General features: G+C 59.2%; 57 protein-coding genes (1 of these 57 running past the window's edge). 15 read left to right on the forward strand and 42 right to left on the reverse strand.

What is annotated here, in order from left to right; genetic code table 11:
* Positions 1–113 precede the first annotated feature (113 nt).
* The 5 genes from GKC30_RS13620 to GKC30_RS13640 form a co-directional block, all read right to left on the reverse strand.
* Positions 114–326 (reverse strand): hypothetical protein, encoded by a 213-nt coding sequence (locus GKC30_RS13620; protein WP_155935526.1) that lies wholly within the window; start codon positions 324–326, stop codon positions 114–116.
* Positions 327–414: 88 nt separating this feature from the next.
* The gene (locus tag GKC30_RS13625) at positions 415–1359 is read right to left on the reverse strand and encodes a helix-turn-helix domain-containing protein (RefSeq protein ID WP_155935527.1); all 945 of its coding nucleotides are present in this window, start codon (positions 1357–1359) and stop codon (positions 415–417) included.
* Positions 1360–1361: 2 nt separating this feature from the next.
* Entirely contained in the window at positions 1362–1568 is a 207-nt protein-coding gene (locus GKC30_RS13630; protein ID WP_155935529.1) for a DNA-binding protein, read from the reverse strand.
* Positions 1569–1775: 207 nt separating this feature from the next.
* Positions 1776–2408, reverse strand: a complete 633-nt coding sequence (locus tag GKC30_RS13635) for a hypothetical protein (RefSeq protein ID WP_155935531.1) — start codon at positions 2406–2408, stop codon at positions 1776–1778.
* Between the two features lie 6 nt (positions 2409–2414).
* Positions 2415–3560 (reverse strand): tyrosine-type recombinase/integrase, encoded by a 1146-nt coding sequence (locus GKC30_RS13640; protein WP_155935532.1) that lies wholly within the window; start codon positions 3558–3560, stop codon positions 2415–2417.
* Positions 3561–4069: 509 nt separating this feature from the next.
* Between GKC30_RS13640 and GKC30_RS13645 the strand changes: the two genes are divergently transcribed.
* Entirely contained in the window at positions 4070–5506 is a 1437-nt protein-coding gene (locus GKC30_RS13645; RefSeq protein WP_231117197.1) for a glycosyltransferase family 2 protein, read from the forward strand.
* 124 nt (positions 5507–5630) lie between these two features.
* Here the strand turns inward: GKC30_RS13645 and GKC30_RS15265 are convergent, their stop codons facing one another.
* The 6 genes from GKC30_RS15265 to GKC30_RS13670 form a co-directional block, all read right to left on the reverse strand.
* Entirely contained in the window at positions 5631–5906 is a 276-nt protein-coding gene (locus GKC30_RS15265) for a FeoB-associated Cys-rich membrane protein (protein ID WP_437179110.1), read from the reverse strand.
* Between the two features lie 191 nt (positions 5907–6097).
* Positions 6098–6925 carry a DUF4198 domain-containing protein gene (locus GKC30_RS13650; RefSeq protein ID WP_155935534.1) on the reverse strand — a complete coding sequence of 276 codons (828 nt, stop codon included), beginning with the start codon at positions 6923–6925 and terminating at the stop codon, positions 6098–6100.
* A gap of 93 nt (positions 6926–7018) precedes the next feature.
* Positions 7019–7336: a hypothetical protein gene (locus GKC30_RS13655; protein ID WP_155935535.1), complete on the reverse strand. Its 318-nt coding sequence runs from the start codon at positions 7334–7336 to the stop codon at positions 7019–7021.
* A gap of 14 nt (positions 7337–7350) precedes the next feature.
* Positions 7351–9855: a ferrous iron transport protein B gene (gene feoB / locus GKC30_RS13660; RefSeq protein WP_155935536.1), complete on the reverse strand. Its 2505-nt coding sequence runs from the start codon at positions 9853–9855 to the stop codon at positions 7351–7353.
* Complete coding sequence (locus GKC30_RS13665; RefSeq protein ID WP_155935537.1) at positions 9852–10076, reverse strand: FeoA family protein; 225 nt, start codon at positions 10074–10076, stop codon at positions 9852–9854. Before GKC30_RS13665 ends, feoB begins: the two co-directional genes overlap by 4 nt.
* A gap of 65 nt (positions 10077–10141) precedes the next feature.
* The gene (locus GKC30_RS13670; RefSeq protein ID WP_155935538.1) at positions 10142–10366 is read right to left on the reverse strand and encodes a FeoA family protein; all 225 of its coding nucleotides are present in this window, start codon (positions 10364–10366) and stop codon (positions 10142–10144) included.
* Between the two features lie 212 nt (positions 10367–10578).
* Between GKC30_RS13670 and GKC30_RS13675 the strand changes: the two genes are divergently transcribed.
* Together GKC30_RS13675 and GKC30_RS13680 are read left to right on the forward strand one after the other, a co-directional pair.
* Complete coding sequence (locus GKC30_RS13675; protein WP_367614147.1) at positions 10579–11064, forward strand: Fur family transcriptional regulator; 486 nt, start codon at positions 10579–10581, stop codon at positions 11062–11064.
* The gene (locus tag GKC30_RS13680; protein ID WP_155935540.1) at positions 11061–11225 is read left to right on the forward strand and encodes a hypothetical protein; all 165 of its coding nucleotides are present in this window, start codon (positions 11061–11063) and stop codon (positions 11223–11225) included. Before GKC30_RS13675 ends, GKC30_RS13680 begins: the two co-directional genes overlap by 4 nt.
* A gap of 111 nt (positions 11226–11336) precedes the next feature.
* Here the strand turns inward: GKC30_RS13680 and GKC30_RS13685 are convergent, their stop codons facing one another.
* The 8 genes from GKC30_RS13685 to GKC30_RS13720 are packed head-to-tail and all read right to left on the reverse strand — an operon-like array spanning position 11337 to position 17887.
* The gene (locus GKC30_RS13685; RefSeq protein WP_155935541.1) at positions 11337–11771 is read right to left on the reverse strand and encodes a Fur family transcriptional regulator; all 435 of its coding nucleotides are present in this window, start codon (positions 11769–11771) and stop codon (positions 11337–11339) included.
* A 23-nt stretch (positions 11772–11794) separates the two neighbouring features.
* Entirely contained in the window at positions 11795–12256 is a 462-nt protein-coding gene (locus GKC30_RS13690; RefSeq protein ID WP_155935542.1) for a hypothetical protein, read from the reverse strand.
* A complete protein-coding gene (locus tag GKC30_RS13695) occupies positions 12253–13590 on the reverse strand; it encodes a vWA domain-containing protein (protein ID WP_155935543.1) in 1338 nt (445 codons plus the stop codon). The genes GKC30_RS13690 and GKC30_RS13695 overlap by 4 nt, the downstream gene beginning before the upstream one ends.
* Positions 13591–13592: 2 nt before the next feature.
* Complete coding sequence (locus GKC30_RS13700; protein WP_367614148.1) at positions 13593–14576, reverse strand: AAA family ATPase; 984 nt, start codon at positions 14574–14576, stop codon at positions 13593–13595.
* 24 nt (positions 14577–14600) lie between these two features.
* Positions 14601–14987, reverse strand: coding sequence for a DUF1987 domain-containing protein (locus GKC30_RS13705; protein WP_155935544.1), 387 nt, complete (start codon positions 14985–14987; stop codon positions 14601–14603).
* A 9-nt stretch (positions 14988–14996) separates the two neighbouring features.
* Positions 14997–15551 carry a SiaB family protein kinase gene (locus GKC30_RS13710; protein ID WP_155935545.1) on the reverse strand — a complete coding sequence of 185 codons (555 nt, stop codon included), beginning with the start codon at positions 15549–15551 and terminating at the stop codon, positions 14997–14999.
* A gap of 11 nt (positions 15552–15562) precedes the next feature.
* Positions 15563–16723, reverse strand: a complete 1161-nt coding sequence (locus GKC30_RS13715; RefSeq protein ID WP_231117198.1) for a PP2C family protein-serine/threonine phosphatase — start codon at positions 16721–16723, stop codon at positions 15563–15565.
* A gap of 21 nt (positions 16724–16744) precedes the next feature.
* Positions 16745–17887: a sensor domain-containing diguanylate cyclase gene (locus tag GKC30_RS13720; protein WP_155935546.1), complete on the reverse strand. Its 1143-nt coding sequence runs from the start codon at positions 17885–17887 to the stop codon at positions 16745–16747.
* A gap of 407 nt (positions 17888–18294) precedes the next feature.
* On the opposite strand from GKC30_RS13720, the gene GKC30_RS13725 reads away from it, so the two are divergent.
* The 6 genes from GKC30_RS13725 to GKC30_RS13750 all read left to right on the forward strand — a co-directional run bounded on the left by GKC30_RS13725 (position 18295) and on the right by GKC30_RS13750 (position 24637).
* Complete coding sequence (locus GKC30_RS13725; RefSeq protein ID WP_155935547.1) at positions 18295–19113, forward strand: substrate-binding periplasmic protein; 819 nt, start codon at positions 18295–18297, stop codon at positions 19111–19113.
* A 109-nt stretch (positions 19114–19222) separates the two neighbouring features.
* Positions 19223–20584 carry an L-serine ammonia-lyase gene (locus GKC30_RS13730; RefSeq protein ID WP_155935548.1) on the forward strand — a complete coding sequence of 454 codons (1362 nt, stop codon included), beginning with the start codon at positions 19223–19225 and terminating at the stop codon, positions 20582–20584.
* A gap of 154 nt (positions 20585–20738) precedes the next feature.
* Positions 20739–21467, forward strand: a complete 729-nt coding sequence (locus GKC30_RS13735) for an amino acid ABC transporter ATP-binding protein (protein ID WP_367614149.1) — start codon at positions 20739–20741, stop codon at positions 21465–21467.
* A 76-nt stretch (positions 21468–21543) separates the two neighbouring features.
* Positions 21544–22368, forward strand: coding sequence for an ABC transporter substrate-binding protein (locus GKC30_RS13740; protein ID WP_155935550.1), 825 nt, complete (start codon positions 21544–21546; stop codon positions 22366–22368).
* A 68-nt stretch (positions 22369–22436) separates the two neighbouring features.
* On the forward strand, positions 22437–24200 hold the full coding sequence (locus GKC30_RS13745) for an amino acid ABC transporter permease (protein ID WP_155935551.1): 1764 nt from the start codon (positions 22437–22439) through the stop codon (positions 24198–24200).
* A 32-nt stretch (positions 24201–24232) separates the two neighbouring features.
* Complete coding sequence (locus tag GKC30_RS13750) at positions 24233–24637, forward strand: PPC domain-containing DNA-binding protein (protein WP_155935552.1); 405 nt, start codon at positions 24233–24235, stop codon at positions 24635–24637.
* Between the two features lie 102 nt (positions 24638–24739).
* Here GKC30_RS13750 and GKC30_RS13755 read toward each other — a convergent pair whose 3' ends face one another.
* Complete coding sequence (locus tag GKC30_RS13755) at positions 24740–26920, reverse strand: RelA/SpoT family protein (protein ID WP_155935553.1); 2181 nt, start codon at positions 26918–26920, stop codon at positions 24740–24742.
* 15 nt (positions 26921–26935) lie between these two features.
* A complete protein-coding gene (locus GKC30_RS13760; RefSeq protein ID WP_155935554.1) occupies positions 26936–28573 on the reverse strand; it encodes a peptide-binding protein in 1638 nt (545 codons plus the stop codon).
* A 197-nt stretch (positions 28574–28770) separates the two neighbouring features.
* Here GKC30_RS13760 and GKC30_RS13765 point away from each other — a divergent pair, with 197 nt between their 5' ends.
* Positions 28771–31980: a DEAD/DEAH box helicase gene (locus GKC30_RS13765; RefSeq protein WP_155935555.1), complete on the forward strand. Its 3210-nt coding sequence runs from the start codon at positions 28771–28773 to the stop codon at positions 31978–31980.
* Between the two features lie 125 nt (positions 31981–32105).
* A complete protein-coding gene (locus GKC30_RS13770) occupies positions 32106–32987 on the forward strand; it encodes a hypothetical protein (protein WP_155935556.1) in 882 nt (293 codons plus the stop codon).
* Positions 32988–33212: 225 nt separating this feature from the next.
* On the opposite strand, the gene GKC30_RS13775 is transcribed toward GKC30_RS13770, so the two are convergent.
* From GKC30_RS13775 to GKC30_RS13825, 11 genes are all read right to left on the reverse strand, one after another.
* Positions 33213–34643: a carbon starvation CstA family protein gene (locus tag GKC30_RS13775; protein WP_155935557.1), complete on the reverse strand. Its 1431-nt coding sequence runs from the start codon at positions 34641–34643 to the stop codon at positions 33213–33215.
* Between the two features lie 183 nt (positions 34644–34826).
* Positions 34827–36560, reverse strand: a complete 1734-nt coding sequence (locus GKC30_RS13780; protein ID WP_367614150.1) for a LytS/YhcK type 5TM receptor domain-containing protein — start codon at positions 36558–36560, stop codon at positions 34827–34829.
* Between the two features lie 21 nt (positions 36561–36581).
* On the reverse strand, positions 36582–37427 hold the full coding sequence (locus tag GKC30_RS13785; RefSeq protein WP_231117199.1) for a LytR/AlgR family response regulator transcription factor: 846 nt from the start codon (positions 37425–37427) through the stop codon (positions 36582–36584).
* Positions 37428–37757: 330 nt separating this feature from the next.
* A complete protein-coding gene (locus GKC30_RS13790; protein ID WP_155935558.1) occupies positions 37758–38306 on the reverse strand; it encodes a single-stranded DNA-binding protein in 549 nt (182 codons plus the stop codon).
* A gap of 45 nt (positions 38307–38351) precedes the next feature.
* Complete coding sequence (locus tag GKC30_RS13795; protein ID WP_155935559.1) at positions 38352–38696, reverse strand: hypothetical protein; 345 nt, start codon at positions 38694–38696, stop codon at positions 38352–38354.
* 65 nt (positions 38697–38761) lie between these two features.
* On the reverse strand, positions 38762–39409 hold the full coding sequence (locus GKC30_RS13800) for a biotin/lipoyl-containing protein (protein ID WP_367614151.1): 648 nt from the start codon (positions 39407–39409) through the stop codon (positions 38762–38764).
* 51 nt (positions 39410–39460) lie between these two features.
* Positions 39461–41725 carry an acetyl-CoA carboxylase carboxyl transferase subunit alpha/beta gene (locus tag GKC30_RS13805; RefSeq protein WP_155935560.1) on the reverse strand — a complete coding sequence of 755 codons (2265 nt, stop codon included), beginning with the start codon at positions 41723–41725 and terminating at the stop codon, positions 39461–39463.
* Between the two features lie 2 nt (positions 41726–41727).
* A complete protein-coding gene (locus GKC30_RS13810) occupies positions 41728–43146 on the reverse strand; it encodes an ATP-binding protein (protein WP_155935561.1) in 1419 nt (472 codons plus the stop codon).
* Between the two features lie 11 nt (positions 43147–43157).
* Entirely contained in the window at positions 43158–43541 is a 384-nt protein-coding gene (locus tag GKC30_RS13815; RefSeq protein WP_155935562.1) for a PilZ domain-containing protein, read from the reverse strand.
* A 43-nt stretch (positions 43542–43584) separates the two neighbouring features.
* Positions 43585–44328 carry an OmpA/MotB family protein gene (locus tag GKC30_RS13820; protein ID WP_155935563.1) on the reverse strand — a complete coding sequence of 248 codons (744 nt, stop codon included), beginning with the start codon at positions 44326–44328 and terminating at the stop codon, positions 43585–43587.
* On the reverse strand, positions 44328–45080 hold the full coding sequence (locus tag GKC30_RS13825; RefSeq protein WP_155935564.1) for a motility protein A: 753 nt from the start codon (positions 45078–45080) through the stop codon (positions 44328–44330). The genes GKC30_RS13820 and GKC30_RS13825 overlap by 1 nt, the downstream gene beginning before the upstream one ends.
* A 93-nt stretch (positions 45081–45173) precedes the next feature.
* On the opposite strand from GKC30_RS13825, the gene GKC30_RS13830 reads away from it, so the two are divergent.
* Positions 45174–46019 (forward strand): purine-nucleoside phosphorylase, encoded by an 846-nt coding sequence (locus GKC30_RS13830; RefSeq protein ID WP_155935565.1) that lies wholly within the window; start codon positions 45174–45176, stop codon positions 46017–46019.
* Between the two features lie 58 nt (positions 46020–46077).
* Positions 46078–46737 (forward strand): FlgO family outer membrane protein, encoded by a 660-nt coding sequence (locus tag GKC30_RS13835; RefSeq protein WP_155935566.1) that lies wholly within the window; start codon positions 46078–46080, stop codon positions 46735–46737.
* Between the two features lie 57 nt (positions 46738–46794).
* Here the strand turns inward: GKC30_RS13835 and GKC30_RS13840 are convergent, their stop codons facing one another.
* The 10 genes from GKC30_RS13840 to GKC30_RS13885 all read right to left on the reverse strand — a co-directional run bounded on the left by GKC30_RS13840 (position 46795) and on the right by GKC30_RS13885 (position 54418).
* Positions 46795–47394 (reverse strand): 2-oxoacid:acceptor oxidoreductase family protein, encoded by a 600-nt coding sequence (locus GKC30_RS13840; RefSeq protein ID WP_155935567.1) that lies wholly within the window; start codon positions 47392–47394, stop codon positions 46795–46797.
* Positions 47395–48237 carry a 2-oxoacid:ferredoxin oxidoreductase subunit beta gene (locus tag GKC30_RS13845; protein WP_155935568.1) on the reverse strand — a complete coding sequence of 281 codons (843 nt, stop codon included), beginning with the start codon at positions 48235–48237 and terminating at the stop codon, positions 47395–47397.
* A 4-nt stretch (positions 48238–48241) separates the two neighbouring features.
* Complete coding sequence (locus tag GKC30_RS13850) at positions 48242–49387, reverse strand: 2-oxoacid:acceptor oxidoreductase subunit alpha (protein ID WP_155935569.1); 1146 nt, start codon at positions 49385–49387, stop codon at positions 48242–48244.
* Positions 49388–49390: 3 nt separating this feature from the next.
* Positions 49391–49663 carry a 4Fe-4S dicluster domain-containing protein gene (locus GKC30_RS13855; RefSeq protein ID WP_155935570.1) on the reverse strand — a complete coding sequence of 91 codons (273 nt, stop codon included), beginning with the start codon at positions 49661–49663 and terminating at the stop codon, positions 49391–49393.
* A gap of 254 nt (positions 49664–49917) precedes the next feature.
* Complete coding sequence (locus GKC30_RS13860) at positions 49918–50586, reverse strand: precorrin-8X methylmutase (protein WP_155935571.1); 669 nt, start codon at positions 50584–50586, stop codon at positions 49918–49920.
* On the reverse strand, positions 50586–51260 hold the full coding sequence (gene deoC, locus GKC30_RS13865) for a deoxyribose-phosphate aldolase (RefSeq protein ID WP_155935572.1): 675 nt from the start codon (positions 51258–51260) through the stop codon (positions 50586–50588). Before deoC ends, GKC30_RS13860 begins: the two co-directional genes overlap by 1 nt.
* Positions 51261–51977, reverse strand: a complete 717-nt coding sequence (locus GKC30_RS13870; RefSeq protein WP_155935573.1) for an amino acid ABC transporter permease — start codon at positions 51975–51977, stop codon at positions 51261–51263.
* A 10-nt stretch (positions 51978–51987) separates the two neighbouring features.
* Complete coding sequence (locus tag GKC30_RS13875) at positions 51988–52755, reverse strand: amino acid ABC transporter permease (RefSeq protein ID WP_155935574.1); 768 nt, start codon at positions 52753–52755, stop codon at positions 51988–51990.
* Positions 52756–52837: 82 nt separating this feature from the next.
* Positions 52838–53644, reverse strand: coding sequence for an ABC transporter substrate-binding protein (locus GKC30_RS13880; protein WP_155935575.1), 807 nt, complete (start codon positions 53642–53644; stop codon positions 52838–52840).
* A gap of 45 nt (positions 53645–53689) precedes the next feature.
* Positions 53690–54418: an amino acid ABC transporter ATP-binding protein gene (locus GKC30_RS13885; protein ID WP_155935576.1), complete on the reverse strand. Its 729-nt coding sequence runs from the start codon at positions 54416–54418 to the stop codon at positions 53690–53692.
* Positions 54419–54667: 249 nt separating this feature from the next.
* Here GKC30_RS13885 and GKC30_RS13890 point away from each other — a divergent pair, with 249 nt between their 5' ends.
* Both GKC30_RS13890 and GKC30_RS13895 read left to right on the forward strand, forming a co-directional pair.
* The gene (locus GKC30_RS13890; RefSeq protein WP_155935577.1) at positions 54668–55855 is read left to right on the forward strand and encodes an efflux RND transporter periplasmic adaptor subunit; all 1188 of its coding nucleotides are present in this window, start codon (positions 54668–54670) and stop codon (positions 55853–55855) included.
* Positions 55855–56948: the beginning of an efflux RND transporter permease subunit gene (locus tag GKC30_RS13895; RefSeq protein WP_155935578.1), read on the forward strand. The gene runs 1975 nt beyond the window's last position; the window shows 1094 of its 3069 coding nt (coding positions 1–1094); the start codon lies at positions 55855–55857; the stop codon falls past the right edge of the window. Before GKC30_RS13890 ends, GKC30_RS13895 begins: the two co-directional genes overlap by 1 nt.

Below are 56948 nucleotides of genomic sequence, written 5' to 3' on the forward strand. Positions count from 1 at the left end.
CAGGGACGGACGCCGAACCAGGTCTTCCTGGACGGCATCGTGAAAGGCAAGAAAACGGAAACCGAAGAAGCAGCGTAACTCACCCCGCCAGGGGCGGCGGTGTCAGGTGAATACTATCTCTGTACAGCTTGAAGCTCTCGCCTGTCCTTTCTTGAGGCATGTGGCTTTTTCACGATCCGTTCGCAAAAGGCGTTTCGCCACCGAACAACGCGAGCGAGCTTCGCTTTGTCTTTCGCGGCATCAAAATGTTGTTTGGAAAAGGAGGTATCCAGTTTCAGGAATTTCTTGATGATTCTGATGCTCTCCGCGCTCAACTTCAATTCCATGGTCATTTGCTCCTGTCTTATTGGGGTTTCTCGTCCCAAGGGATCGGGGAACGCACCACAATTCATTGTGCGTACCAGTGCAAACCATCTATTCGATTGACTCATATTTTGAGAACATTATTCTAATCCAAATGTCTTCAGAATAAATGTGTGGCTTACTTTCGCATTTTGCAGGATGCTCAGAAGATATTGTTTCCCACCATACTCGCGCTTTCATAGAAATTTCTTGCAACTTACTGTGAAGAGTTTCTTTCTCATGTTGAATATTGTTTGTTTCATGAAGCACTGCCTCTGCATTTTTCATGTTATCTCGGTTCCATCGGATCAGTTCATCAAAATCTGACATATCCAGTATTCCTTGTGCTGCCTTTCGGATGAGAGATGTTCTCAGTCGCTCACTGCTCTTTCGAATCTCACCTTCGGCAACAGTGCGCTTGACCTTCAAATCGATGTATCGGTTTTGCTTCTCACACAAAGAAGAACTACAACCACCACGCGACTCTTCAGAACCTTGGTCCTCACTTTGGGAATGTGTAGTGGTGGTAGTATTCTTTTGATTCTCTTCATGAACCTCTTTGGGTCCACTCTGTAAACCGGGCTGGTCTACAGGGTGAACTAGGATTGGTTCATTTTGTATACTGGGAGCATTGCCAGAAGCAGCTCCTGGTACACAGTGTGTACCAGGAGCATTGAACGGTTCATCGAAAATAGGATGCCACAAGAAGTAGTACCGATTCGTCTTCTGATTACCTAGTTCCGCACCGCTGGGTATATGCTTTTCCAAGAACCCCTTATCAACGAGGGACTTCACACTTTTTATCGCGCCACTCCTGGAGATACCTAATTCATGGGCGATTCTGGTGAAGGATGGAAAGCAAAGCCCATTTCCCCCAGCAAACTGGCATAGACGTGCCCAAACAAGCTTGTCAGTGGGGGATAATAGCCTTGTCCTGGCAACAAGGTTCGGAAGAAACATACCGTTGAACAAACGATACGGATTGAACCGTTGCCCTGTTTTGAGGTGGTTTGCCATGACTACTCCGCAGGATTACGAAGAACGGTTGTGCCGCTGGCAAATTCATCCAATACGGTTCGCTCATAGTACACGCGCATGGAGATTTTTTTATACGGCGGACCACCACCGCGACACCGCCACTTCTCCAATGTCTGAGGCGCAAATTCTATCCCCAACGTTTTCAAATAATCGGACGCTTCCCGCGTGTTCAGGTTTCTCTTTTCCATAGCTGTCTCCTTTTTGTCTTTACATCCTGGGCATTGACGCAATGGAGACACGCGGAAATATTTTGCACAGCATTAATATTAACTTTTTTTCATATGAAAAAATTCAAACCAGCCCACTAGAATAACTGCTATTTGCACATCAAAAAAACGACTAGTAAAAACTAGTCGTTCTCTCGATGCACAACTTTCTGGATTTTTCAGGAGAGATTAAGTCCAAGATTCGAATTCTGCCTGTTCCCTCGTTCTAAAGAGTCTCTCTCCATCATCAGCCCACTTCCTGCTAAGGCGCTTGTAAGTGTCATATACGGGTTTACGATCAGGCTTATAAAAATTTGAATTCTCCACAAATGAATTCAATTCCTGAACTGCCCCTCTTAACCATCGCCCGTTGCCATGATCTCTAACCATACCAGCATCGACAATGAATGCTCGTCCAACACAGCATATTTCATAAACTTCTTCTAACTTGGCATGCTTTCCAAGGTTTCGGCATAACAGCTTCAGGCCGCGATAAAACCTATTTATTAAGAACTCATTTTTGAAACTTCTACTTCCAAGCATATTGCGGAAAACACCACACAGCAATCTGTGTTTAGTTCCATATAAACGCTCACTCACTAAGCCTTGTACTGGCAAAAAAATGCAAACTGCTACCAACAAAATAGCTATATAAACCCACACGAAATTATGATATTTTACTAGCATCGCAAGCAAAGAGACTATAGAAATAATCAATGATACACTGAATGATAAAATCAAATGTTTTGCAAAACTTTTATTCAAATCCAAAGGAGTTATCTTGTTCTTATTCGATTCCAATAAATACGATTTCTGCCCCATAACAACCTACCTTTTCATTATCAAAGAAGCAGCACGTTCACTGGCCTTCTTCTTGGTGTCTGGCAAAAACTGACCATACCTTTTCGTCATGTCCCGATCTTTGTGAGTTAACAACTCACCAATCATATCGAGAGAAAATTCACCTGAATTTGCAAGGGTGACAGCGTAGTGATGCCGTAGTCCATGGAATATGCGGAAATTCTTAGGCAACTTCGCTTCTTCTTTGATGCGATTGACAGCACTGCTATTCACTCTCTGCGCACCCCCACGCCCAGGAAAGACATAAGGCGAACCAGGGGAAGTCATATCACGCCATTCAAGTTGCCTCATAAACAACTTGGAAACCGGGCCACTCATTGGGATAGAAACCGTCTGCCCTCCCTTTGGTTTTTGCAGCACGATCAGAGCTTGTTCAAAATGCAAGTCCTCATCGCGAAGCTTGTAAATCTCTCCGCGCCGCATACCCGTAAGCATAGCCAAACGCAGCATCCTGACCACATCCCTTGACGGCCATTTATCAAGCACACCGAAAAGACACTCAAGCTGCTTGGGCTTGAGGTATTCGACAACCTCGTTGTCACGCTTGGGCATCTTGATCTTGAACGGAAGCCGTTCACAGAGATTCGAATAAACACCAAAATTGATCACTCTGCGCAACATCTCCAAAGCTCCCCAGATTGAAGCGGCAGACAACCCCTGCATTTGAGTTTCGACTTTCTGCGCATCTAGAGGGGTCAACTTTCGTGGAGTCAGTTTTCCCAATATCGGGGACACATGGTTTTCATAACGCCCTTTATCGATCTTGACGCTTTGTCTCCCTGTGTCGCGATTTTTGAAGTAGGCCTCGGCGATCTCGTCCACTGTTCTATTGCGCTGACGCTCTTCCTGACGGATTTCCTTTTGCGTCTTGACCGTGTTGCCGTGCCGAGCTTTTTTCACGCGCTCAGAGCGCAGCTCGTCTGCCGTTTGCGGGGAATACCCTTCCCCCTTCCATCCGACTTTTTCCCAAATCTTCCTGCCATCGACCTTATAAGTAATATAGTAGCAAACATCAGGCTTGCCATCGACACGCCGCGTATTGCTCGAATACCCGTAAACCCCAGGCCAGCGATGGGGATCAACTCTCTTTCGCGTTCCATTCCCGAGTGCCATACGCCCTCCTATTGCTACCCTATTGCTACCCAAAAGCGCAAAAAGAAGCAAATACTCTTCTGCAATCGGAAACAGAAGCAAGGCCACAGACAGAATTAAACTCAATAAAAACAGACATAATCAAAGAAAATAAAAGAAAAAGAAAACACGTCAAACAAACGGTATTTTGCGTTCGGGACGCAGAGACCGGAGGTTCAAATCCTCTCATCCCGACCAGGAAAAGCAAGGCACTTGCGGCAAACGCCGTGGGTGCCTTTTTTTATTCATTGTCCTGGCCTATCCCGGATCATCGAATAGGGCGATTATAAAGGATTTTGGTGACAATCTTGTGACCAACGGGACAATCTCGGAAGCAACACAATACATATCAAGGTCTTACCCCTAAACATTTTTATTGACTTCTTTCCAACTTAGGAAGATTTAGCAGTCTACAGGATGGCCCTCCGGTGGTTGGGCTTTTTTTTGTGTGTTTTGTTGGGCCATCCGACTAGAGGAACATCACGATGTTTATGAACAAGGTATCACCCGATCAGGGAGGCGCGAGCGTCGGCCGCGAAGGGTATGCCATGGCTTCTGGCAACACCGGGGCCTCCGTCTGGATGAAGGGGTTTCTGGCCGCGAGTCTCATGGTGCTCCTGGCACTGCTCGTATTCAACTCCCTGCTCTACGCGGGCAAGGTACACCTGTCGCTGTCCATGCCCCTGAACGCCGTCTGGCGGGCCGGGGTCTATCTGCTCATCCTGGTCAACCTGGGTGTGCTCGCGTGGCGCGTCTACCTCGTGCTGCGTTATCGCCCGGCGCCCCACTGCGCCGACGAGGAGCTTGTCTCCTGCACCGTCATCATCCCGGCATACAATGAAGGCCGCCAAGTGCTCGATACCTTGCGCAGCGTCATGGCCAGCGACTATCCGGCCGACAAGCTGCAGGTTATCTGCGTGGACGACGGAAGCAAGGATGACACATGGCTGTGGATGCACCGCGGGGGCGAGGAGTTCGGCGACCGTGTCGAACTGATCCGCGCTCCAAGAAATCAGGGCAAGCGCCACGCACTGAATCATGGTTTTTTGCGCGCCACAGGCAACGTCATCGTAACCATTGATTCTGATTCCGAAATCGAAACCACGACCCTGCGCTCCATCGTCAGCGTCTTCTGCCGCAATCCGCGGGTGGGGGCCGTGGCGGGCAACGTCCGGGTGCTCAACACCCGCCAGGGCATCATCCCCAAGATGCTCGACGTGGCCTTCACCTACTCCTTCGACTTCATCCGCGCCTCCCAGAGCACCTTCAATACGGTCATGTGCACCCCGGGTGCCCTCTCGGCCTACGACGCCGCCCTGGTCATGAAGATACGCGAAACATGGCTGCGACAGACCTTTCTGGGCCAACCCGCCAATATCGGCGAGGACAGGGCAATGACCAACCTCATTCTCAAAGAGGGGCGGTTGGTCCATTTCCAGAGCGATGCCGTGGTCTACACGAATGTGCCCGTCAAATATCGCGGCCTATGCAAGATGATGCTGCGCTGGGCGCGTTCCAACATTCGCGAGACCATCGCCTTGAGCCGCTTCGGCTTTACCCGGTTCCGCCCCGAGCCGGTACTGGGCGCCCAGGTGGACCTCTCCCACCAATGGCTGCGACTGACCTGCAACGAGCTGCTCAAGCTCGGGCTTGTCTCCTCCCTGATCAACTGGCCGGGCGCGACCCTCTACGGCTTGGCTGTGGGCATGCTCCTCGCCTCCATCATGCCCGCCTTCCTCCATCTGCTCAGGTATCGCTCGCCAGCCTGCCTCTGGGCTTTCCCCTACACGGTGTTGATGCTCTTTGGACTGACCTGGATCAGCCTCTACGCCCTGCTCACCCCGCACAAGAACGGCTGGCTCACCCGTGACCTCGCCGCCGCCCCGCTTCCCGCGCAGGAAAGACTGTGGCGGGATGAAGCGGCCTGATTCCCGCACCCCGGACAACCGAAACCACACGACACAAAACCCCCGCCTGCCTCATGGCAAGCGGGGGTTTCTCGGGTCCGGTCCCAGCCGGACGCCAGGCAAGGCGAAACCGCGCCCAGCAGGATCATTGAGAACCTTTGCTCCCCTGCTCCTCCTCAGTTCCGGAAGGCCCTGCCTCCCGGGCATCTTTCCCGCCGACCCCGGACTCACCGCCCTGGCCATCGAGAGACTTGCTCCCTTCAGGCTTGTCCGCTCCGGCCGAAGTATCGCAGACTCCAGGCCCGCCGCAATCGCAGCCGCACCCGCACCCGGACTTGCCGGAGGAAAGTCTGCCCGTGAGTCGCAGAAATAGATAGACTCCGGCCGCCGCCACAATGATGAGTACGATTAGTGTGTCCATAATTCATCTCCTCCTCGGGGCATCGCCCGGTCGATGTCGCCCGCATGGCATGGTTCAACGGATTATCGTGACGACAACGCGAGGCGTTTCCGTAAAAGACCGTGCACAGAACCTCACTCCTTGGGGCGCGACGACCCGGACCACCCGGACCGCCGCGCCCGCCAGGGGGGGCTACGCAGGTTGCGGGATGGTTACTTCATGTCCACGGCCTTGACCCAGATAACGGCGTCCTGCGACAATTCCTTGCCGTTATGCTCGGTGTCGGGACCGATGCCCAGAGCGGCAAAGCCCCACCAGCCGGCCTTGGGAATGCCGAAAGTGATGTAGCCGTTGTCGTCGGAGAAGATGGTCTGGGTGATGAAGGCGTCGTGCGGATACTCGACGGAAGAAGCCTCGGGCATGGAATTGGTCTTGAGGTCGGGCATGTGGCTCATGAATTCCACCTCGACCTCAGCACCGGCCACGGGCTTGCCCTCGGAGAGCACCTGGGCCTTGAAGACGTTGCCGGTCCACATGGCATAGGGCTTGATCAGAGGCACGATTTCGCAGGGGAGCCCCACGGGCTCGGACCAATTGCCGGGCACTCCGCCCACGTTCATGATCACCTTGGTGATCTGCTGCATGTAGAGGTCTTCTTCCTTCTCGAAGTAGTAGCCGGGCTTCATGACGAAGACGTAGTCACCCATGGAGCGCACTTCCTTCCTGGGAATCACGCCCGCGAAGGCGGGAGCCTTGGAGCCGGGATTGGTCCATTCGATCTGCTTGAGGTGACCCTTGAGGTCGATTTTCTTGGGCTCCGAGTCGCCGCGCTGGAACACGGCGTAGAACTCCTCCACGCCGCCCATATCCATCATGTGTCCGGCTTCGGCGGGATGGGTGAACAGGATGCGGACATCCATGTCTTCAGCCTGTTCAAAGGCGATTTCCGGGGTGTAGACCACCATGAAGTGGGCAAAGGCCGAGCTGACCACGGCAAGCACGCAGGCCACGGTCAAAAGCATGATGAACCGTTTTTTCATGAAACCTCTCCTTGGAATGAAATTGAGTGTTGTTTTCAGACAACGGATATGAAAATGGCGCACAACGGCACGTCCGCTGTGCGCCGCACTTCCTTACTCCACGATATTTGAGCCGTCGATGACCACGCTGTGGCCCTCGCCTGCGTCGAATACAACGGTGTAGGCGCCCTCGGGCTTGTTAAAGGTGAACTCGCTATCCTGGTTCATCTTGCCCTCAATGAGCACGTTGCCGTCAGCTCCCTTGACGTGCATGGACACTCCGGCAGCGGACGAGCCGTCGGAGAATCCGCCCTCGCAGGTCACAGTGCCGTCACCGTTGTCAAAGCAGCTCATGAGCGGGCTGTGGGCGAATGCCTGGACAGAGAGTGTCAGCATTGCGGCCAACAGGCAGAGAATCAACAGTTTTTTCATTTTTTCACTCCTCCTTAAGAGCATTTATTTTTGCATATTTCCTTCCCGTCCACCACGGTGGTCCGGGCCTCTTCCCTTGTGGGGATCAACGCCATGATCACGGTTACAGCCACGCACAGGGCATAAAAAGCCCACATGGCCTGGAACCCGCTCAGCGAGAGCATGCTCCCGCCGCTGAAGACCAGAACGGCCACAAACAGCCCGAGCAGAGACTGGTAGCCGATGGAGAACAGCATCCACTTGGTGGAATTGGCCTGATGGCGCACCATGATCGAAGTGGGGATGCACGGCGGATACAAGGCCATGAAGAGCATCAGGGCCAGGGCGTGCAGCGGTGTGAACCCGGCCTCGGCCTGCTTCATGCTCTCCTCCACGGACAGGCCGGAACCGTCGATGCCGTAGATGGAGCCCAGGGTGGCCGCGCTGTTTTCCTTGGCCGCAAAGGCGGACAAAAGCGCGATGTTGATGCGCCAGTTGAACCCGGCGTACTGGGTGACAGGCTCAATGGCCCGACCGAGCACGCCGAGAAAGCTGCCCTCGAAGCGTTCGGTGCGAATTTCTCGCCGAAGCTGCTTGCGTGTTGAGATGACCTTGCGCAATTCCCGGTTCAGCGTCCTGCCGTCGTCTCCCTGCCGCCGGACCACGGCGGAGTAAACCGGGTTTGCCGCGTCGAAGCGCGCATTGATGGTGTCGGACACAGCCTGATCGGTAACGCCGACTTTGGCCTGCTTGAGGGCCTCGTCAAAGAGAATAATACCCAGCACATCATCGCGGGTGATCACACCCTTGTATTCGGTCTTGTCCACCTCGGCCATAAAGGCGTCTATGGCGGCCTTTTCCTCGGCGGCAAAGTGCGCCGCGCGTGTCTCGCTGAGACCGGGGAAGTTGATGAGCACGAAGACCACAACGGCCACCGCCGCCACAACGGTGATGATTTTCTTCAAAAAAAGCCATGTGCGCTCAATGGACCGGCGCATCACGCCGCCCATGGTCGGCACATGGTAGGGCGGCATCTCCATGATGAATGGGGCATGTTCCTTCTTGCGCAGCACGGTCATGGAAAGAGCCTTGGCCACAGGCAGGGCCATGAACAGGGTCACAGTGGCGATGAAGAACATGGCCAACCCACCCGCTTGCGGAAAATAGGCATCAATGAGGATAAGATAGAGCGGAACCTTGGCCAGGCAGTTCATCATCGGCACGATGAGAATGGTAGCCAGCCGGGCGCGTTCGTCCGGGATGGCCTTGGTAGCCATGACTCCGGGTATGGCGCAGCCGCCCACATACACCCCGCCCAGGATCATGGGCAGGGTGGACTGTCCGTGCAGACCGAAACGCCGGAAGAGCCTATCGAGGATAAAGGCCATGCGCGGCATGTATCCACTGTCCTCAAGGGCGGCGATAAAGGCGAAGAGCAGGATGAAGATGGGCAGATAATTGAGAATGGCGGTCATGGACTTGACCACCCACTCGCCAAGGGAACGGACAAGCGGATCCTCGATGAAACCTGCTTCGGGCAGCAGATCGGAAACCAGGTTTTCGATGCCTCCCCACAAGGGCCACACTTCAACGGCCAGCCATCCTCCGAAGACGATGGAAACCTGGTACAATGCCAGCAGAATAAGAATGAGAATGACCGGCCCCAAAACGCGATGGCATATGAACCGATCCGCTCTGTCCGACAGTGAGCGCCCCCTGCCCTCCTCGACCGCCACCACCTCACGGGCAATGCGTCCGGCGGCGGTATGCCTGGCATAGGCAACCTGGCGCTCGATGTCGCGGCCCTCGCTTTCGAGGAATCCGGCCCGCGCCTTTGTCACCGCATCCATCACGGCCTGCGGTTCCGAATGCGCCCGGCGCAGCAGTGCCTCGGCTTCCTGGTCCTTCTCCAGCAGCTTCACCGCCAGCCAGCGCAAGGGATACTGCGCACCCAGGGTCGGCTCTTTGCCCAGCAAAATCGAAATATCCTCAATGCGCGGCTCAAGAGGGCCGTAATCCACCACGAACGGAGCCACCCTCTTGTCGGCATGGGCATTCTCCACGGCCATGCGGATGGCCTCCTTGCCTTCCCCTTTCTTGGCCACCGTCGGCACCACAGGGACGCCGAGAAGCTCCTCAAGTCTGGCGACATCCAGACTCTGCCCGCGCCGGGTGGCCACGTCCATCATGTTCAGCGCCACCACAGTGGGCACCTCCATCTCGAGTAGCTGGATGGTGAGGTAGAGATTGCGCTTGAGATTGGAGGCATCGGCAACGTCGATGACCACGCCGGGGTTGTCGTTAAGCAAAAAATCCCGAGCCACCCGTTCTTCAAGGGAATACGAGGTCAGGCTGTAAGTTCCGGGCAAGTCCACCAGTTCGACCCGCAAGTCGCCCAATGAAAAAAATCCCGTCTTCTTCTCGACGGTCACGCCAGGATAGTTGGCAACATGCTGACGGGCTCCGGTGAGCATGTTGAAAACCGTTGATTTGCCGCAGTTGGGCTGCCCTGCCAATGCGACCAGAAGGCTCGAACTCATTGGTGCTTCACCTCGACATACTTGGCTTCATCGTGCCGAATGCTGACATGGTATCCGTCAAGTTGCAGCACCACGGGATCGACAAGCGGCGCGTTGCGCACCACTTCAATGCTCGCCCCCGGGCAGAACCCAAGGTCCATGAGCCGCTGCCCGAGCGGACCATCGGTATGCAGATCAACCATGACACACCGTGCGCCGGGTTTCATCTCATCCAGTGTCATTCCCTAATACCCCCTGATCCGGGCGGCCCGGACCCGTTGTAAGTGATTTGGGCGCCGCGGCGACCTCAGGCGACCAGCACCTTGTCGGCCACGCCGCGCTCGACCATGATCCGCCCCTCGCCCACCGAGACAAGAAGCGGCCCGCCGCCATTGGTAAGCACATCCACTTCAATCCCGGGAATTATGCCCATGGATTCCAGCCTGGCTCTGGCCTTGCCTCCGGCATCCACAGCCAAAACAAATACGGATTCCCCGTCCGGCACACCGGCCAGCGTCCTTCGTGACGACATCGCCCACCCCTTAAGTTGCCAAGATTACGGTTGCAATTGATAATGAATTTCGGTATCAGAAATAGACCTTGAAACACGGAAGGTCAACGAAAAAATGCAATTGAGACGCAGTCTCAAAGAGGCGCGAGAAACCGTTCGCAATGACACGTTCATGACACTGCTCATTGCAGATAAACCCGCGAGAATACCGAACTGAACCACGGAGAGAGGTTGTGAAAGAGGCACTTAAGACATTTAAGGATTATCTGGCTGCCAACAAGCTCAAGCTGACACGGCAGCGCCTGCTCATCTTCAAGGTCTTCCTGAGTCAGGACTCCATGCTGACCTCTGAAGGATTGCTGCGCAAGGTTGTGGAGATGGATGCCACCATCAGCAGATCCTCGGTCTACCGGACGGTCAGACATCTTCACCAGTCCGGCGTGGCCCGCTGCATCCGGCTATCCGACGGAACCACCCGCTACGAACCCATGGGCGACCACCACAGCAAGATGATCTGCGAGCGGTGCGGTCGCCAGTTCCCACTCATCAACCCCTATCTCGATTGCCTCCAGCGCGAGTCGGCGCGCCAGCAGCGGTTCACCCTCTTCCACTGCCAGACAGTACTGCACGGCCTTTGCCACGAGTGTACGAATGCAACCAACGGTGTCCCGGGCAGCCCCTGCGAGGCGGTCTGCGACACGACACGGGAGAAGCCATGACCATACGCAGTTCCATCGCCAGCGGCAGGGACGCTCGCGCCGACCTCGGACGCGGCATCCGCTCCATGTTCACCGTCAAAAAGGACGAGTGCGCCACTCCGCCGGTGGACACGGAATCGGAGCGAAGAAAAACCCCCAAGCCGGAGATTCTCAGCGAGTAGCGCCTACGCCCCCCCGGCAAAAAAACGCCGGGCCTTGGCAGGCCCGGCGCGGACGGATTCGCCTAGCGGGGGGAGGCGAATCGTCCTGATTCCCGAAAAAACAACGACAGGCTAGCCTGTCCCGGAACACCCGGGACAGAGGCCGTAGAGCACCATGCGGTGCCGGGTCAGCGTGAATCCGTGCTCTTGGGCCACAGCGGCCTGCCTGCGCTCAATGGTTTCATCCACGATCTCGACCTTGCGCCCGCATTCGACACAAACAAGATGATCGTGATGGGCATGGCCATAGTGGTGTTCGTAAAGCGTCACCCCCTCGCCCAGGTCAAAGGCATCGGCCAGACCGGACTCCACAAGCAGCTTGAGGGTCCGGTAGACCGTTGCCTGGCCGATGTCAGGCACCTGACTGCTCACACGAGTATAGAGCTGTTCCGCCGTGAAGTGCCCCTCGCTTTCGAGGAACGTCTCAACGATCACCCTGCGCTGGTGGGTCATGCTCATCCCGTTGTCGCCCAGATACTCCATGAACACCTGTCTTGCCGATTTCATCGTCTTCTCCTGTTTCCGCATCATCAGAATCCTGCCGCCGCCAGAAACCTCGCGGAGACCACACCCTTGGCGATGTGCTTTCTCGTGGCGTCCGTCAGATCAAGCTCGCTGACAATGTCCAGCGGCGCACTGTCGTAGGCGGCGGTCAAAACCGTTTCAAAGTCGCGACGAAGCCGGGCAAAGGCCTCGTCCACGTCGCTGAAGTTGGTCCCTGGGCCTCGCCAGGGCAGCGTCAGGGTCTCACCGAAGGTCTTCATGACATGACTTGGGGTCATCAGCCGGTGCCACCCCGGCAAAGTCCCGGCTCGCTCATCCTGACCCGGATGGCAATACGAGCGCCAGGCCGAAGGCGGCTTGACAACAGCCTTTTCCAAGACCACCTGGGGCACAGCCAGATCAATTTCAAAGGACTCCAGTTCAATGGAGTAGGTCAGCACCGGCCGGTGATAGCCGCGTCGCTTCCTGATTTCCCATTGCATCCTCATGCGCCATCCTCCCTGACCGCCACCTCGACAATCTCGCCGAAGGGGGCAGCGGTTCCGCCTCCGCCCACCCGAGCCCAGAGAACCGGATACTCCGGCTCGCGCTCGGGAAAACGGGAGCATTCCATGTCCGTAAGATACACAAGGCAAGCCGGGATCACTCCCTCGGCCGCCACCCAGTCGAAGACCGGACGATAATCGGTTCCCCCGCCACCTACGGGTTCGATCTCAAGGGGCAGATCCGACCGACTGAAGGTGCGCACCGAGGTCAGCCCGGCATCGCAGCAAAGCACATGAACCGTGGTGTCATAGGTTTCAAGCAGGCCGGAAAGCTCGGCAGCGAACATATCCATCTCCCGCTCGTCCACGCTGCCCGAAGTGTCCAGAGCCAAAACCACTTCAGGAAGCCTGCGGTGCGACAGCGACGGCAGGACCACATTCATATGCAGGAAACGTCTGTTGGGGGGGCTCCAGCTATAGTCGTCCCTGGCCCGCTCGCTGATGTACCGGGACAGCAGCTCACGCCAGTCGAGCCGGGGGGCAAGCTGTTCGCGCACCAGCCGGGCAAGACCGCCGGGCAGCTCGCCGCACTCACGAGCCTGGCGCACTGCGTCGGCCAGGGCTATCTTCCACTCCTGATCCGTCTCGTCGTCCGACGAACCGCCTCCCTGGGCATGGTCAAGGGCGTCGCGTACCTCCCCACTCCCGCCCGGGTCCCCTTCGCCTTGGTCCTGAGCCTGCGACTCGTCCTCGCCGCCCTCGCCTCCGGCATCGCCGTCTTCGGCCGCCTTGGCCGCCCCATCGCCACTGTCGGCCCCCTCGCCAGGATCGCCCCCGTCGTCCGTATCGCCCGGAGTGGGCAAAACCTCGCGCTGCTCCTCCTGGCCTGTTTCCCGGCCCTCACCGTATCCTTCCGAAGGCATGCCGTCGCTCCCGCGCACGGAGGACAGCTCGGCATAGATGGCGTCAGCGCTCATGCCCCTGTAGGCAGGATTGTCCAAATGCCCCGGAGGCAGGGTGAACCCTGCGTCCAGAAGCACCCAATTGATGGCATGATCGCAGGCCACGTTCCACAGTCCGGCGTCGCGCCCGTTGCGCCGGACATGGTGCTGACAGGCGGGGTGCATGACCGTATGGGCGAGCATACCCAGCACCTGGGCCTCGCTCAAACTATCGACATAGGCCGGGTTGAAAGCAAGAACGCGGCCGTCGGTCCAGGCCGTGCGGCAGGAACGATCCTCCTTCGGCTCCATGCGCATGCACAGGGAACCGAAAAAGGGATGGTCCAGCAGCAGCGAGGTCCGAGCCCGGATCACTTTTTTGCGCGATGCGTTCATGACTAGAAGAGCACATCCGAATTGGCCGTGGCCCAATGGGCAAAGGCCGGGCACTCCACCACGCAGGGGGCGGTCCTGACGGAATCGCGCACCAGGAGCACGGCGAATTCGGCGGGCAACCTCGAGGCGTAGGCAATGATGCTGCCGGCGGTATCGGCCCCGGCCTTTCGGGCCAGTGCGCCGCACAGGGCGTACAGAGTGGCTGGCTCCTCGGGAATCTCCGCGGCATCCGGGCTTTCTATGACCCGGTCAGGATCAGGCAGTTGGCGATGGATGCGGGCGAACCCGATGAACTCCGCAGCCGCCCCCGGACCCACTGCGCCGCGAAGCAGATCCGCCTCAACCTCGGGAGCAGGGTCGGCCGCGAGCATCCGGGCCGCAAATTCCCAAGACCGAGGCGAGGGAAACGCCTTGTCGTCGCACCTGGGATCAAAGCTGTGCAGCAGATTGGGACGGTAGCGGACAAAGGCGCGAACCTCGTCGGGGAGCCCCTGAGCCTCGGCCCAGTCGAGCCACTGGTCGACATCCACTTCAAAATCAAGATGCACGAAGCGGTTGGACAGGGCCGAAGGCATCCTGTGGGTCACGGCCCTGTCGCTCTCGCGGTTGCCCGCCGCGATCACGGTCCACCCCTCGGGCAGTTCGTACTCGCCCACACGCCTATCCAGGATGAGCTGGTAGCAGGCAGCCTGCACCAGCGGCGGCGCGGCATTGAGTTCATCAAGGAAAAGTACGCCCCGACCCGCAACGGGCAGAAAGGCGGGGGGGCACCAGCGGGCCGTCCCGTCGCTTGAGACGGCAGGGATGCCGCGCAGGTCCACGGGATCAAGCAGCACGGCCCGAAGGTCGGTCAATTCGCATTTTAGCTCGGCGGCCACCTGGGCCACCACCTGGCTCTTGCCCACGCCGGGAGGGCCCCAGATGAATACGGGCTGTCGGATGGGAATCAGCGTCCGCAGGGACGCCTTGATCTGGCTCGGTGTCACTATTCGCCTCTCATTGCTGCCCGGTCAATCCACGTACTCCACAAGATTGAACCGGAGGTTTCGCACGTCTTCCATGAATTCCTCGCCGCATTCCATGGCGGTCTCGTTTTCTTCGTGGTAGCGCCAGTTGACAACGATGCTGCGGCCCTTGGCGGCCTCGGAATCCAGCATGTCGAACAAATCCATGAAGGTCTTGGAGGAAGAGCTGTTGAAGTAGAGTATCTCCATGTTCAATTCCACCCGGTCGTTACGGGCGTCGGACAGAAACCGCTCAAGCCAATCGAAGACCGGGCTGTAGAAATTCGAGCAATTTTCAGGATAGGACTCGCCCCGTATTTCCAAAATGCAGGTCTCGGGATCGAAATCTATATGCGGAGACGACTTGGTCGCCTGAACGCTGAAACGTGTCATGACAAACTCCTACTGGGCCACTACTTTCATGGAAAAAAACGAGGTGTCGCAGTCCAGAGGAACAAAGTCGAAGTCCATGGGGCGCGACGATTGACGGGCCATCTCAATAAAGCCGAGACCGGCACCCTTGGAATCCGCGTCCGGCAGTCTCCGACGACGTTCGCGATAATATTCCTTGAGATCCTGCCTGCCCATGGTGCGCAACAACTCAAGCTGGCCGGCCAGCCTGTCCACGTCCTCGGTGCGCACCTTGTTGCCGCAGGCAACAAAAAAACTGCCATCACTTTCACGCCCGACAACAACCTGACCATGAGCCATTTCACCCAAACCCTGGCTCAAGTGCGACGAACGCTCGGACGAGTAGCGCACGATGTTCTGCATCTGCTCCACCAGGATGGAGAAAACGCGCTGTACGCTGGCCATGGCCGCATCCTCGGCGCGCATCTTCTCGCGCATGATCCCGGCCAACCCCTCGACCATGGCTTGGGACACTGGCCCGTTAAAATAGAGGATCGTGCCCTTTGCCCTCATTTCCTCGTAATATTTATACAAATTTGTTGCCATATTCTCCTCCGTCACCTGACATCAAAGCCGAGTACGGTCATGTCGTCGCGGCGGGGCTCCTCGCCCTGATAGGCATTGACCAGAGCCAGCAGCTCCTCGCCAAGCCCTCCCACGGGCTGGTCCGCCCTATCCTCCAGAAACCGCATCAGCCGACTTTTGCCAAAGGGCAATCGCCGGGGACCGCCCACCTGATCCACGATGCCGTCAGTGGCCATGCAGACCCGGACACCGGGCGACAACGCCACCTCGACATCGGAAAAAACAAAATCCCGAGGAGAGCGAACATGACCGAGGCCGCAACGGTCGCCACGGATGCGACGGGCCGCACCCGCCTCCACCACATACAGAGGCGTGTTGGCTCCTGCGAAAACGAGCCGGGAACTCCCTGGCGCGATATGGCACAGGGCGCAATCCATGCCGTCGTCCGAACGGGCATCGCCCCCCTTCTGGCCCAGGGCGTCCTTGATCAGCGCGTTGGTCCTGGCAAGCACGCCCGCTGGCGAGGTGTCGCCGACAACCAGCGCCTTTTCCAGTAGCGACTGAACGATCAGCGTCATGAACGCGCCGGGCACTCCATGGCCCGTGCAGTCGATCACTCCCACGAAGAAGCCTTCGCCCCAGGGCTTGACCCAGTAAGCGTCTCCACCCACAACATCCCGCTGAAGCCAGAGCAGGAAGTGGTCTGGCAGGACAGCGGCAAGCTCCGCCTCATCGGGAAGAAACGCGGCCTGAATGTGCGAGGCGTAGTCGATGCTCTCAAGGATCTGGTTTCGCGCCTCGGCCAGGGACTGCATGGCCGTGGTCAGTCTGCGCTGGCGGCTGGCGATGGCATGGCCCATCCAGTGCATGTTGCGCTTGAGGTTCGCGAAGTCGTGCCCGTCCTCTTCATCGGGCGGCGCCTCTGTCAACACGTATTCGCCACGCTTGAGCAACTGGCACTGTGCGTTGAGTTCACGGATGCTGCGCAGGGCGATGACCTGACTGAGCCACTTGGCCAGAGGCACCACCAGGATGATGCCTACCACCAAAAATCCAACCATGAAGTTGATGACCGCCTGTTGGGCACCCGAGTGCCAAAACACCAAAGCGGTCAGGGGAAAAGCCACCATGGCCGCAAACAGCACGGCCGTCATCTTGCCCTCGACACTCATGGACGAAGCGGTACGTAGCAAGCCAGTCGCAACGCGCACTTCTCAACCCCCACTGCCGTCCGGGCACCCCGGCCCGTTGTCAGCGCTTCTGCGCGGGCAGACCGACCGCCGATAGACCTCCACCCGATCCCGGCCATTCTTTTTGGCCGCATACAGGGCGATATCCGAATACTTGAGCAGCGAATCGATGCTGTCCTGGGGCTGTTCCAGCGAAGCCAGCCCGATGGACACTGTCATGCGCAACGTCCCGGCCACAGACTCGATAGCGGCCGAGCGCACTGCGCGGGCAATGCGGGCGGCCACGGCGCAGGCATCCTCCGCCGAGGCATCGGGGAGCAACACGCCGAACTCCTCTCCGCCAAGCCTGGCGGCCACATCCACCTCGCGCACCGATTCGCCGAAAATACGGGCCAGCTCCACAAGGGCCATGTCCCCCACATCATGGCCGTGGGTGTCGTTGATGGCCTTGAAATGGTCAACGTCAATCATCAGCAGCGCGAGATCGCCCCCCTTTCGCCGAGCCCGATTCAGCTCGCGTCCGGCCAGTTCCATAAAATATCCTCGGTTCCACATGCCCGTCAGACTGTCAGTTCGCGCCAGACGACACATTTCCTCAATCATGTCCTTGCGTTCAGTAACATCAACCAACACGCCGACCACTCCCTGCAGCCCGACTCCGTCCGCCTCCACCGCACTGGCACTGATCTCGACCCACAGGCTCTCCGATCCCGGAGCGCGGACCCGGGCCTCATACCGCCGGGCGTCGCCCGAGGCGAGCAGGGCCTCATAAATCCGATAATCGTCCGGGTCGCAGAAGAGACGGTGAAGCAGCCCCACTTCGGCCACAAACGCTTCGGGGCTTGCGCAGCCGAACATGGCGGCCATGGCCGGATTGACCTCCACCAACCGCCCGGCCGAATCGCATCGATAAATCCCCTCGGTCACGTTCTCGAAAATGCTTCTGTATTTCCGTTCGCTCTCAGCGAGATCGCGGTTGAGATTGCCCAGCGTCTGCTGCATGCGATCGCCCATGGTCACCAGTCTGCGGCTTTGGCGGCAGAGCTTCTCGTATTCGGCCACCAAGGCGGAAAATGCGGCGGCGTCCCGCTGCCAGGAGTCATCGGCAAGAGCCTCCCGCGCCAGGGTCAACACCCGCTCTTCTCTTCTGAACACTTCCTTGTGCATGGTTCCCCCCGGACGACATGCCGCCCGAAAACGTGATATTGAATTTCATTTTCACTGTCAACGCAAAACAGAAAGGGAAACGCTCCGGCCGATGTCCAGGCAACGAGAGAGAATTTCGGACCGGGCACGATGTCGGGACGCTCCCATAATCGCCCCTGCGGGCCTGGATTGCGAACGCGGCTGCCGTCATTGAAGCCACACGGCAGGCTTTCGCCCCCCTGACAACCCAGCGCGACCTGAAATCCGACATGCCGCAAAACCATGACGCGGAGAGGGTGATCGTTTACGGGGCAAGGGGACGGCGACACCCCGACAATGATCGTGAGGATCAAAGACGGTTGCCTGATGCGGCATCGGTCGGCAAAAGTCACTTCACTTGTCGACGACCATGGCATATGATGCCAGTTATGATTCCCATCAAGCCCCCCGGCTGTTCCGCGCCATGGTCCTTCAGGGCTTCATTGGCGGACCTGCCTCAACTCTTCATACTGTCTCTGGGGCTGATACTGGCCCTTGCGCTGCGTTCGCCCGCTGCCGCGCAACCCGCCCTCATCTCCGAGGTGGTCTCGGCCGGCAAATCCTGGGGCACCTTCACCAATCCCGATGGAACAGGACTCTACCACGAAATCCTTGAGGCCGTCTTTGCCCTGCACAACATCTCAGTGCGTCACGAATACGCCACCTCGGACCGGGCCGAGGAGCTGGTGCGCCTGGGCCAAGCAGACATGATGCTCTGCGCCGACAAGGCGTCGCCTCCTTTGGTCATGGCTCGAATGCCCATGTACCAAAACGCCTTCCACGTCTTCTTCAGCCGCGAACGCATCGGCCTGTGGCAGGGGGCGGAGAGCCTGCGTAACAAGTTGATCATCAGCCAGCCCGGCTACTATTCCCAAACGAACTTCCCGGTGCCGGTCCGGCTCAAGTTCGTGACCAGCGGCACCCAGGCGCTGGGCATGGTCCTCCTGGGCAGGGCCGACTTCTATGTGGACGACATGATCCTTATGCAGGAATCCGTCCGCGAGAACACCATCCCCTTCAATGCGCAAGACTTCGACATCCGACAGGCCGGGGTGCGCTCCTACCACCCTCTTTTCAGCACCTCCGAGCGGGGTCTCGCGCTCATGGAACTATACGACGAGGGCATACGCACCCTGCATTCCCGAGGCATCTTGAGAAGCATCTACGAAAAATGGGGGCACCCCTACCCGGATTTCGACAGACGATGATGTGCCCCGGCAAGGAAACGGGCTTCTCCTTTTTTCATTTATTGGCTACGTTGCGCCAGGATGGTCACTCCGACCCTCCGTGAAAACCCCTTGCGTAAAGGATACCCCCATGTCCGCCATCGCCACCTCCGTCTTTGAGCTGCTCAAGATAGGCCCGGGGCCGTCGAGCTCACACACCATCGGCCCCATGCGGGCCGGATTCGACTTTCTGGAACACGTTCGCCAGCTGCCTGAGTCTGACCGGCTCGGCGCGGACGCCCTGGAAATCCGCCTCTTCGGCTCCCTCTCGGCCACAGGCGGAGGCCACGGCACCCCCAGGGCCATCATGGCAGGGCTGCTCGGCCAACAGCCCGACACCTGCCTGCCCAACGCTCTGGAACAATTCGACGACGCCACGCGCAGCTTTGATCTGGACCTTGGCGGCAAGGCCCTTTCCTATCGCACCTGCGATATCATTTTCGATGCCGTCCAGCATGACTACCCACACAGCAACACCATGGTATTCCGGCTGCTCAAGGGCAACCGGACGATTTTTGAACGGATGTACTTCTCGGTTGGAGGCGGCTTCCTGCGCTGGGAGGGATGGGAGGAGCCCGTCCGCGGCCGCCCCGCCTACCCCTATGAATCCATGGCCCAGGTCAAGGAACACCTGCGCACCCACTCCATGCGCCTTCACGAACTGCTGCTGGCCAACGAACAATCCATCACCGGCATGACTGAAGAACAGATATGGAACGGACTCGACAGGATAACCGAAGTCATGGAAGGGGCCGTGGAGACCGGCATTGTCACCGAAGGGGTGCTGCCCGGCCCCATCGGCCTGCAACGCAAGGCCCCGGTCATGTATCGCCGGGCCAAGAGCGAATACTTCCAGGGCTCGGGCTTTCTCAAGGCGCTCAACGCCTACGCCCTGGCCGCCTCGGAAGAAAACGCCGCCGGACACTGCGTGGTCACGGCCCCCACATGCGGCGGCGCGGGCGTGTTGCCCGCCATCCTGTACACCGTCAAGCGCCACATGGGCGCCTCGCCCGAAGAGATCCGCCAGGGACTGCTGGCGGCCGCCTGCTTCGGCTTCCTGGCCAAGCACAATGCCTCCATCTCCGGGGCCGAGGTGGGCTGCCAGGGCGAGGTGGGTGTGGCCTCGGCCATGGGAGCGGCCTTTCTGGCCTACGCACGCGGCTACCGCTTCCAGGTCACGGAAAACGCCGCCGAGATCGCCATGGAACACCATCTGGGCCTGACCTGCGACCCCGTGGGCGGCTATGTCCAGATACCCTGTATCGAACGAAACGCCATGGGCGCGGTCAAGGCCTTCAACGCCTACCTCATCGCCTCGACCCTGGATGAATCGTACCAGAAGGTGGATTTCGACAAGGTCATCAAGGCGATGGCCCAGACAGGCCACGACATGTCCCGCAAATACAAGGAAACCTCCCTGGCGGGTCTGGCCATGAGCATGACCGAGTGCTGACCGCCCCCGGCTCTGCCGCCCAAGACGGATTGGTCGGCAAGGGCAGCCCACACCCCTGCACGGCATTCGGGTTCGCCTGAATTGATTGCCCACTTGCGAGAATTCTGCTAGGAGTCTCTGGCCTTGGGCCAGATTCCACTTTCGGGGAGAGAGCGTGATTTCTTTCAAAAACGTCAATAAATGGTTTGGGGAATTCCAGGTCCTCAACAATATCAACCTCGACATCAAAAAGGGCGAGGTGGTGGTCATCTGCGGCCCCTCAGGATCCGGCAAGTCCACCCTCATCCGATGTATCAACCGCCTCGAACCCATTCAGGAAGGCTCGATCACCGTTGATGGCATGGTCGTATCAGACCCGGCCACCAACATGACCCTGCTCCGTGCCGAAGTGGGCTTCGTCTTTCAGCAGTTCAACCTGTATCCGCACATGACGGTGCTTGAGAACATCACCCTCGCCCCGACCATGGTTCGGCACATGAACAAGGGGCAGGCCACGGCCATCGCCATGGAACTGCTCAAGAAGGTGGACATACCGGACAAGGCCGGAGCCTATCCCTCCCAACTCTCCGGCGGCCAGCAGCAGCGGGTGGCCATAGCCCGTGGCCTGGCCATGCAGCCCAAGATCATGCTCTTTGACGAACCCACGTCCGCGCTGGACCCCGAGATGATCAACGAAGTGCTCGATGTGATGAAGTCCCTGGCCCGTGAAGGCATGACCATGATCTGCGTCACCCACGAAATGGGCTTTGCCCGCGAGGTGGCCGACCGGGTCATCTTCATGGACGGCGGTCTGCTCATTGAGGAAAACACCCCTTTGGAGTTTTTCAACAATCCAAGAAGCGACCGGACCAAGGATTTCCTCAGCAAGATCCTCAGCCACTAGGCTTTTGGATACGCTCCGGCGGGCGCGGTGCGCGTCGCGGGCATTTGGCAGAATTCAACAGTTGAAGGAGTGGTAAATGAGAGTCCTAAAAATCAGTGTGCTGGCCGCCCTGCTCGTCATGGCCGCCAGCGTGGCATTCGCCGGCCCCACCTACGACCGGGTCATGTCTACCAAAGTCGTGCGCGCCGGCGTCTCCAACCAGGGCATCCCCTTCGGTTTCATCAACGACAAGAACGAGTGGGTGGGCTTCGACGTGGACATGGCCACCGAGATCGCCAAACGCCTGGGCGCCAAGCTCGAAATGGTCGTGGTCAACAACAACACCCGTATTTCCTTTGTCCAGACCGACCCGCCCAAAGTGGACATGGTCCTCTCCAATATGACCCACAAGCGCGAGCGCGACAGGAAGATCGACTTCTCCATCACCTACTTCTTCGATGGCCAGAAATTCCTGGCCCCCAAAGGCACCGTGAAGGATGTCAAGGATCTCGCCAACATGCGCGTGGGCTCCATGCAGGGAACCACCTCTATCATCAACGCCACCGAATACCTGAAGAAGCTCGGCAACCCCGACCCCAAGGTCACCGGATATGACGGCGAGGTCGCCATGTTCGAGGCCCTGCGCTCCGGCCGCGTCCAGGCCATCTCCACCGATTCCACCATCCTCCTGGGCTACGCCGCCAAGGAACCCGGCAAGTACGAGCTGGTGGGCGACTTCATCTCCGACGAGCCCTACGGCATCGGCCTGCCCCAGGACGACTCCGCCTGGCGCGACATCATCAACTTCACCATTCAGGACATGTGGGCCGACGGCACCTACATGACCATCTACAACAAGTGGTTCGGCCCTGACTCCGACTACCCCTTCCCCATGACCGAAAAGATCGAGATGTGGCCGTAGGCCCCACGGCGCAAGCCAAACCAGGTCCCGGAGCGTAACGCTCCGGGACCTTTGCTTCGGAAAAAGAGATGTTCAAACGCCACTTCGACAAAGCCTGGGTCCAGAATCTCGCCCTGCTGACAATGCTCGGCCTGGCGTTCTACTATTTCGCCTTCGTCTTCGAGTTCAAATACGATTTTGACTGGTCCATCTTCGTCAAGGAAGGCCAATACGGCCACATGGGCAAGTTGCTGCTTGGCGGCCTTAACCTGACCGTCACCATCACCCTCTACTCCACGGCCATCGCCCTGACTCTGGGCACCCTCTTCGGCCTGGCCCGGCTCTCAAGCTTCAAGCCGGTCTATTATTTCGCCACCTGCTATGTGGAGTTTTTTCGCAACACGCCGCTGCTCATCCAGCTTTTCTTCTGGAATTTCGCCCTGCCCTATGCCTTTCCCGTGGAGTTGCGCATGCAGCTCTTCGACCTTGATTTCGAATTCTGGATGGCGACCATCGGCACCGGCATCTTCACTGGCGCCTTTGTGGCCGAGATCGTCCGCGCCGGCGTGCAATCCATCCCCAAGGGGCTGCTGGAGGCCTCCTACTCCTCGGGTCTCAACTTCAGCCAGACCCTGCGCAAAATCATCCTGCCCCTGGCATTTCGCGAAATCATCCCGCCCCTTGGCAGCGAGATGCTCAACAACATGAAAAACACCTCGCTGGCCATGACCATCGGCGTGACCGAAGTCTGCTGGGCCATGCAGGAAATCACCGCCCTGACCTACCATAGCTTCGAAGCCACGGTGGCGGCCACGATCATCTACCTTTCCCTCTCCCTGATCATCGCGGGCCTGCTCAACCTTGTGAACATCAAGCTGAAAATCATGCCGAGCGGACGCAAGCCGCTGATGCGCAAAGTGGCGGACGCCGTCTTCGCGCCGCTGGGCCTGCTGGCCAGGGGTATAGAGTATGTGTTGTGGCATCTCCGCCGCCCGGCGGATGCCTCCAGGACCGTCTCGCCACTGCGCCGCCTGCTGCGCAGCTCGCGCAAGGGGGTCGTGCTGGCGGCCAAGGCCGCCTTCGTCCTCCTGCTGGGCGCGGTGCTGCTCAAGGCCGTTGTGGCCGTGGCCGGATTCAACTTCCAGGTCATCGCCGACAATTTCGTCACGCTCCTGATCTGGCGCTTCCCCGGCGGCTCGGAAACCGAATTTTTCATGGGTCTGGGCGGTCTGGCCGGTGCGCTGCTCATGGCCGCCATAGCCATCTCCGGCAGCTTCGTCATTGGCCTGTTCGTAGGCATGGGCCGCACTTCGCGAAACCGCGCCCTGCGGGTGCCCTGCACCATGTACATCGAACTGATCCGGGGCAACCCCCTGATCATCGTCATCTTCTGGATGTACTTCTTCATCCCCATCATTTTGAAAATCGACCCGCATGTGTTCTGGTCAGCCACCATCGCCCTGACCGTTTTCTTCGGCGCATACATCGCCGAAATCGTGCGCGGCGGCATTGAGAACATCCCGCCCGGACAGGTGGAGGCGGCCAAGGCGTCGGGCCTGACCTACTTCCAGACCATGCGAAAGATCATCCTGCCCCAGGCCCTCAAGCAGATGCTGCCCGCCCTGGTGGGCATGTTCATCGCCGCCTTCAAGGACACCTCCCTGGCCTACATCATCGGCGTCATGGAGCTGACCCGGGCGGCCTACGCCATCAACAACCGGATCATGATTCATCCCTTCGAGATATACACCACCGTGGCGTTCATGTACTTCGTGTTCAGCTACCTGATGAGCCTGTACGCCAAGCGGCTTGAGCGAAAACTCAGCCCAGAGAGCGTCAGGATTGAAATGTAATCTTCCGCCCTGAGACACCAAGGAGAACGCCCATGAGCAAAACCATCATGCAACGCCTGCAAAAAGGCGAAGATCTCGTGGCCGAACTGACCCGCGTATGCCGCGAAAACAACATCACCCGGGGCGCGGTCCAGGTCATCGGCGCCATGGAGCAGGCCCGTCTCGGCTACTACCACCAGGATGCGCGCACATACGAGACCCACGCCATCGACCAGCACGTCGAAATCCTGGCGGGCATCGGCAACGTCTCGCTGCTGGACGGTGAAGCCTTTGTCCACCTCCACCTGACACTGGGCGACTCCACCTGCCGGTGCATGGGCGGCCACGCCATGGAAGGCAACATCATCTTCGCGGCCGAGGCGATCATCACCGAGATCCCGGGCGACACGCTGTCCCGGACATTCGATGAACCCACGGGGCTCAAACTCTGGGCCTGATCAAACCACCGACGGCATCAAAAACCGCCCCGACACGCGAGAGGCCCGCTTGTGCGGGCCTTCGCGTCAGCAAAATCAGAAACAGACGGCGGAACGCACGGATCAGGACACGCGCAGGGCCTCCTGCACAGCCTTGAGCGCCTTGACCTTGGACAAGGCGCTGTATAGCTGATCCAGGTCCTTGACCTCCACCGTGAACTCCAGCAGCGAGGTGCCGTCCACCTTGGACTCGAAGCTGCCCGAATCGATGTTGACGTTCTGCTCGGCCAGCAAGGTGCATATTTTTCCGAGCATGCCGGTTTTGTTGAGGCATTTGATGCGGATTTTTGCCGGATACGGCTTGTCCTCAACGCCTTCCCAGTTAACGCCAATGAGGCGTTCATCCTCGAAATTCTTGACGTTGTGGCAATCGATACGGTGCACAGTCACACCCCGGCCCCGGGTGATGTAACCGATGATGGGCTCGCCGGGCAGCGGATTGCAGCAGCTGGCGAAACGGACCAGGACATTGTCCACGCCCGAAATTTGCAGCCCGTCTTTTTTCGGCTTCTTCCTGGCCTCGCTCTGACTGACGGCGGCCTCATCACGCTCCCGGCCCTTGCGCATGTCCGCGCTTTCGCCATGGATGACGGTATAGAGCTTCTTGACAACCTTGCGCGGCGTGAACCGCGAGAACCCCACCTGGGTCAGCAGGTCGTCCACGCTGCCGCAATTGAAGCTCTCCACCAACTTGTGGAACTCGCCGTCCTTGATGGTCTTCTGGACATTGATGCCCACACGGCGCCCTTCCTTCTCCAGCAACTCCCGGCCCAGGGCTATGGCCCGCTCGCGCTCCACTGTGCGGATGTATTGCTTGATGCGGGTGCGCGCCTTGGCCGTCTTGACGAACTTGAGCCAGTCGCGACTGGGCATCCGGTTCTTGTCGGTGATGATCTCCACCGAATCGCCGTTCTTCAAGGCCGTATGCAGCGGCACGATGCGGCCGTTGACCTTGGCCCCGGCACACTTGTCACCCACCTCCGAGTGGATGGCGTAGGCGAAATCCACGGGAGTAGCGCCCTCGGGCAGCTCCTTGATGTCGCCGTTGGGCGTGAAGACGTAGACCTCCTCCTGGAACATCTCAAGACGCAGCGAGGCCATGAACTCACGCGGGTCCGACAGCTCGCGCTGCCAGTCCATGATCTGCCTCAGCCAAGTGTAGCGCTCGGCGTCACGGCTGCCGGCTGTCCGGGCCCGTTTGCTCCCCTTTCCCACCTCCTTGTACTGCCAGTGGGCTGCCACGCCGTACTCGGCGATGCGGTTCATTTCCTCGGTGCGGATCTGGACCTCGATGCGCTCCCCGTCCGGGCCGATAACGGTGGAGTGCAGACTCTGGTACATGTTGGCCTTGGGGATGGAGATGTAATCCTTGAACCGGCCGGGCACAGGTCGCCAGATGGAGTGAATAAGGCCCAGGACTGCGTAACAGTCCTTGATGGATTTCAGGATGATGCGAAAGGCGATGAGATCGTATATTTCGTCGAAGGTCAGCCCCTGCTGCTCCATCTTGACGTGAATGGAGTGCAGGTGCTTGGTGCGGCCGTAGACGCGCCCCTTGATCTTGTTCTTGCGCAGCATGTCCTCGATCAGGTCGATGACCTTCTCGATGTAGGGCTCGCCTGCGGCACGGTGCTCGGACACGGCCTGACTGAGTTGGTCAAAGACATCGGGCTTGAGGTAGCGCAGGCAGAGATCCTCAAGTTCGGTCTTGACCCGGTGCAGCCCCAGACGGTTGGCCAGAGGGGCGTAGATGTCCTGGGTCTCCTGGGCGATAAGGCGGCGCTTGACCGGCTTCATGAACTCCAGGGTGCGCATGTTGTGCAGCCGGTCGGCCAGCTTGACCATGAGCACCCGGATGTCCTCGGCCATGGCCAGGATGAGCTTGCGGATGTTCTCGGCCTGCTGCACGGCCTTGGACTCGAAATCCATCTGGCTGATCTTGGTCACGCCATCCACGATGTCGGCCACGTCCGAGCCGAAGATGTCCTCGATTTCGTCCACAGAGGCCTGGGTGTCCTCCACGGTGTCGTGCAGCAGACCGGCGGCCACCGTGGCCTCGTCGAGCTGCATCTCAGCCAGCAGATAGGCCACGTTCATGGGGTGCGAGATGTACGGCTCGCCCGAGCGGCGGACTACGCCGTCATGCGCCTGAGCGGAAAAAATATAGGCCCGCTGAATCAGGTCCAGGTCGGGATTCTCTATGTACGACGCCACCTTGTCGGTGATCTGATTGATGCGAATCATGGGGCCTTCTTGATCCTAAGGCTGCATTTGCAGCGACTTCGGTATCCACCACTCGGGGAAATTGTAGGTGATGCCCGCCGGAGCAGCCTGAATATTCTGCACCCGAGCCTGGACGATGGGCAAGGATTTCGGCACATACAGGAAGCTGTAGGGCACGTCGTCGTGCAGGATGCGCTGCACTGCATCATAAATGGGCTTGCGCTGGGCCGGATCGACCAGCCTGCGGCCCCGCTCGAGCAGGTCGTCCAACTCCGGGTTGACGTAGCGCGTGAAGTTGAGCCCCCGCTCCACGGCCTGGGATGAATGCCAGACGCTGTATATATCCGGGTCCTGGAGAATGTTCCAGCTGAGTATCACGGCATCGAAACGCCCCTTGTCCACGAATTCGTTGATGAAAGCCGCCCATTCCACGGTGCGCAGCTCCACCTTGATGCCCACGTCCGCGAGCCGCTGCTGGATGATCACCCCGGCCTTGATACGCTGGGTGTTGCCCTGATTGGTAATGATGGAAAAGGCGAAGGGAACCCCGTCCCTGTCCAGCAGACCGTCGCCGTTGGAATCACTCCAGCCCGCCTCGGCCAGCAGAGCCCTGGCCAGCCCGGGATCATATTCCCGCGGAACCACATCCTCGTTGTATTGCCAGGTGCCCGGATTGTATGGCCCGTTGGCCGCCTCGCCCAGGCCGAAGAGCACTCCCTCGACCAATTCGCGCCGGTTGATGGCATAGTCAATGGCCCGGCGCACCCTGACATCACGAAAAAACGGATGCCTCATGTTGAAACCCAGAAAGGCATAGCCGGACGCCAGGTATTCGAACTTCCGAAAACTGCCGTCCCAGCCGGGGCCGGTGGTCTGGTAAAGGTATTGCAGCGGCGTCAGCGTCATGATGTCGAGATTTCCCGCCTTAAGCTCCAGGAACTGGGTGGAGAGATCCGGGATCATGCGATAGATCACCCTGTCGACATGGGGCCTTCCCTCGAAATAATCCGGGTTGGCCTCCAGCACGATACGGGTTCCCGGCGTCCATTCCCTGAGCTTGAAGGGTCCGGCCCCCAGAGGCTGGCGGCTGTACCGTGTATCCAGAAGATTTTCCCCCTCCAGGGCATGCTTGGGCAAGATGTCCATGGCCCAGGTGATAAGCGCCTTGGCAAAGGGCTGGTCGTACTCCACCTCAAAGGAGAACGGGCCGGTCAGACGGAACGCCTTGACCGCCTTGAAATTCTCCGCATAGGCGGTGGGCGTCTGCGGATCGATCATCAGCCGGTAGGTGAACTCCACATCCTCGGCCGTGAGCGGCTGGCCATCGAACCAGCGGATGTCCTCGCGCAGGGTGAACCGAAGCAGCCGCCCCTCGTCAAGCACCTCAAAGGACTTGGCGGCATGAGGCACGAGCTCGATGTCCTTGTCGTACTTGATGAGACTGACATAAATATACGAGGACAGGGTGTGGGAGGACGAAGAGGTGGAAAGCATGGAAATGAGGTTGTCTGGCTCGCCGAGCATGGCTTCAACCAGGGTGCCCCCGTCCTCCGGCGCGGCCGGAATGGACGCAGGGTCCACAGGCCGTACGGGCGTGGCCGGTCCGCCGCCCTCGCCGCAAGCAGCGACAAGGGACATGACCAGGAAGAGGAGGAACAGGACAGGCAGTCTCATTTTTTCTTGCAAAACTATGGGGCTTGGACCATATACTTGGGAGAGCGTCGGCCGCTTCGTTCACTATGAACCAATGAACTTGAAAAGCCAAGTGGACGAAAGGCTGCGCACAGGTTTTTTATTCAGCTTGCCCAATGCCGTGGATACGGGTATGCACACGTGTTCAACGATACCGGCAAGCGACAGAGAGTGCGCGAATGAGCAGCGGCGAAGAACAAATAGTCAAGTCAATCCTCCAGAACTTTATCGGCGACAGCATCCCGGAATACATTCTGGAGGGTGCCCGTGAGGTCGTTGCGGCCAACGGGGTCTCCAAGCTTGACCTCAAGAAACGCGACCAGTACTGGGACATTGACGGCCAGGTACAGGGCGACGATTTCCAGAACTACACCTCCGAAATCGGCATCAATTTAAGCGATCGGAGCATCAATTTCTATTGCAACTGCCCGGACTCCTTCTCCGGGGTCTGCCGCCATGTGGCAGCCACCGCAGTCAAGCTGTTCAAGTCGCTGAACTCGGAATCCGGGGAAAAGGCGCCGATCACGCGCACGGACTGGCGGCAGACGTTCCGCCCCTTTTTCGCCACCGAACTGGAGCCCGAGGCCGGTCGGCACTACCTCATCTACCGCATATTCCCGGAACTGGGTCGGCTCCAGGTGGCCTTCTTCCGCGCCCGCCAGAACAAGTCCGGCATCTCCCAGGTGCAAAACGAGATCACCCTGGCCCAGATCGTGGAGAATCCCGACTGGTGCGACACCTCCCCGGCCCTGCCGGGCGTGGCCGAGCAGATCGGCCACTACCTTGACTACTGGGGGCATCGGGTCGAGATCCCTGCGGGTCTGCATTCCTGGTTCTTCCGCGCCGTAAAGAACGAATACTATCTCTTCCTGCGCGATACCGACCAGCCGGTGACCATCGAATCCAAGACCATGCAGCTCAAGCTCTCCCCCACCCTGAGCGAAGACGGGCTGATGTTCGACATTCTTCTGTCCCGCGAAGACAAGATGCCCTTCTCCATCACCAACGAGGAGGAGATCTACTTCTACGGCCGACTCCCGCTCTGGGTCTATTACAAGAACTCCTTCTACCCGGTGCAGACCGGCCTTGATCCCAAGCTGGTGCAGGGAATGGTGGAGAAAAAGCCCATCGTGCCCCACGCCGACGTGTCCGAATTCCTTGATCGCGTCTGGACACGCATCCCGGTCTCGGACCTGTACGGCCAGGAAGACTTCCTGGAGCGTGTGGGGCCGATATTCCAGGATGCGGAATACAATCCCAAGCTCTTCCTCGACGAGGAGGGGAGCCTGCTTGTCCTCAAGGTCCAGAACATCTACGAGAACGAACACGGCGAATTCATCATGCCCGGGCCCAACCCGGACCTCCAAACAGGCAGCTACCACGCCGAAGGCAAGAGCTATCTGATCCGCCGCGCCCAGGACGAAGAAGCCAACCTGCTGGCCGAATTGCAGGACATGAATTTTCAACCAAGAAGCAACCATATCTGGTTCATGGAGCAGGAGGAGGCCATCAACTTCCTCCTCGACCACTATCCGCAGTTGGTTGAGGCCTACCGCGTCTACGGCGAACAGAACCTGACCCGCTACAAGGTGCGGACCACCCAGCCCGTGGTGGTGGCCGAAGTGGAATCGGACGAGGAAGACAAGTGGTTCAACCTTGAACTCTCCGTGGAATACGACGACCAGCGCGTCCCCATCGACGTGATCTGGGAGGCGTGGACCAAGGGCAAGCGCTACGTGCAGCTCAAGGACGGCTCCTACACCAGTCTGCCCGAATCCTGGCTGGAAAAGCTGGGCCACAAACTCAAGGCCCTCGGCTTTGACCCTGAAAAGGCACCCAAGAAGCAGTTCAACCAGTTCGAGGCCCCGGTCCTCGACAAGATCCTTGAGGACCTGCCCCAGGCCCACACCGACGAATACTTCGTCAAACTCAGAGAAAAAATAAACAACTTCAGAGAAATAAAAACTGTCGAGCAGCCCAAACGGCTCCAGGCAACCCTGCGTCCCTACCAGGTTCAGGGCCTTAGCTATCTCAACTTCCTGCGCGAGTACGGGTTCGGCGGCATCCTGGCCGACGAAATGGGGCTTGGCAAGACCATCCAGACCCTGTCCTACATCCAGTCCCTGGTGGATTCCGGCGTGGAAAGGCCAAACCTGATCATCGTACCTACCTCGGTACTGCCCAACTGGGAGCGCGAGGCGCAAAAATTCGTCCCTGACCTCAAGCGGCTGACCATCTACGGTGCCAAGCGCGACGACCTCTTCCAGCACATCAAGAATTCGAACCTGGTCATCACAACCTATGCCCTGCTGCGCCGCGACCTGGACGAGCTGCTCAAGTACGATTATGCCAGCGTCATTCTCGACGAAGCGCAAAACATCAAAAACCCCAACACCATAACGGCCCGCTCGGTGCGCAAGCTTGAGGCCGACCTGCGTGTCTGCCTCTCGGGCACCCCCATTGAGAACAATCTTTTCGAGCTGTGGTCGCTCTTCGAGTTCCTCATGCCCGGCTTCCTCGGCTCGCAGCACTCCTTCCAGCGCGGCATCGTCAAGCCCATCAAGGACGGCGACGAAGAAACGCTGGACTATCTGCGCTCCCGCGTGAAGCCCTTCATCCTGCGCCGCACCAAGTCCGAGGTGGCCAAGGACCTGCCGCCCAAGATCGAGACCACCCACTACTGCGAGCTGGTGGATGAGCAGCGTGATCTGTATAACGCCCTGGCTAAGAAACTTAAGGACCAAGTGCTGCGCGATGTGGAGGAGAAGGGCATGGCCAAGAGCCAGATGTCCATTCTCGACGCCCTGCTCAAACTTCGCCAGATCTGCTGCCACCCGCGTCTGCTCAAGCTCGACATGCCCGGAGTTTCCACCAACCTGCCATCCGGCAAGTTCGACGCCTTCAAGGATCTGGTGGTGGACATCATCGAGGGAGGGCACAAGGTGCTGGTCTTCTCCCAGTTTGTACGCATGCTCCATGTCATCCGCAACTGGCTGCAAATCCGGGAAATCCCCTTCGCATACCTCGACGGGTCATCCAAGGACCGCTTCGAACAGGTGGACCGGTTCAACGAGAACCCGGACATCCCCATCTTCCTCATCTCGCTCAAGGCGGGCGGCACCGGCCTCAACCTGACCAGCGCCGACTACGTCATCCACTACGATCCGTGGTGGAACCCGGCCGTGGAGAACCAGGCCACGGACCGCACCCACCGCATTGGCCAGAAACGACAGGTGTTCGCCTACAAGATGATCTGCCAGAACACGGTGGAAGAACGCATCCTCAAGCTCCAGGAGCAGAAGAAGGACGTGGCCGAAGCCATCATCCCCGGCCAGTCCGCCCTCAAGGGACTGACCCGCGACGACCTCGAAATGCTCTTTGAGATATGAGCCGCGCCCTACGAATAACAGGAAAGATTCCTGTTTACCCCGCCGCTCCACTCTGCTAAGGCACTGGGCGGGACACGGGTTTGTGTGCCGCAGTGCCGAACGACCACAGCGACAGGACACGACGCATGTACGCGATGGACAGGTTCTTCAACGGGGTCACTTACATATTCGACCCCCTGCACCACTTCTGGGAAAAAGACTCGACCCAACGCACCGTGGGCGGTGCGCTCATCGTCATCTTCGTCCTGGCCCTGATCACCATCGAGCTGAACCGCCAGGGGCTGCTCTCCGGCCATCTGGCCCAACTGACCCCCACCAGCCACTACATGGCCATCAACCTGGCCTTCACTCTGGTTCTGGTCCTTGAGGTAATCAGCCTCATCTTCACCCTGCCCTGCTCCATCTCCAAGTCCGTCGGAAAACAGTTCGAAATACTGGCCCTGATCCTGCTGCGCAGCGCATTCAAGGGACTGGCCGAATTTCCCGAGCCGCTGACCATCGTGGGCTATGAAAAGGAGCTGCTGGTCATCCTGGCGGACGGCGGCGGAGCCGTAGTTATCTTCGCCTTGCTCGGAGTCTACAGGATGCTGCGCCAGCGTATGCAGGAGACCGGCATGGCCGGGCCGACCCTGTTCCGGTTCGTTGCGGCCAAGAAACTCGTGGCCCTGTGCATCCTGGCCATCTTCATCGGCATGGCCGTGCAAAACTGCCTGCTTATGGCCTCTGGCCGGATGCCCCACGCCTTTTTCGAGAAATTCTACACGGTTCTCATCTTCAGCGACATCATGCTGGTGCTCATCGCCCAGCGCTTTCTGCCTGAATTCCGTGCGGTCTTCCGCAACTCGGGCTTTGCCCTGGCCACCCTGCTCATCCGCGTGGCCCTGACCGCTCCGCCCTACAACAACGTACTCATCGGCATCGGCGCGGCTGTTTTCGCCTGCGCCCTGACCCTGGTTTACAACACCTTCTACTCCAACCCGGAAAAACGCGCCAAGGCTCCCCGCTAGGCAGTGTGCCCGCGCATCGGGCCAAGCCCGGTCTTGACTGTGTCACTCCCCGGCTTCGGTCGGGCTACGGCTTTGCCCCATGGGGGCGAAGCCGCCTCGGTAATCCCCCCATTACTAGGGGGGGGCTGAAAAGTAGAGCGTACGCCACAACGATGAACCGAGAAAAGGCCCGCAAAAGCGGGCCTTTTCGTTTTTCCGTCCAAGACGGCAGGGAAGATGGAGAGGCTATGCGGATTCTGTGACCGTGTCGGTCGACTTGCGCAAACCGAACTTCAGTATGAAGGCGGCAAAGGCCAACGCCGCGGCCACAATCCCGCCGACAACGGATATTGTATAGCTCAGATTGAAGCCGATGGTGGCGTTCATGATGAAAGTAACGCACACTGCAGTCATGAACACCGCCGGGACTGTGGCGATCCAGTGCAACTTGTCGCGCTGGGCCAGGTATATCGCGGAGGTCCAGAGGACCAGGGCGGCCAGGGCCTGGTTGGAGAAGCCGAAGTAGCGCCAAATGGTGGAGAAGTTCTGCATGGAGATTATGTAGCCGATGACAAAGAGCGGAACGGAGATCAAGAGCCGCTTTGCGGCCTTGCTCTGCTCCAGCTTGAATGTCTCGGCCACTATCAGGCGTGTGGACCGGAAGGCGGTGTCGCCGCTGGTGATCGGCAGGATGATGACCGCGAGGATTGCCAGGCCGCCGCCAATGGGACCGAGGAGCCCGTGGGAAACCTCGGCCACCACGCTTGCAGGGGAACCGGAGCTGATCACGGCCTGAAGCGCCTCGGGATTGTTGTAGAAGGACATGCCCAGAGTGCACCATATCAGCCCGATGATGCCCTCGATGATCATTGCCCCGTAAAACACGGAGCGGCCTTCGCGCTCGTTCTTCACGCAGCGGGCCATCAACGGGGACTGGGTCGAATGGAATCCCGACAAGGCCGAGCAGGAAATCGTTATGAACAGCAGCGGCCAGAGGGGAAGGTCGCCCGGATGAGTGTTGACGGTGAAGTCCAGATTCGGCAGCACGGCATGGGGGCTGGCGAAGAGCGCCACGGCCAGAGCGGTGGTCATGACCAGCAGCAGCAATCCCAGCAACGGATAGAACCGCCCGATGATCTTGTCGATGGGCAGAATGGTGGCCAGGAAGTAATAGCCGAATATGGCCGCCACATACCAGCTGGTGGCGATTCCGGGAGTCAGGTTGTTGAGCAGCGCGGCCGGACTGAGAACGAAAACGACGCCCACAAGCATCAGAAGCGTAAAGGAGAATAGGCGCATCACCTGGCGGGCAGTCATGCCCATGTATTCGCCGACAACCTCGGGGATGCTCGCCCCGTTATTGCGAACAGAGAGCATGCCGGAGAAATAATCATGCACCGCTCCGGCGAAGATGCAGCCGACGACGATCCAGATCAAGGCCTGAGGGCCGTACAGGGCTCCCAAAATTGGACCGAAGATAGGACCAATGCCCGCTATGTCTAGCACCTGGATGAAAATGAGCTTCCACTTGGGCATCGGCGTGTAATCAATGCCGTCTTGAAGCGCGTAGGCCGGGGTCTCCCGGTTTGGGTCGATGCCGAAGACCTTCTCCACGAACGTACCGTAAACGATATAGCCCACTATGAGCAGGGCAACGCAAAATAAGAAAAACAGCATGTGGATCAACCTCCAATAAAGTGTACCTATCGGAATTCTTCGTGGAGAGGACTACTACGCTGTGGCGTTTGTTTTCCATACGCACGGGATGAAATGGCCATTTTCGGGTTTGAACCGTCCCAAATCCCGAACGAACCAACACGTTCGACCCAACCGAAAAACAAAAAACCGGAACAAAAAGTTTTAGGTTGCCACTCTCAACGGCATTCTGGGTATGGAAAAACTGACCCGCGTCCCTTGTCCGGGGCGACTGCAGATTTCCAGAAGGCACTCTGGACCGTAGATCTGCTCCAGACGGGAGGCGCAATTACGGATGCCGATACCGGCGCGGCAGGAATCCATCCCGCCCTGCTCGGTCAGGGCAGATTTTTCCAGCAGCGAATCCACCAGTGCGTCGTCCATGCCGCTGCCGTCGTCAGTGACGCATATACGCAGCCGATCCGCGTCCAGCCAGGCGTTGATGATCACCGTGCCGCCGTCGCTTCGGCTCAGGATACCATGCTTGACGCTGTTTTCCACCAGCGGCTGGATGATCAGGGGCGGGATGGGCCAACCGGCGCAGGCCCCGTCGATATCCCAGCCTACAGCGATGCGCTCCCCAAAACGCGCCTGCTCGATGGCCAGATAGGAGCGCACCTGATCCAATTCTTCGGACAAGGGAATGAATCCCCGACTGGAATCAAGGTTCTTGCGCATGTAGAGCGACAGGTCGAGGAGCAATTCGCGGGCCTTCTCCGCATTGGTACGGCAAAACGAACCGATGGTATTCAGGGAATTGAACAGGAAGTGGGGATTGATCTGGGCCTGAAGACGGCGGATCTCGGCATGAGCCAGCATGTTCTCCTTGATGCGCAGGTCCTCAAGCTCCAGTTGGGTGGAGAAGAGCTTGCCCAGCCCCTTGCCCAGCTCAAACAGAGTGTTATTCAAGGGAACAGCCTTGCTGCCGTAAAATTTGAGGGTACCTACGATCTGCCCGGCCTTGGTCAGGGGGATGATGATGGCGCAGGTGTTCGGACAGTCGGGCACGTCGCACCCTATGGCCGTCTGGTCTTCGATATACCGGGCCTGGCCGGTCCTTATGACCTCGCGGGTGGCCTCGGTATGAATGGATCTGCCGGAGAGATGGTGGTCGCTCCCCGCGCCCACATGGGCCAGCACATCGCGTGTGTCGGTGATGGCCACGGCTGCGGTTTGGACCCGACCGTGGATGATCAGGGCGGTCTGCAACGCGGAGTCCAGGTTCAGCCCGGAGCGCAGATGGCTGACGGTCAGGTTCGCGATATCCAGAATCTGCTGGGCATGAAGCGAGTCGCGCTGCTCCCTGCTGTGAAAAAATACGTTGATCAATTCGACAAAGATCGCCGCGCCAAAGGCGTTGATGACGATCATGGGCGGAGCGATAAGCTTGACCAGCTCCACGGCGTCGCCATAAGGCCGAGACAGGAGCAACACAAGCCCCATGTGCAGAGACTCCCCCACCAGGGCCAGCGGGGCGGCGATTTTCCAGCTCATGGCCCGGCCTCCGAGCCTGGCGGCGATGCAACCGGCCACAAGACCTTCCAGAAACGTAGCCATCCCGCAGGGCACGGCGCTGAAACCATTCAGGTCGAAAAGGATGCGATGCCCACCGGCTATGAGCCCGGCCCCGATGCCGACCACAGGCCCGCCGAACAGCCCGCCAGTGATGACCGCCATGGCGCGAAGATTGGCCACGGACTGGAACACCGAGTTGCCGGTGTAGGTCCCGAGGATGCCGAAGAGGCCAAAAAAAACCGTCAGCAACAACGTCCGGTTTCTAGTCGATGTCCGCGCAAAGCCGAAACGCTGGACCGGAGTGATGACAAGCAGCAGGAAGACTGCGCCAACCAGCAGCCCGAAGCGCTCTGCAAGGGTGATGATGAGTTGCTCGGCTTGCACGATGGCTTTCCCGGATCAGGGCTAGATGCCCAGGGCCGCCCTGAATTGCCTGACCCGACTCTTGCTCAGCACGATCTCCGTGGCATCACGATAGCGCATGGTGATCACGTATTTGCCGCTGTGCCAGGGGGCAAAGCTTCGGACAAAGCTCAAGTTGATCAGGTCGGATCGGTTCACCCGGAAAAAATCGAAACAGGAGAGCCGTTCTTCAAGTTTTTCCAACGAGATTCCCGGACCGCAGGGATACGCCGCCTCAGCGGTATGGGCCAACACCCGCCGGTCTTGAGAGTTGAAATAGAGCACCTCGTCGGGCGTCAGCAAGATATTGCGCCCCTCATCCTCAGCCGCGATACGCACGATCCCCGTGCCCCCGCATGGGAAAAGCCCCACCCTGGCCAACAGGCTTTCCAGACTTCCGTCTCCTTCGCAGCGTTGGGGACGATCCAGGAGCATGCGCACCCGCTCCATGGTCTTGCCGAGGCGCTCAAGGGCGATGGGCTTGAGAATGTAGTCCACCGTATTTTCCTCAAAGGCCCGAATGGCGTGTTCGTCAAAGGCGGTGGCAAAGACCACCAGCGGAGGACGGCCACGGACCATCAGCTCGTGCAGCACCTGAAACCCGTTCATGCCGGGCATCTCGATATCCAGAAAGACCAAGTCCGGGCGCACCCGCACGATGGCCTCCACAGCCTCACGACCAGACTCGGCTGCAGCCGCGACCTCAATATCCGGGAAACGGGAGAGCAGATACGCCAACTCGTCCAGCGCAGGCGGTTCGTCGTCCACGATCACGGCGCGGATCATGCCAGCACCGCTACCGCGCTTGGCGGAAAGTGCGCTTGAGCAGGGGGAGTCGGATTTGGGCATGGCTGATTTCCGGGCTACAGTAACTTGGCGTGCGCGAAACAGTATGTAAGCTGGTAACGGTTGTCAATTTGCCATTGCAGCGCTACGACCCCCCTCCCGCATCGTTTCCGGGAAAAGCCAGCGGCAACTGCAGCCGCGCAAAGATGCGCCCGGCGCGGACCGCTCCCCCTGGGCCGCCATCAAGACTCCTCCCTCTCCACCTTTCCAGGCGATGTTACCCAAAGAAAGAGGGTGGTTGGACCACCCTCAAAAACTCTCAAAACTCTGACCAGCATCAGGTGAATTGATCGCTCAAATCCCCCTAACGTGGCACTCGCTGAACATGCCCGGTCAAAACGGCACGTCGTCCATGCCGCTGGCCTCCGAGGGAAAAGCCGGGCCCAGATCCTCCTCGGGTTCCTGCTTGCGCGTCTGGTTCCGCTGGCCCTGGGCGGCCCCCTGTTGCTGATACCCGCCCTGCTGGCCTTGCTGTGCATTGTTCTGCTGATAGCCGCCCTGGCCTTGGCCCTGCTGCTGGTAGCCGCCCGCTTGGCCGTCGGGAGCCCGGTCAAGGCCCTGCACGTTGTCAGCCACGATCTCGGTCATGTAGCGGTCCTGGCCGGTATTCTGATCCTGCCACTTTCGGGTCTGCAACTTGCCCTCCACCAGCACCAGCCGCCCCTTGCCCAGATAATTGCCGCAGAACTCCGCCGTCTGTCTCCAGGCCACAATGTTGTGCCACTCGGTGCGCTCAACTTTCTGGCCGGTCTGCCGATCCCGATACCCCTCGTCGGTGGCGATGGAAAATCTCGCCCGAGCCTGTCCGTTGGGCGTATAGGACAGTTCCGGGTCGCGCCCGAGGCGGCCTATGAGGATCACTTTATTCAAGCTGCCAGCCATATCAACTCCTTGCGTAAATCACGTTCACTTGGACCTTGGCATTTATCAAAAATCACGGGCAATGTCTTCCAGTGCATCGAGGCAATCTTCGAGCTCGTAGGAAATGGCGTCTGCCTCCCTGGGCTGGCGGGCGGCCAGGGCGTCCTGGAGCTTGAAACGCAGGGCCTCGGCCTGTTCGGCCTTCTCGCGCAGGGGATCCCGCCGCTCCTTTGGGATGAGTCCGGCTCGCACGGCGTCAAACACGGCCTGGGCCAGCTCCATCACCCCCTTGCGAGGGATGGCGTCGCCCCCATCGCCCCAAACCAATTCCCACAGAGCGGGCCAGACCTTTTTGACCTCGTCCTCGCTGAAGGTCGATGCCGAAACACGGATTTGCAACAACTTGCCCATGGCGTCCCCCGAGATGCAGGATTAATCGCCGCCGCCCCGCAACAAGGGTTACGGCCGGAACACGGTCACTCCTCTTCCCACTCGCTCTGGATGCGGGCGACCACGTCCTGAATGACGGAAAGCTGGTCCTCGGGACAAACGCCGATGAGGGGTTCGCCTTCATCAACGTTGTCGCCCCGACCGAAATACACGGAATAGATGATGCCTTCGGGGCCGGAGTATGAAAGCGGTGTCTCGCGCTTCATGCGGGAAACGATCATCAGCTCCATGCCTTCGCGCACCTTGACCGAGCGCTTTCCCGAAACCTTGAGCTTCTGGTCCACCTCAGGCACAAAATAATACTTGGCCCGCTCTGGAGCACGGAAGAGGTACAGCGCCTTTTGCAGAACCAGCTCAATGACCTCCTGACGGGTCAGGAAGTGTCTGATGGTCACCAAAGGTTCGCCGGCCTCGACGAATTGTCCCTCAAGCTCGGAGCGGACCATCCCGACCTCGCCCTTCTCTGGGGCGTGGAGGGGTTTCTTGTTCTTCTCGCGGGTCAGGTGCGCGAGCAGGGTTCCGGGCTTTTCCTTGTATTCCCCGAAACGGCCATGGACGCGGTCGCCCTTCTTGAGGCCCGCGAACTCCACCACCCCTGTATGCGGGGCATTGATGACGATCTCGCGATAGGGCGAAGCTTTGACGGTATCGAGCAATTCCTTGATATTCAGCACATGAAGTTCCTTGATTGCGATTACGATGACAGAATACGCGCCGACGGCGGGCTAACGATAGTAAAGGTTGCGCCCACCCATGGTCAAGAGGGCTTGATGCAGGTTCTTCCTGACCTCCCTGCGGTCCCATACGCCGTGGATATGCCCGCGGGAGAGGGCATGGTAGGCGCTGTGATAGTCCGGGGACACGGCCATGCCAGTGGTCTCGGCGATGACGCCCGGCCCGGCAAAGCCGATATTCGAAGAATGGACCGCGAACTGATAGGGCGAGCAGCCGAGAAAGCTGGCGACCGGCCCCGCATAGGAGTTGGTGTCGTAGAGCACGAGATAGAGGCCGCCCCGGTCGATGTATCGGCGCACGGCAATGGTGCAACGCGGCATCTGGATGACGCCGTTGACCCCCTCCTGAATGCGAATGCCCGCGGTGCCGTGGACATAGGCGATGAAGGGCTGACGTTTGCGCCCGGCCCGCTCGGCGGCACGGATGAACTTTTCGCCCTCGGCCGCGCCCACGCTGCCGCCGCGAAAGGGGGCGCAAAGAACAGCCACCACGGCCGCAACCCCGTTGATGACCGTTTCAAAGGTGATGCAGGCCGACTTCAGGCCGGTTCGCGCCTTGGCCTGATCAAGCTTGGCTTCGAACTGCTCATACCCCAGCGGATTGATGGACTCCAATCGCTGATTGAACTCCCGAGCGCGGTCATAATCGAAAACATTGTGGAGGTACCACGGGTATTCCATGGGGAAATGGTGGCCGCAGCTGGGGCAGACCCCGGCAAAATCTCCGTACAGGTCAGGCACCCACAGGTCCGGGCAGTGATGCGTACGCACCTGTGGGCAGGAGACTGTCCTGTCCTCCTGGCTGCGCGGGCTGATCCACGCCCACTCGCTGCCGACCAGACAGGCTCCGTCCTCGGGGCAGGAGAGCCGGGTTAACCTGTCCCTGACCTCATCGCCCTTTTTCTGCTGCTCCACGTTGGCCACGGGCAGGATGCTGTCCATGACCCTCTTCAGCGGCATGAGCAACTTGCGCCGCACGATATGAGCCTCTGCCCCAAGGTCTTCAAGCATGGCGTCCAGCCGCTTCTTCTGCCGCCCAAGCAGATCGTAGCGCAAAAAGGAATTGGCCGCCCAGACAGTTCCCCTGGCCGAGGCGGCCATGCGCTTGATCAGGCCGGTGCCGTCCAGGCATGCGTGGCGGCTCATTGCCCGAAACTTGCGTTGACGCAGATCCACCAGCCGGTTCTGGGCAGATCCCGAAAGACTCCAGCGCATGAAGACGGCCTCGGCATCGCCGACGCTGGAGCGCACGGCCATGGCCCGGAAGAGCTTCATGGGCTTGACCTCGCTGACAGCCTCGTTGGTGGCCTGGATCAACTCGCGTCGCAGATCCCGAAAAAAATCGAAGTGCGTAGGCCGGGCCCCCAAGGGGGGCTCCTGGAGAACACGGTCCACATAACCGTTTTCCAGATTGTCCAGGGCGGTGATGCGCAACTGGCGGGCGCATTTCTCGATGAGTTCTGGCGTGGCCCGGCTTGCGCCGCGCAAACCGCCTTCGATGGCCGCTGCCCCCTCAGGGGAAATGACCGAGTAATAGCCGTGGGAGAGCATGATCCGCCGATCGGCAAGACTCACAGCCTCGGCCCCGCCTGAGCCGCCCTCGGAAAAGACCGCAACCAGGGGCACCCTGAGAGCGGCCATTTCATAGAGATTTCGGGCAATCTGCTGGGCCGCGCCGGGCCAGTCCTCCACCGGATACGCTCCGGGTGTGAAGACAAAGGTATGGATCGGAATATTCTCGGTCTCGGCCACTTTCATGTAGTGCAGAGCCTTGGCATTGCCCCACGGCTTGACCGAACCGCCATTGCGAAACGCCTCGCCATGCCCCTTTTCCTGGCCGATGACCATGACCATCTGGTTGACGATCCGCTCGCCCACCCGCCGGGCGAAGTAAGCCCTGGCGATGAGCATGCTCGGATCAATGTTGAACTCGCCCCGCCCGCCGATTTCGGTGTAATTGTCGTAGACATTTTCCAGGATGTCCTTGAGGCAGATGCGCTGGGGGTGGCGCACGATACGCACCCGGTCCATGGGGGTAAGCTGGGTGTCGAGCTTGCGCTCGGAAAAGGCGAAGAGATCCTCAAGCCGGGACATCTCCTCGGCCTGAACACCGCCGGGGGTGGCGGCATCGCGGGCCAGCACCTCGCCAAGCTTGGCTGTAAGCAGGCGGATGTGCTCGTCTTCCTTGCCTCCGAATATGTCGCGGATATAAGCAAGGCGGTCTTTGATGTCCTGGATCCGTCTATCAATGTCCATGGTCAGAACTCCAGGATTTTTCCAGTCATACCGGAAAGATACCGGATGTTTGTATAGAAAGCGCCGTCCCTGCCCGCCCCTGTGCCCTCAAGAACCAATTCATTGAGAAAGCGCTGGCCGCGAGCCTTGGCCTCGTCCAGATCCGCACCCCAGACAATGGCCAGGGCCAGATTCGGGTCGTACTCCATGGGGATTTCATAGGGTACATCACGAGGCACCTGGGTGAAGACCCGCAACCAATCGTGGTCCTGCCAGGAAAGGCGGGTGACGGTCCCGGCACAAGGGGTGAAGCGGTTATCGGGACTCTCGGCCACTATGCGGTATTCGATGCCGACCCCTTTGAAAGCGATGTCCTCCTGCGAGTAGCCCAGCGACTCGCCAAGAGCCAGACGCACCTGCTCGGTGATGATGTCCACCGGGCGGTCTTTCACGCGCGAGATCACGGCCGAGACGCCATTCTCCACCTGGATGCGTGTATTGACCTCCATCAGGAAAGGCTCCCCCCTGGGGGTGACTATCCACTCCCAGGTGCCCACGTTGTCGTATCCCGCCTCCCGGGCCATGGCCAGCGAGTACTCCGTGATGTCGGCCAGGACCCTGGCCGCGTCAAAAGTATAGGGCACGGTTCCCGGCGCAAAACCGGGAGCGACCTCGACCCGTTTTTGCTTGCCCGTGCTCTGGATGGAGCAGTTGCGCGTCCCGAAATGGACATGGTTTTTGCCGCCGCGCTCGGAGACCACCTGCACCTCCAGGTGGTTGAAATCGAAAATACGCTGCTCGATAAGTACGCCCTCGTCACCAAAGTTGCGCTTGGCATAGTTGCGGATACGCCGGAAAACGGAGCGGAACTCGTCGAAACTGCCCACCTCCTCGATGCCCATGCCCCCGCCCCCGGCAGAAGCCTTGACCATGATCACGCCGTCGATGATACCCTGGGTCGCCTGGAACTCGAAGAGGCTGGCCGCGATCTCGTCCGCCTCCATTTCACTGTAGACCGGCCTGTCCGAGCCGGGCACGGTGGGGACGTTCAGACTGCGGGCGATACGCTTGGTGTTGATCTTGTCGCCCAGGTCGCGGATGACCCACCAGGACGGCCCAATGAACTCCATGGGCCGGTCGCGGCGCACCACGCGGCGGGCGAAACGGAAATCTTCGGCAAAAAAACCGTAGCCGGGATGCACGGCTGTGGCCTTGGCCGCATCGGCCACGGCAAACAGTTCGTTGGCGTCGAGATAGGAATGGATGCGATAGACCGCCCCGTCGCCGCCCAGCTCCCTGGCCAACCGGACATGACCGCTGTGGACATCCTCGGAGGTATGAACGCAGACAAAGTCGATACCGAGCCCCACACAGGCCCGCATGACCCGCATGGCAATCTCGCCCCGGTTGGCAATAAGCACCCTGTGTCCGGCTCCTGACATGGGCAACCCGATCAGCCTTCCTGTTCGCGCTGCTTCTTTCGCAATTCGATGAGCCGCTTTTGCACCTCGAGCACGAGCTTGTCGAGCTTGACCTGCTTCTGGCGCTCCAGGTCCAGGAAGTTGATGCCCACAATGCCGTTGTCGAGCACACGCATCACCTGGGCCGCGGCGGCTGCGAGAAAGAGCTTTTTGTTGATGAGCAGGTCAACGTCTATGGCCTGTCCTTCCTTGAACCCCTTGGCGGGATCAAGAACGGCGAATCCCGTGGCGCTCAGGTCCTTGACCTCGAATATCATGTCAAGGGACGGAAACCGGGCGGTCAGGCCGGGAACCTTGGTTCGGAAAGCCTTGCGGAGCTGATCGTCGCCGCTTGGTATGTCTAAGTCGAAGCCCATATCCCCCCCAATGGTTGCATTGACGATTCGCCAGACCGGAAGCCTAATTGCCGGTGACCCGTTTTTCAAGCACGAACTCCACCCGCCGATTTTTGGCACGATACTCCGCAGACGTGTTCGGATAAATGGGGTTGAGATAGGCCAATCCCGTGGCGGTCAGCCGGGTGGATTCAATGCCCATGTCCAACAGTTGACGAAGCACGTTGACTGCGCGCAAGGCGGAGATTTCCCAGTTATCCACAAAACGGGAGTTCTTGCTTGGGTTGATGTTGTCCGTGTACCCGATAATCTTGATGTTCTGGTCGCGATGCTTGATGAAGAAATCCTTCAGCGCAGCGACCACCTCAACGCCCCGGGGCGAAAGGGCCACTTGTCCCGAAGCGAACATGACATCCCCCGGCACCCGCAGGGTGATGACCCCGTCCTCGAAATTGGCCGAAACCACGCCCTCCACACCCTTCTTGGTTTGCAGGGTCTTGACCTCGGCGAACACCTTGCGTTGCGACTCGACGATCTGGCGACGCATGATGGCCTGATCAATGAGCACCCCGGCTTCCTCCTGGGTGATGCGGCTGGTGGAAACCTGCTCGAGCTTGCCCTGCAGCGCCTGGGTCACTGACGAAAATGTTTTGGAGAATTTCTCCGTATCGATGGTGGACATGGAGTAAAGCAACACAAAAAAGACGAGCAGGAGCAAGGCCAGGTCGGCAAAGGTTGTCAACCATTCCTGACCGGAATCATCCTCCTCTTCGTGGATGCCCAGGATGCTCTCGTAATCTTCGCTCATCAGCGTGTCTCGCGCTCGTGCGGAGCCAGGAAAGAGGACAATTTTTCGTAAACGAGCCTCGGGTTGTTATTCTCAAGAATGGATTTGGCGCCTTCAAAAATAACCTCAAGGTGCAATTGCTCCTGCAGCGTCCTGGCCTTGAGTTTGGCAGCCATGGGTATGAAGATCAGGGTTGACATGGCGCTGCCGTAGAAGGTCGTCAGCAGGGCCACGGCCATGGCCGGACCGATGGACTTTGGATCATCAAGCATGGAAAGCATCTGCACCAGGCCGATGAGGGTTCCCATCATTCCGAAGGCCGGGGCCAGGGCCGCAAGACGCTTGAACACGTCCTGTCCCACCTGGTGTCGTCTGCGCATGGAACTTATCTCGATGGCCAGGGTGGTACGGATCAATGCCGGGTCGGCGTTGTCCGCAATGAGCTGGCAGGATTTCTTGAGGACCATGTTTTCGGTCTGGACATTCTCCAGAGCCACCAACCCCTCGCGGCGGCTGATCTCGGCAACCTTGACCATGATGTTGACCACGTCGCGAACCTTGGTCTTGCGCTGCACGAACATCTTGAACCCGGCGTTGAAGCCCTGTATGACCTCTTCAAACGGGAAAGCCACCATGATGGAGGCCAGCGTTCCGCCGAAAACGATCATCATGCCGGGAACATTGATAAAGACATCGACAGCCCCGCCGATGACGATGGCGCCGATGATGAGTGACAATCCAACGGTGAGGCCAAGTAGCGTCACGATATCCATAAGATCTGCCAGTCCTTGGGTTCTGTTCGGTCGATCTGTGGGCAACCTGTCCCCGATCCGGCCCGCAGTAGCCGCCGGACATGGGGAGTCCGCATGAAATACCATGAGAAGGTACATCAGTCTGCCGCATACATACAGGAAAAGCTAGGCAAAATTCAAGTCGGGAGTGCGGGCCTCGTCACCGGCACCGGGCTGGGCGGACTGACCAGCGCCATCAAGAACGCAAAAAGCCTTTTCTACAGAGAGATTCCCGGATTCCCGGTTTCCACCGTGGACAGCCACACGGGACGCCTGCTGGTCGGCACCGTCGAGGACGCCCCGATCGTCGCCCTGCACGGCCGCCACCATCTCTACGAAGGATTCGACGCCAGACAGGCGACCCACGCAGTGCGCACCTTGGGCGAACTGGGCGTGGGCGTGCTGATCCTGACCAACGCGGCCGGTGCGCTAAACCCCTCCTTTGCCGTGGGCTCGCCCATGCTCATTGAAGACCACATCAACTTCACCGGCACCACTCCGCTACGCGGCGACAACCACGCCCTCTGGGGAGAGCGCTTCCCGGACATGTGCGAAGTCTATGACTCGAGGCTGCGCCGACTTGCCGTGGATAAAGCGCTGGCGCTGGGCATCCGGCTTGAGAGGGGGGTGTACATGCAGGTCATGGGGCCGAACATGGAAACCCCGGCCGAAACGCGCATGTACCGGGCCATGGGCGCGGACGCCATCGGCATGTCCACCTGCATGGAGGCCATCGCCGCCCGGCACATGGGCATGCGCCTGCTCGGAATCTCCTGCCTGACCAACAAGAATCTGCCCGACTGCATGCAGGAGGCGCCCCTGAAAACCGTCATCTCCCGGGCCGAGGAAGCATCCTCGACCATGACCGCGCTGATTGCTGCGATCCTAAAGGAAATCCGAGACTTGACCGATGAGGCTTGAGAACCATCGCGCCACCCGCTTTCGGTAGGCGCGGCCAACGACAACCAGCAGGCAGCGCATGCACAAGACATTCCTTGCATTCCTCGTCCTGGCCACCCTTCTCCCGGCCCAGGGCTGCGGCAACAGGTTCTGGGAGGACACCAAACGCGCCACAGGAAAGACCTACAACTACGTCTTCGACACCGCGCCCACGGCCAGGGCCTTCCATGATCAGGCTGCCGTGCCCATTGAGGAAATCAACCTCCGGGCCGCCAACGTGCTTTATGCCAATGTCGGCAAGTACGAGCTGTCGTCCAAGGCGCCCGTATATGCCAAGCGGTTTGAAAACGGCGACGACCCTGAGGATACGGCCATCTTCGGCACAGTGGTCATGGAGCAGGTGGTGGACAGACTGGTTCAGCGCGGCATGGTCATCACGGGTGGAGATCCCAGGCCAACCGACTACTTTCTGCCTCAGGGCATAGACCCCGAGAAATACGCCAAGCCTCCCATGGGCAGCCTTGAGCACCTGCCGCCCAGGGCGGCCATGCTCTCAGGGGCCTATGTCATCGGCGACAATTTTATCTATGTTTCCGCCAAGATCACCCGACTCGACGATCGGGCGGTAATCTCGGCCCACACCTGGACCATTCCCATTACGGACAACGTCCGCCAGCTTCTGCCCCAACTGCGCATGGACGACGGCCTTGAGCCCACGGTGAAGACCACCTTCAACTAGATATCGAAAAAGGGGCACCGAATGATCGGTGCCCCTTGCAAATCAACGGATTTCGTATCAATCGCTCTCTGACTCGTCCACGCGCCAGACCTCTCCCGCGTCGTCGCCCCATTCCTTTTTTGCCAGCCTGTGGCCGAGGTTGAACGCCTTGACATTCACGGCCCGGATCTTGGCCGGAAGCGAGGATTCCAGACTCTTGCGCATGATAGACTGGCCAATGAAGGGCAGCAGGTGCGAAAGAGCGCCCAGGACCACGGTGTTCATGGCCTGGGCCACGCCCACTTTGTCACGGGCCAGACGGGTGAAGGGCAGGCCGAGGAACCTGTTGGTGGGCGGCTGCCTGACCAGATCGGATTCCAGCACCAGCGCACCGCCGGGCTTGAGATAGGGGTAGTAGGCGTTGCAGGCCTCCTGCGAGAGGGCCACCAGCAGATCAAGGCTTTCGGCCTTCGGGTAGCTGATGGGCTCTGAGCTGATAACCAGGTCGCACCGGCTCGAACCGCCGCGCGCCTCGGGACCGTAGCTCTGGGTCTGGGTGACGTTGTAGCCGTGGCCGAGGGCAAGCCCCTGGCCCATGACCCTGCCCAGAGTGATGATGCCCTGGCCGCCAAGACCGGAAAAACGGATCTCGAAACGGTGAAGTTGCTGCTGCTTCATCTACTTGCCCCCCTTGGCCCGCATCTGCGCCTGCAAGGCCAGGTAGCGCTCCTCGAACCCTGGACGGTCCTCTGCCACGAACACGCCGATGGGCAGACGGTCGCGCCGCTGCTCCTCGGTCATCTCTTCAAAACGCTCTATGGGCACGGCGGCCTTTTTCAACCACTTGTACATGTCCACAGGGGTCTTGTAGCGATTCTTGCGGCCGTACTGGGTGTGGCAGGGCGTGATGGCCTCCACCACACTGAATCCGGGCCGGGAGATGGCCTCCTCCATGATCCCCTCCAGCCGCTTGACGTGAAAGACCGTTCCCCGAGCCACATAGTTGGCCCCAGCCCCCCTGGCCAGGGCCACGGTGTCGAAGCTGGCGTCGAGCTGGCCGTAGGGATTGGTCATGGTGGTCGCGCCTTCGGGCGTGGCCGGAGAGCTTTGCCCGCCAGTCATGCCGTAGATGTTGTTATTGAGGATCAGCGCGGTGACGCCGATATTCCGCCGGGCAGCGTGGATCAGGTGATTGCCGCCGATGGAGAGTGCGTCGCCGTCGCCCATGATGCAGATGACATTGAGTCGGGGGCTGGCCATCTTGATGCCGGTGGCAAAGGTCAGGGCGCGGCCGTGGGTGGTGTGGACCGTATTGAAGTCCACATACACCGCCAGACGGCCGGAGCAGCCGATGCCCGCCACGATGACCACATCGTCCTTGGGAATGCCCAGGGTGTGGATGGACCGGATGAGGGTGCCCAGCACGATGCCGTGACCGCACCCGGCACAGAGCACATGCGGGAATTTCTTGTTGTGACGCAGATACTGGTGGATGATCTCGTTGCCTGTGATTTCGCTCATCTGGCTACCCCTGCATGATGACCTTGAGAATTTCCGAGGGAGTGACGATCTGGCCGTCGATGCGGTTGATGGTCCGCACCGAGGCCCGGCCCATGTTGACGCGCTTCACCTCGCGGGACATCTGGCCCATGTTCATCTCGGGCACCACCAGGGTGCGGGCGTGGGCCAGCACCTTTTCCGTTTGCCTGCGCGGGTAGGGAAACAGGGTCTTGAGCTTGAGCAGCCCGGCCCGCACACCGTTTTCCCTCGCCTGCCGCACGGCCAGTTCAGCCGACCGGGCCACGCTGCCGTAGGCGATGACCACCACGTCGGCATCGGCGGTGTCGATGGTATCCACCAGTTGGATGTCGTAGAAGAACTGGTCGATCTTGCGATGTATGCGTTCCATGAGTTCCACGATCTCCTCGGGCCGCTGGGTGGGAAACCCGTTGCGGTCGTGGGTCAGGCCGGTGACGTGGAAACGATAGCCAGAACCCAGCGGAGGCATGGGCGGCACTCCGCGCACGGTCTCCTCGTAGGGCTTGTACCACTCGGGCGGCATGCTCGGCACCGTGCGCGAAAAGACCTCGAATTCTCCCTGGTTGGGAATCGCGATCTTCTCGCGGGTATGCGCCGTGACCTCGTCGAGCAGGAGAATGACCGGAGTGCGATATTTCTCGGCCATGTTGAAGGCAGTGATGGTCATGTCCAGACATTCCTGAACATTGGAGGCGGAGAGCACGATGATGGGATGGTCGCCGTGGGTGCCCCACCGCGCCTGCTGCACATCTCCCTGGGCCGGACTGGTTGGCAGCCCGGTGGAAGGCCCGCCGCGCATGACGTTGACCAGGACCATGGGTGTCTCGGCCATGATGGCGTAGCCCAGGTTCTCCTGCATCAGCGAAAAGCCCGGCCCGGATGTGGCCGTAAGCACCTTGCGTCCGGCCAGGGATGCGCCGATGATGGCCCCCATGCTGGCAATCTCGTCCTCAAGCTGGATGAAAACTCCGTCTTTGATAAGGGGCAGGCGGGCGGCCATGATCTCCATGATCTCCGAAGACGGGGTGATGGGATACCCCCCGTAGAAGGAGCACCCGGCCAAGAGAGCGCCCTCGACCACCGCCTCGTTTCCCAGGGCAAAGATTTCCTTGCGTTTTCTCGGTCTGGCCATGAGTTACGCCCCCTTGTCCGTTGTGTTTGCCGCACGTCGCCGGGGGAGCTTGTCCGCCTCCACGAAATCCTTGTCCCGGACCACGATGGCGAACTCGGGACAGTGCAGCTCGCAGAACCCGCACCGGATGCAATCCTGCTCGCGCACCACGGTGGCCTTCCCCTGCCCGCTCAGTTCAAGCACCCTGCCGGGGCAAAACTCGATACAGATACCGCACCCCTTGCACCAGTCGGGGTACACGGTGATCTTGCTCCTACCCTTTTTCTTGTTGGCCATAGCTCCTTCCGACGCTTGATAGTCTTGAACGGGCGAAACGCCTGCGGTTCACAAAAACACGCCTTTGCCCGGAACAACAGAAACACCAATACAACGCAACCGCTGCCCCTCCCCTGCTCCCAAGTGGGCTGACAGAGGGATCGGCAAAAAAAAGAAACACATACGTCAGAAGCCGGAGGCCGACAGAATAAGCGTCGGTTGATCCGGCCCCAAAGCGACGTTTCTCCACCCGTATACGAAGAAAAAGAAGAAATCTAGGAAAACTCCCGGGCAACGATGCACAAGGCATTGACCACGCTGGCGGCCAGAGCGGATCCGCCTTTGCGCCCCTCAATGGCGATGAAGGGCACAGCCCGACTCATGATCAGCGCCTTGGACTGGGCGGCGTTGACAAATCCGACAGGCATGGCCACCACCAGGGCCGGCGCAGGCATGCCCTGATCCAGGTGTTCCACCAACCGGATGAGGGCGGTGGGCGCATTGCCCACCACAAAGATGATGGGCCTGGCCTTGTCCAAGGCCACATTCACGGCCATGTCCACCGCCAAATCCACGGCTGCCGTAGCCCTGGTGATATGCTCGGCCCTGGCCCGGGCCACAACGCGCTCGTCATTCATCAGGCAGCGCACGGTCGCGCCCAAAGGTTCAAGCCGTCGCACCGGAATTCCCTGCCGGGCCATCTCGGTGTCGGTCACGATTGTCGCCCCGGATCGCAGCGCCTTGAGGCCGGAATCGACTGCATCGGGATGAAAACGGACGAGGTTGAGCAGTTCGAAATCCGCTGTTGTGTGAATCATGCGGCGCACGATCTGCCATTTTACTCCTGAAAAAGGACGCGGCTGCGGTACCTCGGCATCGATAATCCGCAGAGATTCGGCCTCGATTTCGTCCGGGGAAAAGAAATTCTGGAGCGGAAAATCCATCAAAAACCCTCCGGGTTTTTGGCGGAAACGATGGCCACCGAGGCCGATGCCCCGATGCGATTGGCCCCGGCGTCAAGCATGGACAGCGCCTTTTCATAAGTGGAGATGCCGCCGCTGGCCTTGACGCCCACCTCCGGCCCCACTGCCTTACGCATCAGCCGGACAGCCTCGACCGTTGCCCCTCCAGAACCAAAACCCGTACTGGTCTTGACGAAAACCGCCCCGGAATTCACGCAGATATTACACGCAAGAAGGATTTCCTCGTCGCTCAACAGCGCGGTTTCGAGGATCACCTTGACCGGCACCCCCTGGGCCGCACGGACCACGGCGGCAACATCAGCGGCAACAAGGGCGTGATCGCCGTCCTTGAAAGCGCCGAGATTGAGAACCATATCAATCTCCCTCGCGCCCTGCTCCACAGCTGTGGCCATTTCCAGCGCCTTCACGGCGGAAGGCGAAGCACCCAGGGGAAACCCGACCACCGAGACCGGCAGCGGCCCCCTGCCGGCCAGACGGTCTGCCACATGGCCGATACGCACGGAATTGACGCACACTCCGTAAAACCCGAAACGCACGGCCTGGGTGCAGAGTTCATCAAGCTCCCGAACCGTGGCATCGGGTTTGAGCAGCGTATGATCAATGAAGCGGGCAAGCTCTGCCGGAGCCAGGACCATCTAGCGCCCCCTGGCCTGGTAGCGGGACAGGTGGGCCTCCATGCGACGGCTGATGGAGGTCAGCACGTAACAAATGAGAAAATAGAGCAGGGCTATGGTGATCCATATCTCAAAGGAGGCGATCATCTCGCGGTTGTCCACCTGGACGCCGGTACGGGTAAGCTCGTTGACGCCGATGACCGAGGCCAGCGAGGTGTCCTTGGTCAGGGAGACGAACTGGTTGACAAAGGAAGGAATCATGTTGCGCAGGGCCTGGGGCAGGATGATATAGCGCATGGCCTGATAGCGGGAAAGCCCGGACCCCCGCGCAGCCTCCATCTGCCCCTTGGGCAGGGCCAGCACACCCGCGCGCACTATCTCGGCCACATACGCGCCAGTGAAGACAATGAAACAGACAAGGGTTGTGGAAAAGGCTGGCAGCGACTTGCCCAGCACCACCGGAGCAAGGAAAAAGAACCAAAAAATGAGCAGCAACAGCGGCATGCCGCGAATCACTTCAATATACACCACTGCCGGATATTTGACCCACCAGCGCCTGGACAAACGCATCAGACCGGCCGCAAGCCCTATCCAGAAAGCGCCCAGGATGCCGAAAAAGGCCAGGATGATGCCAGCCGCCATGCCGCCCACGTCGTGGACAAAGGGAAACACCCCGTCCACTGTGGCGCGCCCCCAGAGGAAATAGTCGAAATTGTCGAAGACGATATTCCAATGCATGCCCGGCCCCCTAATAACTCACCTGAATCAGGAAATGCTTGTTGTACATGTTGATGCAGAAGGAGACGAACAGCGAAATGGCCAGATATATCAGCAGGGCCGCTGAAAACGCCTCAAAGGGGGCTCCATAATAGGATTCCACCTGACTGGCCATAAACATCAACTCGGTCACGCCGATGACCATGCACAACGACGAGTTCTTGATCAGGTTCAGGGACTGGGAAATGAGCGGTGGGACAACGATACGCAGGGCCTGGGGCAAAATCACGTACCGATAGGCCTGGATAAACGACAGCCCCACGGCACGGGATGCCTCAAGCTGCGTCTTGGGAATGGAGAAGATGCCGGACCGGATCTCCTCGGCAATAAAGGCCGAGGTGTACACGGTCAGGGCGATGACGCCAGTGATGAACTCCACATTGAAGAGCATCCACTGCCCCGCGAACTCATGCCCGAAAAGGGTGAAAGGACCGGGAAACCAATGATACAGAGCATTCATCCATTTATTGATGGATGTGGGAATGACGAAATGCGATGCGTTGTACCAGAAAAATATCTGCACCAATAGCGGCGTGTTTCGGAAAAATTCGGTGTAAGCGAGACTAAACCATTGCAGCAGGCGAAACGGAGTCATCCGAAAAACGCAGATGATGATGCCAAGCAGCATAGAGCAGACAAGGGAAATGGACGCGATCTGCAAGGTGGTGACGAACCCTTCCCACATCCATTGGGCTGGCTCGCCGGAGAGCATGATCTTCCAGTTAAAATTGTAAGACAAGGCTGTATCCGTGGGTTAAGTGTCAAAAAACGGGAAATCCGGGAGTGCCGAGGCACTCCCGGATGGACGAATCAGGGCGCAATTACATGGGCCACAGCTCCATCTGCCAGCCAGCAGGCAGATCGTAACCCATCCACTTCTTGAAGTTGGCGTGGTAGGTGCCGTCAAGCCACATCTGGTTGAGGCACAGGTTGACGAAATCACGGAATTTCGACTCGTTCTCGGGAACGCCGAGACCATAAGGCTCGGAGGAGAAGAACTCGCCGACGATCTCCCAGCGATCGGGCTCGACATCGCCAGCCTTGAGACCGGCCAGGATGCCGTAGTCGGTGGTCACGGCCACGACCTTGCCCTGCTTCAGAGCCATGAATGCCTGCGGATACTCGTCGTAGGAAATGACCTGGGCAGCGGGCTGGGCGTCCTTGATGTTCTCTTCGGAGGTGGAACCCTTGACCGTTCCGACCTTCCTGTTGGCCAAATCGGCGGTGGAGTTGATGCCTGAGCCTTTCTCGACCAGCAGCTTCTGACCATCCATGAAATAAGTGATTGAGAAGTCGATCTGCTCGTCACGGGAGAACTTGTGGGTCATGGTGGCGGCCACGATATCCACGGCGCCCTGCACCAGCATGGGAATGCGGTTGTTGGAGGTGACGACCTTGAACTGGATATCCACGCCCAACTTGTCGGCGATGTAACGGACCACGTCGATATCGAAACCGACCAGTTCCTTGGTGTTGGGGTCAACAAAGCCGAACAGGTTGGTGGAGTCCCTGACTCCGGCCACAAGAACGCCCCTGGCCTTGATCTCTTCGAGCTTGTTGGCATGGGCGGCCGAGACGCCGAAAGCCATGACCAGAACCAGAGCCAATACGACAACCAAACGTTTCATACTTCCTCCTCTCTCTCTTTGCATTTGCAAAACCGGGTATCGGACCTAAAGAATTTCCTTCAGGAAATTCTTTGTACGCTGATGCTGGGGGTTTCTGAAAAATTCGTCTGGCGGGGCCTGCTCCACCACCACGCCGCCGTCCATGAACAGGACGCGGTCGCTCACCTCGCGGGCAAAGCCCATCTCGTGGGTGACGCAGAGCATGGTCATCCCCTCGCGGGCGAGATCCTTCATGACGTTGAGAACCTCGTTGATCATCTCAGGGTCCAGGGCAGAAGTGGGCTCGTCAAAGAGCATGACCTTGGGCTTCATGGCCAGAGATCGCGCGATGGCCACCCGCTGCTGCTGCCCACCGGAAAGCTCGGCCGGATACTTGTGGGCCTGATCGTGAATGCCCACGCGCTCAAGCAGGGCCAGAGCCAACTCCTCGGCCTCGTCCCTCGGGACGTTTTTGACCTTCATGGGGGCCAGGGTGACGTTTTTCAGAACCGTAAGGTGGGGATAGAGATTGAACTGCTGGAAGACGATGCCGATTTCGGCGCGCAGGCTGTTGATGTTGATGTCCCTGTCGTGAATATCCTTGCCGTCAAAGAGAATGGTTCCCTTCTGATATTCCTCCAGCCGATTTATACATCGAATAAAGGTGGATTTGCCCGAGCCGGATGGCCCGCAGATAACCAGAACCTCTCCCTTGTTCACCGATTCGGTGATGCCCTGAAGGACATGAAAATCGCCAAACCATTTATGCAGCTTCTGCACTTCAATCATTGCCATGTAGGATTCTCCGAACGTGGATTGGACAAAAAAATGGACCCGAAAAGTCTGGAAGCCCCCTTTGGCCAGGCTTTCCGGGTGTCGTTTTCGCCAGTATCTTGTTATCCGAATCCGCCTGAAAGTCAAGGCTCTTATCTATTTCCCGCAGGCATTAAGCACGCGGATGCGATTAACGATTGCACCAAATCATGCCACGGCGTAAGAAATGACATCTCTTTTCCTCCATAACCGCCTCAAACCGGAGCAAACATGACAACTACGCCTCACATGCGCCGTCTCGGGATTCTATCGAAAAAGAATGCGTTGTCGGCTCTGGGCATACTTTTCATCTTGTTCGCCCTGGTAGGGTGCGACAAGGAAAAGAAAGCGGCCGCACCCCGCCCTGCCGCTCCGGTCAATACCGTGACAGCCAAGGCAGTGGACACCCCGGTGACCATCAAGGCCGTGGGAAATGTCAAGGCATCCAACTCCGTGACCGTGAAATCCCGTGTGGACGGCCACATCCTGCGCATCCATTTCCTTGACGGAGACATGGTCGCTGCCGGGCAACCGCTCTATACCATTGACCCCGAAACCTACATCTATACCCAGATGGGCGCCCAGGCCAGCGTGGCCAGCGACCGGGCCAACGCCGAATACGCACGCAAGGAGTACCTGCGCTACAAGGACCTGTTCGACCAGAACGTCATCTCCCGCGACGAATACGAGGTCAAACTCACCGCCTACGAAACGGCCCGCAAGGCCATGGAGGCGGACTCCGCCCAGGTGGACATTGCCCGCCGCAACGTCAAGTTCACCCAAATCACCTCGCCCATCAACGGCATGGCGGGCAGCACCCTCCTCGACGAAGGCAACCTCGTGGGTGCGGACAAGGACGAGCTGGTGGTCATCAAGACGCTGGCCCCGGCCGACGTGCAGTTTTCCGTGCCTGGATACGAGCTGCCACGCATACGGGCCGTATATGTGGACAACCAGCTGACCGTCCTGGCAACCCCGGCCCTCTCCGGGGCCGAGCCCGCCAGGGGCGTGCTCACCTTCATGGACAACTGGGTCAACCCGGATACGGGCATGATCAATCTCAAGGCGCGTTTTCCCAATCAGGACACAGCCCTGTGGCCCGGCCAGTTCGTAACCATCAACCTCATCCTCACAACCCAGGAGAACGCGGTACGCATCCCGGCCCAGGCTGTGCAGCGCGGCCCCAGCGGCAGATATGTCTTCGTGGTCGAGGATGGCAAGGCAAAGATCAGGCCGGTGGTGCCAGGACTGCGCGTGGACGAGGAGGTCGTCATCGACTCGGGCCTGACTGCCGGGGAAACCGTGGTCGTCGAGGGGATGCTCCGGCTCTTCCCCGACGCGCCTGTGGCGATAAAGAACGCCCCTGAAACCGCGCCAGCCGCCGAAGGCAACTCCACCAAAGGACAGGAGAACTCCTGATGCAAGTCACGGAACTCTTCATCCGCAGGCCGGTCATGACAGCCCTGACCATGCTGGGGCTGCTCTTCTTTGGCATCGTCTCCTACCTGCACATGCCGGTCAGCTATCTGCCAGCCGTGGAATTCCCCACCATCCAGGTATCTGCCTCCATGTCCGGGGCCAACCCCAAAACCATGGCATCCAGTGTGGCCTCGCCGCTGGAACGCGAATTTTCCTCCATCGCCGGGCTGCAATCCATGAGTTCGGTCAATTCCCTGGGCTCAACCACCATCACCCTGCAATTCGACCTTGACCGCAATATCGACGGCGCGGCCCTGGACGTGCAATCGGCCATCGCCCGCGCCTCCAGCAACCTGCCCCAGGAGATCACTGACCCGCCCAGCTTCCAGAAGGTCAACCCGGCTGACACGCCCATTCTCTATCTCTCGGTGCGATCCGAGACCCTGCCCATGTCCACGGTCAACGACTACGCCAAAACCTTTCTCACCCAGACCATCTCCATGATCCCCGGCGTGGCCCAGGTGCTCATCTACGGCGAAAAGCAATACGCCGTGCGGATCCGGCTCGACCCCCGCGAGCTGGCATCGCGCAGCCTGGGCATCGACGAGGTCAAGGACGCCGTGGCAAAGGCCAACGTCAACCTCCCCCTTGGCACCCTTGAAGGGACCGAGCAGTCCCTCATGCTCGAAGACAACGGCCAGCTCCTCACGGCCGACGAATACCGCAACGTGGTCGTGGCCTATCGCAGCGGCCAGCCCGTGCGCCTGAGCGATCTGGGCCTGGTGGAGGACGGCGTCAAGAACGAACGCTTCAGCTCCTGGCTCAACGACAAGCGCAGCCTGACCATCGCCGTCAAACGCCAGCCCGGCACCAACACCATCGAGATTGTGGACTCCATCAGGCAAAAACTGCCCTGGATCACCTCCCAGATGCCTGCGGGCATCGTCCTCGACATTGTTCACGACAACAGCCTATTCATCGAGGAGTCGGTCAACGATGTGAAGTTCACCCTGGCTCTGGCCGTGGCCCTGGTCATTCTCGTGGTCTTCATTTTCCTGCGAAACATCGCGTCCACCTTCATCGCCTCGGTAGC

This window comes from Pseudodesulfovibrio alkaliphilus, assembly GCF_009729555.1.
Classification (GTDB): Bacteria; Desulfobacterota; Desulfovibrionia; order Desulfovibrionales; family Desulfovibrionaceae; genus Pseudodesulfovibrio; species Pseudodesulfovibrio alkaliphilus.

What these genes read in the sequence shown, in the direction of transcription:
- GKC30_RS13825 (WP_155935564.1), bottom strand. Translation starts at nt 45,080, where the DNA reads ATGGATATCGTGACGCTACTTGGCCTCACCGTTGGATTGTCACTCATC.
- GKC30_RS13650 (WP_155935534.1), bottom strand. Translation starts at nt 6,925, where the DNA reads ATGAAAAAACGGTTCATCATGCTTTTGACCGTGGCCTGCGTGCTTGCC.
- GKC30_RS13815 (WP_155935562.1), bottom strand. Translation starts at nt 43,541, where the DNA reads ATGGGCTTCGACTTAGACATACCAAGCGGCGACGATCAGCTCCGCAAG.
- GKC30_RS13840 (WP_155935567.1), bottom strand. Translation starts at nt 47,394, where the DNA reads ATGAAGCAGCAGCAACTTCACCGTTTCGAGATCCGTTTTTCCGGTCTT.
- GKC30_RS13740 (WP_155935550.1), top strand. Translation starts at nt 21,544, where the DNA reads ATGAGAGTCCTAAAAATCAGTGTGCTGGCCGCCCTGCTCGTCATGGCC.
- GKC30_RS13890 (WP_155935577.1), top strand. Translation starts at nt 54,668, where the DNA reads ATGACAACTACGCCTCACATGCGCCGTCTCGGGATTCTATCGAAAAAG.
- GKC30_RS13705 (WP_155935544.1), bottom strand. Translation starts at nt 14,987, where the DNA reads ATGACACGTTTCAGCGTTCAGGCGACCAAGTCGTCTCCGCATATAGAT.
- GKC30_RS13720 (WP_155935546.1), bottom strand. Translation starts at nt 17,887, where the DNA reads ATGCACAAGGAAGTGTTCAGAAGAGAAGAGCGGGTGTTGACCCTGGCG.
- GKC30_RS13625 (WP_155935527.1), bottom strand. Translation starts at nt 1,359, where the DNA reads ATGGCAAACCACCTCAAAACAGGGCAACGGTTCAATCCGTATCGTTTG.
- GKC30_RS13805 (WP_155935560.1), bottom strand. Translation starts at nt 41,725, where the DNA reads ATGGACATTGATAGACGGATCCAGGACATCAAAGACCGCCTTGCTTAT.
- GKC30_RS13680 (WP_155935540.1), top strand. Translation starts at nt 11,061, where the DNA reads ATGACCATACGCAGTTCCATCGCCAGCGGCAGGGACGCTCGCGCCGAC.
- GKC30_RS13820 (WP_155935563.1), bottom strand. Translation starts at nt 44,328, where the DNA reads ATGAGCGAAGATTACGAGAGCATCCTGGGCATCCACGAAGAGGAGGAT.
- GKC30_RS13655 (WP_155935535.1), bottom strand. Translation starts at nt 7,336, where the DNA reads ATGAAAAAACTGTTGATTCTCTGCCTGTTGGCCGCAATGCTGACACTC.
- GKC30_RS13620 (WP_155935526.1), bottom strand. Translation starts at nt 326, where the DNA reads ATGGAATTGAAGTTGAGCGCGGAGAGCATCAGAATCATCAAGAAATTC.
- GKC30_RS13730 (WP_155935548.1), top strand. Translation starts at nt 19,223, where the DNA reads ATGTCCGCCATCGCCACCTCCGTCTTTGAGCTGCTCAAGATAGGCCCG.
- GKC30_RS13885 (WP_155935576.1), bottom strand. Translation starts at nt 54,418, where the DNA reads ATGGCAATGATTGAAGTGCAGAAGCTGCATAAATGGTTTGGCGATTTT.
- GKC30_RS13770 (WP_155935556.1), top strand. Translation starts at nt 32,106, where the DNA reads ATGTACGCGATGGACAGGTTCTTCAACGGGGTCACTTACATATTCGAC.
- GKC30_RS13710 (WP_155935545.1), bottom strand. Translation starts at nt 15,551, where the DNA reads ATGGCAACAAATTTGTATAAATATTACGAGGAAATGAGGGCAAAGGGC.
- GKC30_RS13775 (WP_155935557.1), bottom strand. Translation starts at nt 34,643, where the DNA reads ATGCTGTTTTTCTTATTTTGCGTTGCCCTGCTCATAGTGGGCTATATC.
- GKC30_RS13830 (WP_155935565.1), top strand. Translation starts at nt 45,174, where the DNA reads ATGAAATACCATGAGAAGGTACATCAGTCTGCCGCATACATACAGGAA.
- GKC30_RS13855 (WP_155935570.1), bottom strand. Translation starts at nt 49,663, where the DNA reads ATGGCCAACAAGAAAAAGGGTAGGAGCAAGATCACCGTGTACCCCGAC.
- GKC30_RS13635 (WP_155935531.1), bottom strand. Translation starts at nt 2,408, where the DNA reads ATGGGGCAGAAATCGTATTTATTGGAATCGAATAAGAACAAGATAACT.
- GKC30_RS13765 (WP_155935555.1), top strand. Translation starts at nt 28,771, where the DNA reads ATGAGCAGCGGCGAAGAACAAATAGTCAAGTCAATCCTCCAGAACTTT.
- GKC30_RS13725 (WP_155935547.1), top strand. Translation starts at nt 18,295, where the DNA reads ATGATTCCCATCAAGCCCCCCGGCTGTTCCGCGCCATGGTCCTTCAGG.
- GKC30_RS13685 (WP_155935541.1), bottom strand. Translation starts at nt 11,771, where the DNA reads ATGAAATCGGCAAGACAGGTGTTCATGGAGTATCTGGGCGACAACGGG.
- GKC30_RS15265 (WP_437179110.1), bottom strand. Translation starts at nt 5,906, where the DNA reads ATGGACACACTAATCGTACTCATCATTGTGGCGGCGGCCGGAGTCTAT.
- GKC30_RS13630 (WP_155935529.1), bottom strand. Translation starts at nt 1,568, where the DNA reads ATGGAAAAGAGAAACCTGAACACGCGGGAAGCGTCCGATTATTTGAAA.
- deoC (WP_155935572.1), bottom strand. Translation starts at nt 51,260, where the DNA reads ATGGTCCTGGCTCCGGCAGAGCTTGCCCGCTTCATTGATCATACGCTG.
- GKC30_RS13640 (WP_155935532.1), bottom strand. Translation starts at nt 3,560, where the DNA reads ATGGCACTCGGGAATGGAACGCGAAAGAGAGTTGATCCCCATCGCTGG.
- GKC30_RS13880 (WP_155935575.1), bottom strand. Translation starts at nt 53,644, where the DNA reads ATGAAACGTTTGGTTGTCGTATTGGCTCTGGTTCTGGTCATGGCTTTC.
- GKC30_RS13870 (WP_155935573.1), bottom strand. Translation starts at nt 51,977, where the DNA reads ATGCATTGGAATATCGTCTTCGACAATTTCGACTATTTCCTCTGGGGG.
- GKC30_RS13670 (WP_155935538.1), bottom strand. Translation starts at nt 10,366, where the DNA reads ATGTCGTCACGAAGGACGCTGGCCGGTGTGCCGGACGGGGAATCCGTA.
- GKC30_RS13835 (WP_155935566.1), top strand. Translation starts at nt 46,078, where the DNA reads ATGCACAAGACATTCCTTGCATTCCTCGTCCTGGCCACCCTTCTCCCG.
- GKC30_RS13860 (WP_155935571.1), bottom strand. Translation starts at nt 50,586, where the DNA reads ATGGATTTTCCGCTCCAGAATTTCTTTTCCCCGGACGAAATCGAGGCC.
- GKC30_RS13750 (WP_155935552.1), top strand. Translation starts at nt 24,233, where the DNA reads ATGAGCAAAACCATCATGCAACGCCTGCAAAAAGGCGAAGATCTCGTG.
- GKC30_RS13745 (WP_155935551.1), top strand. Translation starts at nt 22,437, where the DNA reads ATGTTCAAACGCCACTTCGACAAAGCCTGGGTCCAGAATCTCGCCCTG.
- GKC30_RS13755 (WP_155935553.1), bottom strand. Translation starts at nt 26,920, where the DNA reads ATGATTCGCATCAATCAGATCACCGACAAGGTGGCGTCGTACATAGAG.
- GKC30_RS13785 (WP_231117199.1), bottom strand. Translation starts at nt 37,427, where the DNA reads ATGCCCAAATCCGACTCCCCCTGCTCAAGCGCACTTTCCGCCAAGCGC.
- GKC30_RS13760 (WP_155935554.1), bottom strand. Translation starts at nt 28,573, where the DNA reads ATGAGACTGCCTGTCCTGTTCCTCCTCTTCCTGGTCATGTCCCTTGTC.
- GKC30_RS13810 (WP_155935561.1), bottom strand. Translation starts at nt 43,146, where the DNA reads ATGTCAGGAGCCGGACACAGGGTGCTTATTGCCAACCGGGGCGAGATT.
- feoB (WP_155935536.1), bottom strand. Translation starts at nt 9,855, where the DNA reads ATGAGTTCGAGCCTTCTGGTCGCATTGGCAGGGCAGCCCAACTGCGGC.
- GKC30_RS13665 (WP_155935537.1), bottom strand. Translation starts at nt 10,076, where the DNA reads ATGACACTGGATGAGATGAAACCCGGCGCACGGTGTGTCATGGTTGAT.
- GKC30_RS13645 (WP_231117197.1), top strand. Translation starts at nt 4,070, where the DNA reads ATGAACAAGGTATCACCCGATCAGGGAGGCGCGAGCGTCGGCCGCGAA.
- GKC30_RS13850 (WP_155935569.1), bottom strand. Translation starts at nt 49,387, where the DNA reads ATGGCCAGACCGAGAAAACGCAAGGAAATCTTTGCCCTGGGAAACGAG.
- GKC30_RS13690 (WP_155935542.1), bottom strand. Translation starts at nt 12,256, where the DNA reads ATGAGGATGCAATGGGAAATCAGGAAGCGACGCGGCTATCACCGGCCG.
- GKC30_RS13790 (WP_155935558.1), bottom strand. Translation starts at nt 38,306, where the DNA reads ATGGCTGGCAGCTTGAATAAAGTGATCCTCATAGGCCGCCTCGGGCGC.
- GKC30_RS13845 (WP_155935568.1), bottom strand. Translation starts at nt 48,237, where the DNA reads ATGAGCGAAATCACAGGCAACGAGATCATCCACCAGTATCTGCGTCAC.
- GKC30_RS13795 (WP_155935559.1), bottom strand. Translation starts at nt 38,696, where the DNA reads ATGGGCAAGTTGTTGCAAATCCGTGTTTCGGCATCGACCTTCAGCGAG.
- GKC30_RS13695 (WP_155935543.1), bottom strand. Translation starts at nt 13,590, where the DNA reads ATGAACGCATCGCGCAAAAAAGTGATCCGGGCTCGGACCTCGCTGCTG.